General features: G+C 65.7%; 52 protein-coding genes (2 of these 52 only partly in view). 34 read left to right on the top strand and 18 right to left on the bottom strand.

Annotated features, from left to right (window positions below; all coding sequences use genetic code 11):
• The 13 genes from ACSQ2F_RS15870 to gspG all read right to left on the bottom strand — a co-directional run.
• Window positions 1–556 carry the 5' portion of a 5'-nucleotidase gene (locus ACSQ2F_RS15870; RefSeq protein ID WP_436024500.1) on the bottom strand. The gene continues 392 nt to the left of window position 1, outside the view, so only the first 556 of its 948 coding nucleotides appear in the window; it begins with the start codon at window positions 554–556; the stop codon falls past the left edge of the window.
• A 91-nt stretch (window positions 557–647) separates the two neighbouring features.
• Window positions 648–1646: an AAA family ATPase gene (locus ACSQ2F_RS15865; RefSeq protein WP_436024498.1), complete on the bottom strand. Its 999-nt coding sequence runs from the start codon at window positions 1644–1646 to the stop codon at window positions 648–650.
• A gap of 640 nt (window positions 1647–2286) precedes the next feature.
• A complete protein-coding gene (gspF, locus tag ACSQ2F_RS15860) occupies window positions 2287–3501 on the bottom strand; it encodes a type II secretion system inner membrane protein GspF (protein ID WP_436024496.1) in 1215 nt (404 codons plus the stop codon).
• Window positions 3502–3513: 12 nt separating this feature from the next.
• Window positions 3514–4935, bottom strand: a complete 1422-nt coding sequence (gspE, locus tag ACSQ2F_RS15855; RefSeq protein WP_436024494.1) for a type II secretion system ATPase GspE — start codon at window positions 4933–4935, stop codon at window positions 3514–3516.
• A gap of 7 nt (window positions 4936–4942) precedes the next feature.
• A complete protein-coding gene (gene gspD, locus ACSQ2F_RS15850; protein WP_436024492.1) occupies window positions 4943–7228 on the bottom strand; it encodes a type II secretion system secretin GspD in 2286 nt (761 codons plus the stop codon).
• A gap of 2 nt (window positions 7229–7230) precedes the next feature.
• Window positions 7231–8133, bottom strand: a complete 903-nt coding sequence (gene gspN, locus ACSQ2F_RS15845) for a type II secretion system protein N (RefSeq protein WP_436024490.1) — start codon at window positions 8131–8133, stop codon at window positions 7231–7233.
• Window positions 8133–8654 carry a type II secretion system protein GspM gene (gene gspM / locus ACSQ2F_RS15840; protein WP_436024487.1) on the bottom strand — a complete coding sequence of 174 codons (522 nt, stop codon included), beginning with the start codon at window positions 8652–8654 and terminating at the stop codon, window positions 8133–8135. The genes gspN and gspM overlap by 1 nt, the downstream gene beginning before the upstream one ends.
• Window positions 8651–9913 carry a type II secretion system protein GspL gene (gene gspL, locus ACSQ2F_RS15835; RefSeq protein ID WP_436024485.1) on the bottom strand — a complete coding sequence of 421 codons (1263 nt, stop codon included), beginning with the start codon at window positions 9911–9913 and terminating at the stop codon, window positions 8651–8653. The genes gspM and gspL overlap by 4 nt, the downstream gene beginning before the upstream one ends.
• 107 nt (window positions 9914–10020) lie before the next feature.
• A complete protein-coding gene (gene gspK, locus ACSQ2F_RS15830) occupies window positions 10021–10938 on the bottom strand; it encodes a type II secretion system minor pseudopilin GspK (protein ID WP_436024483.1) in 918 nt (305 codons plus the stop codon).
• A gap of 50 nt (window positions 10939–10988) precedes the next feature.
• Complete coding sequence (locus tag ACSQ2F_RS15825) at window positions 10989–11663, bottom strand: PulJ/GspJ family protein (protein ID WP_436024481.1); 675 nt, start codon at window positions 11661–11663, stop codon at window positions 10989–10991.
• On the bottom strand, window positions 11663–12028 hold the full coding sequence (gspI, locus tag ACSQ2F_RS15820; protein WP_436024479.1) for a type II secretion system minor pseudopilin GspI: 366 nt from the start codon (window positions 12026–12028) through the stop codon (window positions 11663–11665). The genes ACSQ2F_RS15825 and gspI overlap by 1 nt, the downstream gene beginning before the upstream one ends.
• Window positions 12025–12486: a pilus assembly FimT family protein gene (locus tag ACSQ2F_RS15815; protein ID WP_436024477.1), complete on the bottom strand. Its 462-nt coding sequence runs from the start codon at window positions 12484–12486 to the stop codon at window positions 12025–12027. The genes gspI and ACSQ2F_RS15815 overlap by 4 nt, the downstream gene beginning before the upstream one ends.
• Before the next feature lies 1 nt (window position 12487).
• Window positions 12488–12937: a type II secretion system major pseudopilin GspG gene (gene gspG, locus ACSQ2F_RS15810; protein ID WP_436024475.1), complete on the bottom strand. Its 450-nt coding sequence runs from the start codon at window positions 12935–12937 to the stop codon at window positions 12488–12490.
• 48 nt (window positions 12938–12985) lie between these two features.
• Here gspG and ACSQ2F_RS15805 point away from each other — a divergent pair, with 48 nt between their 5' ends.
• Window positions 12986–13660, top strand: coding sequence for a type II secretion system protein N (locus ACSQ2F_RS15805; protein WP_436024472.1), 675 nt, complete (start codon window positions 12986–12988; stop codon window positions 13658–13660).
• 21 nt (window positions 13661–13681) lie between these two features.
• On the opposite strand, the gene ACSQ2F_RS15800 is transcribed toward ACSQ2F_RS15805, so the two are convergent.
• On the bottom strand, window positions 13682–14770 hold the full coding sequence (locus ACSQ2F_RS15800; RefSeq protein ID WP_436024470.1) for a nicotinate-nucleotide--dimethylbenzimidazole phosphoribosyltransferase: 1089 nt from the start codon (window positions 14768–14770) through the stop codon (window positions 13682–13684).
• A 98-nt stretch (window positions 14771–14868) separates the two neighbouring features.
• On the bottom strand, window positions 14869–16446 hold the full coding sequence (ilvA, locus tag ACSQ2F_RS15795; RefSeq protein ID WP_436024468.1) for a threonine ammonia-lyase, biosynthetic: 1578 nt from the start codon (window positions 16444–16446) through the stop codon (window positions 14869–14871).
• A 281-nt stretch (window positions 16447–16727) separates the two neighbouring features.
• On the opposite strand from ilvA, the gene ACSQ2F_RS15790 reads away from it, so the two are divergent.
• Complete coding sequence (locus ACSQ2F_RS15790; RefSeq protein WP_436024466.1) at window positions 16728–17150, top strand: OsmC family protein; 423 nt, start codon at window positions 16728–16730, stop codon at window positions 17148–17150.
• A 27-nt stretch (window positions 17151–17177) separates the two neighbouring features.
• On the opposite strand, the gene coq7 is transcribed toward ACSQ2F_RS15790, so the two are convergent.
• On the bottom strand, window positions 17178–17840 hold the full coding sequence (coq7, locus tag ACSQ2F_RS15785) for a 2-polyprenyl-3-methyl-6-methoxy-1,4-benzoquinone monooxygenase (protein ID WP_436024464.1): 663 nt from the start codon (window positions 17838–17840) through the stop codon (window positions 17178–17180).
• Window positions 17841–18078: 238 nt separating this feature from the next.
• Between coq7 and ACSQ2F_RS15780 the strand changes: the two genes are divergently transcribed.
• The 5 genes from ACSQ2F_RS15780 (at window position 18079) to ACSQ2F_RS15760 (ending at window position 23106) form a co-directional block, all read left to right on the top strand.
• On the top strand, window positions 18079–19062 hold the full coding sequence (locus ACSQ2F_RS15780) for a porin (protein ID WP_436024462.1): 984 nt from the start codon (window positions 18079–18081) through the stop codon (window positions 19060–19062).
• A 219-nt stretch (window positions 19063–19281) separates the two neighbouring features.
• On the top strand, window positions 19282–20259 hold the full coding sequence (locus ACSQ2F_RS15775; protein WP_436026845.1) for an ABC transporter permease: 978 nt from the start codon (window positions 19282–19284) through the stop codon (window positions 20257–20259).
• Window positions 20256–21170, top strand: coding sequence for an ABC transporter permease (locus ACSQ2F_RS15770; RefSeq protein ID WP_436024460.1), 915 nt, complete (start codon window positions 20256–20258; stop codon window positions 21168–21170). Before ACSQ2F_RS15775 ends, ACSQ2F_RS15770 begins: the two co-directional genes overlap by 4 nt.
• Window positions 21167–22141, top strand: coding sequence for an ABC transporter ATP-binding protein (locus ACSQ2F_RS15765; RefSeq protein ID WP_436024458.1), 975 nt, complete (start codon window positions 21167–21169; stop codon window positions 22139–22141). Before ACSQ2F_RS15770 ends, ACSQ2F_RS15765 begins: the two co-directional genes overlap by 4 nt.
• Window positions 22138–23106 carry an ABC transporter ATP-binding protein gene (locus tag ACSQ2F_RS15760; protein WP_436024456.1) on the top strand — a complete coding sequence of 323 codons (969 nt, stop codon included), beginning with the start codon at window positions 22138–22140 and terminating at the stop codon, window positions 23104–23106. The genes ACSQ2F_RS15765 and ACSQ2F_RS15760 overlap by 4 nt, the downstream gene beginning before the upstream one ends.
• 21 nt (window positions 23107–23127) lie before the next feature.
• On the opposite strand, the gene lysA is transcribed toward ACSQ2F_RS15760, so the two are convergent.
• On the bottom strand, window positions 23128–24396 hold the full coding sequence (gene lysA, locus ACSQ2F_RS15755; RefSeq protein WP_436026843.1) for a diaminopimelate decarboxylase: 1269 nt from the start codon (window positions 24394–24396) through the stop codon (window positions 23128–23130).
• Window positions 24397–24699: 303 nt separating this feature from the next.
• Between lysA and cyaY the strand changes: the two genes are divergently transcribed.
• Complete coding sequence (cyaY, locus tag ACSQ2F_RS15750; protein WP_436024454.1) at window positions 24700–25059, top strand: iron donor protein CyaY; 360 nt, start codon at window positions 24700–24702, stop codon at window positions 25057–25059.
• 94 nt (window positions 25060–25153) lie between these two features.
• Here cyaY and ACSQ2F_RS15745 read toward each other — a convergent pair whose 3' ends face one another.
• Entirely contained in the window at window positions 25154–27532 is a 2379-nt protein-coding gene (locus tag ACSQ2F_RS15745) for a penicillin-binding protein 1A (protein ID WP_436024452.1), read from the bottom strand.
• Window positions 27533–27862: 330 nt separating this feature from the next.
• On the opposite strand from ACSQ2F_RS15745, the gene ACSQ2F_RS15740 reads away from it, so the two are divergent.
• The 26 genes from ACSQ2F_RS15740 to tal all read left to right on the top strand — a co-directional run.
• A complete protein-coding gene (locus tag ACSQ2F_RS15740; RefSeq protein ID WP_436024450.1) occupies window positions 27863–28900 on the top strand; it encodes a pilus assembly protein PilM in 1038 nt (345 codons plus the stop codon).
• Window positions 28897–29520: a PilN domain-containing protein gene (locus ACSQ2F_RS15735; protein ID WP_436024448.1), complete on the top strand. Its 624-nt coding sequence runs from the start codon at window positions 28897–28899 to the stop codon at window positions 29518–29520. Before ACSQ2F_RS15740 ends, ACSQ2F_RS15735 begins: the two co-directional genes overlap by 4 nt.
• A gap of 13 nt (window positions 29521–29533) precedes the next feature.
• Window positions 29534–30256 (top strand): type 4a pilus biogenesis protein PilO, encoded by a 723-nt coding sequence (locus tag ACSQ2F_RS15730; protein WP_436024446.1) that lies wholly within the window; start codon window positions 29534–29536, stop codon window positions 30254–30256.
• On the top strand, window positions 30253–30801 hold the full coding sequence (locus ACSQ2F_RS15725) for a pilus assembly protein PilP (RefSeq protein WP_436024444.1): 549 nt from the start codon (window positions 30253–30255) through the stop codon (window positions 30799–30801). Before ACSQ2F_RS15730 ends, ACSQ2F_RS15725 begins: the two co-directional genes overlap by 4 nt.
• Window positions 30798–32978: a type IV pilus secretin PilQ gene (pilQ, locus tag ACSQ2F_RS15720; RefSeq protein ID WP_436024442.1), complete on the top strand. Its 2181-nt coding sequence runs from the start codon at window positions 30798–30800 to the stop codon at window positions 32976–32978. Before ACSQ2F_RS15725 ends, pilQ begins: the two co-directional genes overlap by 4 nt.
• A gap of 31 nt (window positions 32979–33009) precedes the next feature.
• Window positions 33010–33420 carry a hypothetical protein gene (locus ACSQ2F_RS15715; RefSeq protein ID WP_436024440.1) on the top strand — a complete coding sequence of 137 codons (411 nt, stop codon included), beginning with the start codon at window positions 33010–33012 and terminating at the stop codon, window positions 33418–33420.
• Window positions 33421–33502: 82 nt separating this feature from the next.
• Window positions 33503–34057, top strand: coding sequence for a shikimate kinase (locus ACSQ2F_RS15710; protein ID WP_436024438.1), 555 nt, complete (start codon window positions 33503–33505; stop codon window positions 34055–34057).
• Between the two features lie 55 nt (window positions 34058–34112).
• A complete protein-coding gene (gene aroB, locus ACSQ2F_RS15705) occupies window positions 34113–35207 on the top strand; it encodes a 3-dehydroquinate synthase (protein WP_436024436.1) in 1095 nt (364 codons plus the stop codon).
• 20 nt (window positions 35208–35227) lie between these two features.
• Window positions 35228–36370 (top strand): deoxyguanosinetriphosphate triphosphohydrolase, encoded by a 1143-nt coding sequence (locus ACSQ2F_RS15700; protein ID WP_436026841.1) that lies wholly within the window; start codon window positions 35228–35230, stop codon window positions 36368–36370.
• Between the two features lie 6 nt (window positions 36371–36376).
• On the top strand, window positions 36377–37078 hold the full coding sequence (locus ACSQ2F_RS15695) for a transposase (protein ID WP_436024434.1): 702 nt from the start codon (window positions 36377–36379) through the stop codon (window positions 37076–37078).
• A gap of 118 nt (window positions 37079–37196) precedes the next feature.
• Entirely contained in the window at window positions 37197–41954 is a 4758-nt protein-coding gene (locus ACSQ2F_RS15690) for a glutamate synthase-related protein (protein ID WP_436024432.1), read from the top strand.
• Between the two features lie 29 nt (window positions 41955–41983).
• Window positions 41984–43462 carry a glutamate synthase subunit beta gene (locus tag ACSQ2F_RS15685; RefSeq protein WP_436024430.1) on the top strand — a complete coding sequence of 493 codons (1479 nt, stop codon included), beginning with the start codon at window positions 41984–41986 and terminating at the stop codon, window positions 43460–43462.
• A 179-nt stretch (window positions 43463–43641) separates the two neighbouring features.
• Complete coding sequence (locus ACSQ2F_RS15680; protein ID WP_436024428.1) at window positions 43642–44133, top strand: type IV pilin protein; 492 nt, start codon at window positions 43642–43644, stop codon at window positions 44131–44133.
• Complete coding sequence (locus tag ACSQ2F_RS15675; protein WP_436024426.1) at window positions 44124–44765, top strand: GspH/FimT family pseudopilin; 642 nt, start codon at window positions 44124–44126, stop codon at window positions 44763–44765. Before ACSQ2F_RS15680 ends, ACSQ2F_RS15675 begins: the two co-directional genes overlap by 10 nt.
• A complete protein-coding gene (gene pilV / locus ACSQ2F_RS15670) occupies window positions 44762–45232 on the top strand; it encodes a type IV pilus modification protein PilV (RefSeq protein WP_436024424.1) in 471 nt (156 codons plus the stop codon). The genes ACSQ2F_RS15675 and pilV overlap by 4 nt, the downstream gene beginning before the upstream one ends.
• 7 nt (window positions 45233–45239) lie before the next feature.
• The gene (locus tag ACSQ2F_RS15665) at window positions 45240–46361 is read left to right on the top strand and encodes a PilW family protein (protein WP_436024422.1); all 1122 of its coding nucleotides are present in this window, start codon (window positions 45240–45242) and stop codon (window positions 46359–46361) included.
• Between the two features lies 1 nt (window position 46362).
• On the top strand, window positions 46363–47070 hold the full coding sequence (locus ACSQ2F_RS15660; protein ID WP_436024420.1) for a hypothetical protein: 708 nt from the start codon (window positions 46363–46365) through the stop codon (window positions 47068–47070).
• A 27-nt stretch (window positions 47071–47097) separates the two neighbouring features.
• Entirely contained in the window at window positions 47098–50472 is a 3375-nt protein-coding gene (locus ACSQ2F_RS15655) for a pilus assembly protein (RefSeq protein WP_436024418.1), read from the top strand.
• Between the two features lie 431 nt (window positions 50473–50903).
• Entirely contained in the window at window positions 50904–51383 is a 480-nt protein-coding gene (locus tag ACSQ2F_RS15650) for a hypothetical protein (protein WP_436024416.1), read from the top strand.
• 116 nt (window positions 51384–51499) lie between these two features.
• The gene (locus ACSQ2F_RS15645) at window positions 51500–52342 is read left to right on the top strand and encodes an ABC transporter ATP-binding protein (RefSeq protein WP_436024414.1); all 843 of its coding nucleotides are present in this window, start codon (window positions 51500–51502) and stop codon (window positions 52340–52342) included.
• On the top strand, window positions 52339–53121 hold the full coding sequence (mlaE, locus tag ACSQ2F_RS15640; protein ID WP_436024412.1) for a lipid asymmetry maintenance ABC transporter permease subunit MlaE: 783 nt from the start codon (window positions 52339–52341) through the stop codon (window positions 53119–53121). Before ACSQ2F_RS15645 ends, mlaE begins: the two co-directional genes overlap by 4 nt.
• Before the next feature lie 11 nt (window positions 53122–53132).
• Window positions 53133–53624, top strand: a complete 492-nt coding sequence (mlaD, locus tag ACSQ2F_RS15635) for an outer membrane lipid asymmetry maintenance protein MlaD (protein ID WP_436024410.1) — start codon at window positions 53133–53135, stop codon at window positions 53622–53624.
• The gene (locus ACSQ2F_RS15630) at window positions 53621–54532 is read left to right on the top strand and encodes an MlaA family lipoprotein (RefSeq protein ID WP_436024408.1); all 912 of its coding nucleotides are present in this window, start codon (window positions 53621–53623) and stop codon (window positions 54530–54532) included. The genes mlaD and ACSQ2F_RS15630 overlap by 4 nt, the downstream gene beginning before the upstream one ends.
• Before the next feature lie 124 nt (window positions 54533–54656).
• Complete coding sequence (locus tag ACSQ2F_RS15625; protein ID WP_436024406.1) at window positions 54657–55268, top strand: MlaC/ttg2D family ABC transporter substrate-binding protein; 612 nt, start codon at window positions 54657–54659, stop codon at window positions 55266–55268.
• A gap of 10 nt (window positions 55269–55278) precedes the next feature.
• A complete protein-coding gene (locus tag ACSQ2F_RS15620; RefSeq protein WP_436024404.1) occupies window positions 55279–55596 on the top strand; it encodes an STAS domain-containing protein in 318 nt (105 codons plus the stop codon).
• Between the two features lie 342 nt (window positions 55597–55938).
• Window positions 55939–56768: the 5' portion of a transaldolase gene (gene tal, locus ACSQ2F_RS15615; protein ID WP_436024402.1), read on the top strand. 121 nt of this gene lie beyond the right edge of the window; only the first 830 of its 951 coding nucleotides appear in the window; it begins with the start codon at window positions 55939–55941; its stop codon lies beyond the right edge, outside the window.

Below are 56768 nucleotides of genomic sequence, written 5' to 3'. Positions count from 1 at the left end.
GGAAGGCATCGAGGCCGGCGCGCTGGAACACCTGCTCGGCCTCGTCCGAGAACAGCACGGCATCGCCATCGAAGGCAATGCGCACTTCGTTCGGGTGCGCGTCCGACGCGCGGGCCGAGTGGGGAAACACCCGAGCGGCCGGGACGCCCGCCCCGAGCGCCGAACGCACGTCCGCTTCGTTCGTGGACAGGAAGAGGTGGGCATTCAGGGGGCGGAGGTAGCGCCAGGGCGACTCGCCCCGGGTGAACACCCCACGCTGGATCGGCATGCCGTAGTGGCGCGCCGAACGAAACACCCGCATCCCGGAGACCGGGTCGTTGCGCGAGAGGATCACCACCTCGACCGACGGTGATGGCGGGACGCGGTTGAAGCTCAGCAGCTTGTTGACCAGGGAGAAGGCGACGCCAGGCTTGGCCGGCAGCTCCACCCGTTCGAGCTGCAGTTGCATGTAGGCCCGGTCATCGCGCGCCTCGAACAACTGGTTCTCTTCCTCGAAGTCGAACAGGGCACGCGAAGAAATGGCGACGACGAGCTGGTGGTCGAGTGTGGCGGGCATGGGCACATCGTAGCGCCAAGGCCGGCAGACCGGCCAACCATGGCGGATTGCAGGAGGGGCGAGACGAGCAAGCGGCTGTTGCCGCCGCCGTTCACTGCATGAATCCGATGGGTGAACGCCTGGCCCCGGTGTCCGGCAGATCGCGCGGGTGCACCTGCCCTCGGCCATCGAGCTTGGCGTTGCCGAAGGCCGTCATCCAGGCACGCCGCATGTCGCGCGGCGCCATCTCGCTCATGCGGTCGAGCACATCGGCGCCTGGTTCCTCGTCGAAGCGGCTGCCCCAGCCGTGGTCCGCGCGGATGCTCCGATACAGCTTCGCGGCGATCTGCCGGGCCTGGTCGCGATCGGGGGCCATGACGTCGTAGACGTTCATGCGGTTAAGGATCGGGTCGGGGATGGCGCGTGCATCGTTGGCCGTCGCGACCCAGATGACCTGGCTCGCGTCGATCGGCACTTCGGCAAACTCGTCGATGAAGTTGCCGGCGGTGTCGTGCTCGAGCAGGCTGTAGAGGGCGCCCAGGGGATCGTAGGCATGCTCGCCGCCCGCCTTGTCGATCTCGTCGACCACCATCACCGGGTTGGCGTACTGGCCCTCGACCAGCGTCTCGAACACCTTGCCGGCCCGCGCGCCTTTCCATTGGCTGGACGCCCCCGACAGCACCCAACCGGCTGTCATGGAACTCATCGAGATGAACCCCATGCCGGTGCCGAGCAGTTGTGAAAGTGCTCGCGCGAAGTGCGTCTTGCCGATGCCCGGCGCACCGAGAAGCAGCAGCGGGGTGATCTCGAGTGCGTCGCGGCTGTCTTCGCAGAGGGCCAGCTGCCGCTTCACATCGTCCAGGACCTGGGCGAAGTTCGGCAGGTCCTCGTACAGGTGCTCCATCGCCGGCAGGCCGGCGGGCTTCACCTGGAAGCGATCCGGGCCCTTCTCGATCATGCGCTCGTAGGTGGAGCGCAGGCTCTCGTGCTCCTTCTCGGGGAGACGATCGAGCTTGCGCCCGACGTCGTCGACCCGATAGACACTGCGCATGCGGGCGATCGGAATGCCCCCTCGCGAAGAAACCGTGACCAGATCGTTGGATGTGCTCATGCAACCTCCTGAACCAACCATGACTCATTCAACCACGCCCCGTCGCCAGGGCGCTTCCTGAATAACCCATAAAAGAAGCCGCATCTCACACAGCACGCCGCGTGCCCGCTGCTTGCGGTGACGCGGGTGCTGAAGTCCGCCCGCCGAGGATTGGCAATGGGCGTGGGCCCGAGTGGGCTCGTCTGCAAGCTGTGCGTCTGCGGCACGGCCGCGCCGGGTCTCGGCCCGGCAGCCGAGTCCCTTTCTGGTGCGCCAGAAAGGAACCAAAGAACGCTGTCAACACCAGCTTCAGCTTATTCGTATCGTTGGTAATGTGAAGGTCTTACGCGCGGTGAACGCCGAGGACCGGAGCACGCCAGGACGTCTCTCCAAGTCTGCTTGATCAGAAGCTCTTGTGTTCGGGCGCTCGATCGAAAACCCCGCCCCCCGCGCTGCGGCGGCCGGCCCTCGTGCCAAGGCCGTGCCGCCGAGCCCAGCAAGCGAAGCGAAGCGCCCCTCCAGCCACACGCGAGTCCGGGTCCCCCGGACGACCCGTGGCGCCCCCTGGGGGCAGGAGCGACGCGACTGGGGGGCCAACATTCCAGCCGGGCGACCCGTGGCGCCCCCTCGGGGGGGCAGGAGCAACGCGACGTGGGGGGCCCTATTTCACCCAGGTATTGAGCTGAATGATCGGCAGCAGGACGGCCAGCACGATCACCATCACGACGCCGCCCATCACCACCATCAGGAGGGGTTCGAGGATGGTGGCCATCTGCATCGACCGACGCTGGACTTCCTGGCCGAGCTGTCCGGCCGCACGGTCCAGCATCTCCGGCAGCTTGCCGGTCTGCTCACCCAGGCGGGCGAACATGGCCAGCAGGCCGGGGAAGCGCTTCTTGCCGGCCATGGCCGAGGCGAGCGGGGCGCCTTCGCGGACCTGCACCAGGGCGTCGAGCGCGTCGGCCCGCATGGCGCGGTTGGACAGGGTCTCGGCCGCGGCCTGCAGTGCCTTCAGGATGGGAACGCCGGCGCCCGCCAACATGGCCAGGGTGCCGGCAAATCGTGCGGCGTTGTAGCCTCGCGCGAGGCGGCCGAACAAGGGCATGTTCAGCAGCCCGGCATCGAACTGGATGCGGAACGCCTCGCTGCGCAAGGCCAGCTTGAGCAGAGCACCCGCGCCGACCAGCGCCAGGGCCAGCAGCCAGCCGTAGCTGCGCAGGAAGGCGCTCAAGCCGAGCATGGCCGAGGTGAGGAAGGGCAGGGCGCGCTTGGAATTGACGAACACCGAGGCAACCTGCGGCACCACGTAGGTGACGAGGAAGATGACGATGATGACGGCGATCACGGACACGATCGCCGGGTAGAGCGTGGCGCCCATGAGCTTGCCGCGCAGCGCCTGGCGCTCCTCTAGGTCATCGGCCATGCGCTCGAGCACGCGGCCGAGCGCACCGCTCTGTTCACCGGCGGCGACCACTGCACGGTAGACGTCGTCGAACTCGCGAGGCGCGCTGGACAGCGCGCGGGCGAAGGGCGAGCCGGAGTTCACTTCGCTGCGCAGGTGCGCGACGAGTTCACGCTGTCGCGGGTCTTCCGCTTCCTCGCTGAGGAGCGTGAGCGCGCGCTCGAGCGGCAGACCGGAGCCGACCAGACCGGCGAGCTGCCGTGTCCACACCGCCAGATTCGTCGAGGTGAACACCTTGCGCGACATCGACAGACCGCTGGTCTGCGTGCCGGCACTGACCACCTGGGTGACGTCGAGCGGAACGAGCGACTGCGCACGGAGCTGGGCCCGTGCCGCCTTGACGTTGTCGGCCTCGAGCAGCCCGGTGGTGGACTTGCCGGCGCTGTCGAGCGCCTCGAACTTGTACGCGGGCATCTGCGGTGGGCCTTACTCGCGTGTGACGCGCAGCACTTCTTCGGGCGAAGTGATGCCCTCGGCGACGAGGCGGTCGCCATCTTCCCGCATGGACCGCATGCCGCCGAGGCGGGCGGTGGCGATGAGTTCGCTTTCGGGGGCCTTGTTGTGGATCAGGGCCCGCACGCGGTCGTCGGCCACCATGAGCTCGTACACGCCCGTCCGGCCCTTGTAGCCGCTGTGGCCGCACTCGGCACAGCCCACCGGGTGCCACTGGCCCTTGCCGTCCTGGATCTTGCAGTGCGGGCACAGTTTGCGCACGAGCCGCTGGGCCAGCACGCCGAGCAAGCTGGAGCTCAGCAGGAAGGGCTCGATGCCCATGTCGGTGAGCCGGGTGACGGCGCTGGGGGCGTCGTTGGTGTGGAGCGTTGCCAGGACCAAGTGACCCGTCAGTGACGCTTGCACGGCGATCTGGGCGGTTTCGAAGTCGCGGATCTCGCCGATCATGATCACGTCCGGATCCTGGCGCAGGATGGCGCGCAGGGCCTTGGCGAAGGTGAGTTCGATCTTGGAGTTCACCTGCGTCTGGCCGATGCCGGCCAGTTCGTACTCGACGGGATCCTCCACGGTGAGCACGTTGGTCGTGGCGGTGTCGACGCCGGCGAGCGATGCATACAGCGTGGTCGTCTTGCCGGAGCCGGTCGGCCCGGTCACGAGCACGATGCCGTGCGGCTGCTGGATGAGCTTGTCGAAGCGCGAAAGCGTGGCGCCCCCCATGCCCAGACCTTCGAGGGTGAACTTCGACTCGCCCTTGTCGAGCAAGCGAAGCACCGCGCGTTCGCCGTGCGATGAGGCAAGGGTGGAGACCCGCACGTCCACCGCCCGGCCCCCGATACGCAGGGAGATGCGGCCGTCCTGCGGCAGGCGCTTCTCCGAGATGTCGAGCTCGGCCATGATCTTCAGGCGCGAGATGAGCGCCGCATGCAGGGCTTTGTTCGGCTGCACGACCTCTCGCAACGTCCCGTCGACACGGAAACGCACCGAGCTGGAACGCTCGTAGGGCTCGATGTGGATGTCGCTCGCACCATCCTTGGCCGCCTGGGTGAGCAAGGCGTTGAGCATGCGGATGATGGGCGCGTCGTTGGCCGCCTCGAGCAGGTCTTCCACCGCGGGCAGGTCCTGCATCATCCGGCTCAGGTCCACGCGGCTCTCGACTTCGCCGATGACGGTGGCCGCGCTCGACTCACCACCCGCATAGGCGGCGGCGATGCGGTTGGCCAGCGTGGACGCCGACTCATGCTCCAGCGTGTCGACCGAGAACAGCCGCAGCACCTCGCCGAGGGCGGAGAGCGACACGTTCTCGGGCGCCCAGAGCATCAGGCGCTCGCCGTCGTCCTCCAGCAGGAGGGTGTGGGCCTTCGCATAGGCGTAGGGAAGGGGGTGGCGGGCTCCCATGGCGGCCTCAGTTGGTGGGCGCCGGCGCCGGGCTCACCGGAGCGGCAGGTGTCGCGGGTGCAGGCGCGGCAGGCGCTGCCGGAGCAGGCGCCGTCGGCGACGGATTGCGCGGCACCACTGGCGCGGTCTCGGACAGCGGCGGTGGCACCGTGGAGGCCGGCTGGCCGGGTGTGGGCACGACGATGGGGGGCAGCACCGGTGACTTCTGCTCGATCGGGCCGGTGCGCTGCTGCATGGCCCGGATGGCGTCGTAGCGGTCGAGGCTCAGGTCGGTGGCCTGCTGCTGATCGCGCATGACCACAGGCCGCAGGAACACCATCAGGTTGCTCTTGGTGCGGGTGCGGTTGTCGGCGCGGAAGAGTGCACCGAGGATCGGGATGTCGCCCAGCAGGGGGACCTTGAACACCGTTCCGTTGTACTCGTCCTTGAGCAGGCCGCCCAAGACCATGATCTGGCCGTCGTCCACGACGACAGTCGTTTCGATGGCGCTCTTGTCGGTCGTCGGGCCTGCGGTAGCGGACGTGGTCGCGACGCTCGAGTTCTCTTGATAGATCGTCATGCGCACGGTGCCGTTCTCGCCGATCTGTGGCTTGACCCGCAAGGTGAGGCCGACGTCCTTGCGTTCGATGGTCTGGAACGGGCTGGTGGTGGAGGTGCCACCGCCGGTGTTCGCGTACGAACCGGTGATGAACGGCACGTTCTGGCCGATCACGATCTTGGCTTCCTCGTTGTCGAGCGAGACGAGGTTGGGCGTCGAGAGGATGTTGCCGTCGGCGTTCGTTTCAAGGAAGCGGGCCAACGCGCCCAGGGTGTAGAAATCGCCGATCTTCTGCAGCAGGCCGATGTTGAACCCGCCCGGCACCCCGCTGGCGAGGGCCGTGCCGATGGCCGAGCGGCCCTGGGCCGTGGCGACCGAGGCGGTGATGATGTTGGCCGCGCCGCTGCCGAAGTTCGTGCCACCGCCGTAGATGGTGCTGTCGCCCTTGTCCCCGGAGATGCCCTGCCACTGCACGCCGATGTCGACGACCTTGTTGGCGTCCACCTTGACGATCATCGATTCGATGTAGACCTGCGCGCGGCGCGAGTCGAGCTGGTCGATCACGGCACGCAGTTGGCGGTACAGCGGTTCGGGGGCCGTGATGATGAGTGAGTTGGTGGCCGGGTCGGCCTGGATGAAGCCGCCCGTCGACGGCGCGGCGGAGGCCGACACCGGCGCGGTGGATTGCGCGCTGGCGCCCGTGGCCGAGTTGGCCTGGTTGTTCTGCTGGTTGGGCGTCGAGGTGCCGCCCGACATGGCCGCCCCACCGCCGGCGCCGGCAGTGCCGGCCGTGGCGTTGGCCCCGTGTGCCGCGCGCAGCACCGTTGCCAGCTTCGTGGCGTCGGCGTTCTTGAGGTACACCACGTAGATGTTGCCCATCGGCGAGGTGTTCTCCGAGGGGCGGTCCAGCTTTTCCACCAGCGCACGGATCGCATTCATCCGCGCCGGATTCGGCGCCCGCACGATGAGCGAGTTGCTGCGCGAGTCGACGAGGATGGCGGGCGCCGAGGTGCCGCCGGGCAGCGGTGCCTGCTGCCCGGGTTGACCCGTGGCGGTGGCATCGCTCAAGCGCTGGATGGTGGGCGCCAGGTCTGACGCGACCACGTGCTTGAGCGTAATGATCTCGATGTCGCCGGCGCTGGCGGTATCCATCGCGGCGATGATCTTGGCAATGCGCGCCAGGTTGTCCGCATAGTCGGTGATGACCAGCGTGTTGTTGCCCGGGTTGGCGTTGATGGTGTTGTTGGGGCTGATCAGCGGGCGCAGCACCGGCACGAGGTTGTTGGCGTTCTCGTGGTTGATCTTGAAGATCTGCGTGATGATCTGGTCGCCGCGGCGCGACACCGGTCCGACGGACACGGTGCCCGACTGCAACTTGGCATCGGCCTCCGGCACCACCTTGAAGAGGCCGCCGGATTCCACGACGGTGAAGCCCTGTCCGCGCAAGGCGGCGAGGAAGTTCAGGTAGGCCTCACGCGTGGTCAGGGGCTCCTCGCTGTACAGCGTGATCTGGCCCTTGACGCGCGGATCCACGATGAACTGCTGCTTGAGCATGGCACCGATGGCGCGGGCCACACCTTCGATCTCGGCGTTGACGAAGTTCAGCGTGACTTGCTGCTCAGCCGCGCGCGAGCGTTTGGCCGGGGTCTGCGCGAAGGCAGCGGGCAAGGGCGCAAGCGACGTGTACAGCATCGCAGCGGCCACCGCCGTGGTGAGCGGGCGCCGTGGCAACGAAAGGAGAGGGCGCTTGTTCATGCTTATCCGATCGAAATGACGGAACGTGCGCCGCTGCGCCGTCCGATGATATTGAGCAGGTTCGACAGCGCTGCGGCATGCGCCTCGGCCGCGGTCGCTTCGCCACGGAAGCGGAATCCGTTCGCGGTCCAGGTGCCGGCACCCGACAGTTGCAGCGCGCCCTCCACAGTGATCAATCGCACCTGCGAAGGTTCACCCGGCCGGCTCGCATTGCCGACGAGACTGAGGCGATAGCTGCCCAGCGTGTCGAGCGTGGACAGGCGCGAGGAGGCCTGCATCAGTTCCACATCCAGCGCGCCATCCAGCAGCATGCGGCCCTGTACCCATTCCACGGTGAGGCCCGGTGACAGCACGCGCAGGTGGCCGCCGAGCTGCAGGGTGTTCCAGGGCGTCCCCAGACCCGACAGGAGGGCACTGGGCCACTGGCCCACCCAGCCCGGCGGTGGCACGAGAGTGGCGGAGAAGCGCCCGAACCCGGGCTTGAGTCGAAGGGTGACGGTGTCGTTCAGGCAGCACGCGTGGCGCGCCTTCAAAGCGAAGCCGGTGCCGGCGAAGCCGAGGGACCACTCGAAGCGGCCGGGCAGGGCCGAAGCATCACGACTTCCGGCGCCACCGGTCAGCACGACCACCGCGCTGCCATTCCAGAGGGTGCCCCGGGCATCGGTGAAGAGCACCCGCTGTTCGGTGGCTGAGCCGACCGCGCGGGCGAGCCACTCGGCCGGCGCGAAGGCCACCATGGCGATCAACAGGCCCAGCAGTCCGCCGAACACCGACCAGCGCGTGGCGGCGCTGCGCGAGCGTTCCCAGGCGGTCTCGGCGTAGGTGGAATCACCCCAGCCCGTGGGGGCCATGCTGTTGGCAAAGCGCCGGCCACGCGGGCGGCGCACGACAAGGCGGCGGACCATCAGTTGGTGCCTCCGAGTGCGACGATCAACGTGCCGGCATAGCCGCCTGCGCTGCGCGTGAGTTGCGCCTCCACGGGCCTCGCACGGGCGCCGCTGCGGGCCTCGCCGAGCCAGTGGCTGAGCTGCTCGCCCGTCACGCCCGTCAGGGTCAGGGTGGCGCGGTCGCCTTGCAGCGACAGCCGGGCCTTTTCGGCCCCGAGTCGTTCAGTGGCCGAACGAAGCGCGTCGTGTGCCTGGGCCGGACCGACCGGGGATACACCGCGGAGTTCGCGCGTCTCCGCGGCCATGCGTTGCATGGCCTGGAGCTGGGCGTCCAGTCGATCGATCTGAGCCGGGGCCTCGCCGATCGTGCGCCACGCCGGCTGCACGGCCACGGACCAGACCAGTCCGACGCCGATGAGCACGAGTGCGATCGTGGCGATCAGCCGTTCACGGGGCGCAAGGGCGCGCCAGCGGTCCTGGGCCTGCGTCCGGGCGGCTGCCATGGCGGGAGGCAGCGAGAGCTTCGTCTTGTCGTTCATGGGGCGAGCCCGGCGGTGGTGCGGCTCAGGGTGAGAAGGCCATTGGTGGACTCGACCTGCCAGCCACTCGGGCGGAGCTGGTCGGTGAACTGGGCAATCTGTTCGGGAGCCCAGCCTTGGGCGGACAGGGTCAGTCGGCCCGGTTCGTAGCGGAGGTTCTCGACCGGTGGCCGGTCCGGCGGCCATGCTGAAGCGGCGGCCGAGAGCAGGGGCTCCAGGTCGGACTCTCCCGGGCGGCCCGCGGCGGCCCGCAGCGTGTCGGTTTCACGGCGCATCTGCAGCGGGGCATCCAGCACGCCCTGGATCTGGGGATGCGCGGCACGCAGCACCTGTCCCATCGCGGCGCGCTTGCTGTTGATCATGCTGCGCTGGCTCGCCGCCCAGAGGTTGAGGCCGACGAGCTGGACCACCACCAGCGCCACGAGGCCGTACCGCAGCGGACGCCAATCGGGCCGCAGGAACTGCCGCCACACATCCCGCAAGGCACGTGAGCCGCGGTTCTTGCGCGCCAGGGTGAACTGACGCAGGTTCCAGAGTGAACGGGCCGACAGCAGCAGCCGCTGGGCGTCGTTCATCACGGCCACCGGGGCGCCGAGCCATTTCTCCGCCGCAGCCGCGGCGCCTGGCGTGGCGCTGAAGCGTGCGTTCTCGGGCAAGGGATTCGGGAGCAGGCTTCGACCGAGCGTGCCCTTCAGGCTGATCAGCACGACGCCCTCGGGATGAGCCCAGCTCAAAGACAGGTTCGCGCTGCCGCCGGCGTCGCCGCCGGCCGTGGCCGTTTCGGAGAAGTGGCCGGTGGGCGGATCATCGGGCCAGGATGCGGGAACCACCCGGTCGACGAAGACCTGCGCCTTCTCGAGGTACGCCAGCTCGCCGGCGAGCCAGGCCCGGTCGGTGGCGGCGATCCATGTCGACTGGCCGACGCTCGCCATGGGCGCGACGGCCAGATGCACCGATTCGGGATCCTCGAGCAGTGCTTCCTCGAGCACCCCGACCAGGGCCATCTGCAGGCGCGCGGCGGGCGCCTTGGGCAGCGTGATCCGGTGCCAGCTGACGTCCGCGTCGCTCAGCACCGCCACGACGATGGAGGCCTTGGGCAGCAGCGACGCGGCGCACTGCCCTTGGGCGCCGAGCACCAGGCCGTCCGGACTCAGCGCATAGCGGTACTCGGTGGCGGCGCGCGCTTCCGAGTCGCCCGCGTCAGCGCTGTGCCCTTGAAGGCGCAGCCGCGGCGGTATCTGAACGACGAGTGTGCTCATGAGGGGAGGAACGAAAATGCGGCATTGTAGGCATTGATCACGGCGGAACCTTCGAAAATCAAGGGCTTACAACGGATTGCTACAGTCCGCGTTGCATTGGGGGCGCGTCAACCGGGATCGTTCGAATTGACCCACTCCCTTGACAGTGGCACAACGTTGCCATCCTGTCGACGTACAAGCGAGCGCTGTTCGAGCACCTGCGTGTTGAGGCGCAGCCGTCCGGTGACGATGAAGTAGTTGCTTGTCACGGCCACCTTGTCGGCGCTCAGCGTGATGCCGGCCAGGTTGGCTTGCGCCGAGGTCAGGTCCTTGAACGGGCTCCGCTGGCGCACCTGCACCAGGCGCTCCGCCGAGCCGAGGTCGACATTGGGAATGACCGCCGCCAGCACCTCACGCGGCGCCGTATTGAGGTTCACTTTCGTCGGTTCCGGCAGCAGGATGACATAGGGCTCGAGCAGCCGCAGGGTCTGCGGGTCGACGCCAAACCACGACAGCTGGTCGAGCCGGGTCGGCATGAGCGGCGGATTCGGGTTCACGTCGGGGGGCGGCGGCACCTGCACGGCGCCGATGGAATCCTTGAGCCCGGTAGCGATCGCCTGGGCCACGGTGACGCTGATGCTCAGGCTGCTGCACAGGCGCTGAAGCACCTCGACCTCGGCTGGCACCAGCTTGCCGGTGGGGTCGACCAGGTTGCGCAGGTTGTACCGCGAGTTGGCGTCGATGATGTGGCCCGACAGGAAGGTCTCCGGCGCGTCGTCGGTGTTGTCCTTGTCGGCGGCGAGAAAGGTCGACAGCCGGGCTTCGGCGAGCGGTACGGCCCAAGGCTCGCCGAGATGGTCGATGCCGCCGCCGGAGCGCCGTGCGTCTTCCTTCAGAATGATTCGGGTCCAGTCCAGCGCACCGGTGAGGATCCATGCCGACTGCTGACGGGCGCGTTCAGCCGTCTCCACCTGCACGGCGCGCCACTGCTGCCACACCATGGACACGGCGAGCGTCGAGATGAGCGTCACGATGATGAGGGCCATCAGCAACGCCGCACCGCGTTGCCGGGACCCATGCGGGGGGCGGACGGGACTCATTGCTGGGGCGCCATGGCGATGTCGCGGGTGAGCGTGCCGCTCAAGCCCTGAGTGCCGCCGAAGGCGAGCACCAAGCGTACGCCTTGCGGCAGCGGTTCCACGACCTGCTGCGCTGGCGGCGGCTGCCCACCCTGGCCGGGCTGCGGGGGTGGCGCCTCGACAGGCGCGCCGGCGCTGGACTGGGCGTTCGTCCAGGCGTCGTCCCGGAAGTAGTAGAGCTGCCACTGCACGACGTCGGACAGCGTCCTCAACTGTCCGGCCTCGTTGCCGAGGAACTGCTGGCTCGTCATCCACAGGTCCTGCAGCGCACGCGCCTGCGTGACCGGTTGACTGGCCCAGCGGTACCACTGACCCTCACGCAGCGACCACACCACCAGTTGAACGCCACCTTCGACGCGGCGCGTCAGCGTGAGGCGCGCCCCATCGAAGCGAAGCGACGGCACAGTGGATCCCGTTTCCTGGACGGAATCGAGGTCGCGCTCCCACTGGGCGAGCACGGTACCGAGCCGCAGGACCTGGTCGACGCGGGCCTGGCTGATGTCGCGCGCCCGCACGATGCCGTCGACCCCCTGCCATGACATCACGGCGATGATGGCCATGATCGACATGGCGATCAGCACTTCGATCAGGGTGAAACCCCGGACTTGTCGCGCCAGATGAACGCCTGGCATCAGAACCTCGCCACCACGGTGGAGAGCGTCAGCAGGGGCTGACCGGCCTCGTTGAAGACCTGGGCGTCCGCGCGCCGGAACAGCGGGTTCGGTGTGGGACGGACGATCAGCTTGCCGGTGAACGGCGCACCGAGCTGCTCGCAGGAGAAGTCGGAGTCTCCGACGCCCGGAAACTGGTGGGTCAGCTTGATGCCCGTGAGTTGGTTCTCCGCGCACCATTGAGCCGCACTGACGTCGAACAAGCGCTGGGCATTCTGGGTGAGGGATCCGGCAGCCTTGATGCCGGCACCGATGGCCACCGCGACGATCGTCAGGGCAACGAGTACCTCGATCAGGGTGAAGCCGCGCGCAGGGGAGCGTCTCATGATGCGGCAGGCTCTTCCGTCGACGACACCTGGAATGGTGCGAGCCCGTCGGTGGCCAGCACCAGGCGCTGGTTGTTCAGTCGCAACACGATGCGCTGGGCACCAATGATGGGTTCCGGCCCCAGCACGAGCGCCGGCTTCCCGATGATGTCGGCGGAAACTCCTTCGCCGAGCCAGCCGTCGGGCAACTCGTTGCCGGGCGTCAGACCGACGAATCGGAAGCCCTCGGTGGCAGGTGCCACCGGTCGCGGCTCCCAGCGCACCGGCAGTCCGGTGGCGCGTGACTGCGCGCGCGCCGACTCCAGCAGCGACGCCAGGCGGGCGGCCTCGTTCTCGAGCTGCGTGCTGGAGGGGTCGCGCAGCGCGAACGTGGCCAGGCTCGACGCCACGGCAATCAGCGCCACCACCAGCAGCAGTTCGATCAGCGTGAAGCCACCGGAACGTGCGCTGGTTTTCAATTTATTGCCAGGAGCCGACTTCGGCGTCGTTGCCTTCGCCGCCCACTTGGCCGTCTGCGCCGAAGCTGTAGACATCGATCTCGCCCTTCACGCCGGGGTTCGCGTACTGGTAGGGATGGTCCCACGGGTCGTTCGGCAGCTTGTCGAGGTACGGCTTCCAGTTCGGCGGAATGACACCGACGGTCGGCTTGGCCACCAGCGCCTTCAGGCCTTGCTCGCTCGAGGGATAGCGCTGGTTGTCGAGCTTGTAGAGCTTGAGCGCCTGCATGAGGTTGTTGACGTCCGTGCGGGCCGCCGTGACGCGGGCGCCGGCGGCGCGATCGAGCACGTTGGGCACGATGAGTGCGCCCAGCACGCCGATGATCACGAGCACGACCATCAGTTCGATGAGGGTGAAGCCGCGCATCGAGCGGCCGCGGGACTGCTTGGAAGCCAGGGACAGGGATTTCATGATCATTGAATGTGTCTGCAGGTTCAGGCAATGGATGATAATTCTCCCATGCTTGCAAGACTGTCAGCTTTCGTAGTCTGGGCCCTCGTCGCGGGGGCAATCGTCTTCTGGGGAATGCGCCTGCTCGTGCGGCCCACCCCGGCGCCGGCCCATGCCGTGGCCGTCGTCGACGCCGGCACCGCTCGAAGCGACTTGTCTCGCCTGTTCGGTATGGAGCAGGTCGCTGCTGTCGCTGCCCCTCCGCCGGAAAGCACCCGCTTCAAGCTGCTCGGCGTGCTGGCTCCTCCTGGCGCGGTGCAGGGCGCGGGGCCTGGCGTTGCGCTCATCTCCGTGGACGGGAAACCGCCGCGCCCCTATCGCGCCGGGGCTCGCGTCGAGGATCGCCTTGTGCTGCAGTCGGTCGGCCTGCGAACTGCCGCCCTCGGGCCGGCGGACGGACCGGCTGCCTTCACGCTCGAGATTCCGCGCATGCCCGATGCGGCCACTGGCACGCTCAGCCCGGTGGATCCGTCGCAGTTGCAGATCACGCCGCCGCCTTCCGTCGCGCCGCCGCCGCCTCCTCCTCCTCCTACGCCTCAGCCTGCCCCGGCTGCGTTCCCCCCTGACGCCGCGCCGCCCGTGCCGGACCCTGCAGGCATGCCAGGCGGAATGCCTCCCCCCGGCGCGCCGGGCGGACCTGACGGCTCGCCGGGCCGGTCTCGTGCCGAGCGATACCAGCGCTGATTTCGTCTCGCCGGGACCGGCTTAGCGGAGTACCGCCGCCTTGCCAGCGTGGGGAAGGCTGTTCATGGCAGCAGGCAAGGATGGGCCGGGATCCTCCCCTTCCGCGACATCGGTCAGCAGGGCTGCCGCACTGCGGACCAGCGGGTAGGCGAGTGTCGCTCCCGTGCCGTCGGTGCTTTCCATGCCGAGTTCCAGCAGCGCCATGGCATGGAACAACGACAGCGCCTGCGTCAACCCCGGATGGCTGTGGCTGCGGCAGAACACGCAGTAGTCGGTGACGGTGGGTGCGATGCGGGCAGCTGCCATCAAGGCTGCGCAGGCAGGCAAGCCGTCGACCATGATGAGGTGCCGCTTGCTTGCCGCGACGAGCATCACACCGACCATCATCGCGATCTCGAAGCCGCCGCACGCCGCCAGAACCTCGACGGCGTCGGTGAGGTGACCGTGCCGTCCTTGGGCCGTCGTCATGACCATCGTGAGGAGCGCGTCCGCCTCCGTCGACAACGGCACCTGCGGCATCACGAGACCCCGGATGGGATCGCCGGAAAGTCCCGACAGGACGAGCGCGGCACTCTCGTGTGAACCGATGCCCATGCCGGCGCAAGCAATCACGTTGCCCGGCAGGGCGTCAGCGATCTCCATGCCGGCGCGGATGGCGGCATGGGCCTGGTCGAGTGACATGGCGGACGTCACGCGCAGGTTGCGCGTGCCGTGGGCGATCTTGCGGGCCAGGAGTCGGGGGTGCGCCGCAACCGATTCGGCGACGCCGCAATCGACCACGTTGAGTGCCATGCCCTGGATGCGCGCGAACACCGACACCGGCAGGCGCGCGCCGAGCAGGTCCTGCACGAGTGAGGCCGTCGAGGGCTGACCCGATGCGTTGCTGCACACGCCGTCCACGGCCAAGCCGTGATCCGCTGCGAAGAGCGCCAGTTGCGGCGACTCGAAGCGCGGTTTCAGGGTGTTCTGGATGAGCCCGATGCGCACCGCAAGTGGCTCGAGCTCACCGAGCTTGCCCGTGATCTCGCTGCGCCGCTTCAGCTTGTCACGAAGGGCCTGCTCGAGCAGCGAGTTCGACGTCGGGCTGATCAAAGAACGGTTGGCAGACATGGCATCGATCAGGCAGCAGGCCGTTCGAACCGGTTGGCTCGGCGTGCGGAGTTCCTGTGAGCGGATGCGACGTTGAGCATGACTCGGCAGGTTTCGGTTCAGCGCAGGAACAAGCGGTAGACGGGATTATCGGTCTCGTCCACGCAGGGGTATGCCAGCGTCTTCAGGAACTCGGTGAACGCCCTGCGCTCGCCCCGCGGGACCTGAAGGCCTATCAGGGTGCGACCATAGTCAGCCCCCTGGTTCCGGTAATGGAACAGGCTGATGTTCCAGTTCGGATGCATGTGGGAGAGAAAGCGCATGAGTGCGCCAGGGCGTTCGGGGAACACGAAACGGTAGAGGCGTTCGTCCCGGGCCAGTTCCGAGCGACCACCGACCATGTGGCGCACATGCAGGTGCGCGAGTTCGTCGTCACTGAGGTCGACCGCAGTGAAGCCATGGCGGGTGAAGCTGCGCGCGAGCTTCGCCGATTCGTTGCGGCCGCGGATGGCCAGGCCGACGAAGACATGCGCTTCCTTCTCGTCGGAAATGCGGTAGTTGAACTCGGTCACGCTACGGTCGCCGATCAGTTCGCAGAGGCGGCGGAAGCTCCCTCGCTCTTCGGGAATCGTGATCGCGAAAAGAGCCTCGCGCTCCTCGCCGATCTCGGCGCGCTCGGCGACGAAGCGAAGCCGGTCGAAGTTCATGTTCGCGCCGCAGGCAATGGCGACGAAGGTCTGGTCACGGACCTTGTGCTGCTCGACGTACTGCTTGATGGCGGCCACACCCAGCGCACCGGCCGGCTCGACGATGCTGCGCGTGTCGTCGAAGATGTCCTTGATGGCGGCGCATGCCGCATCGGTGTCGACGCGGATGAACTCGTCCACCAAGGTGCGGGTGAGGCGGAAGGTCTCCTCGCCGACCAGCTTGACTGCAGTGCCGTCCGAGAACAGGCCGACGTCGTTCAGCGTGACTCGCTTGCCGGCGTCCACGGAGCGCACCATGGCGTCGGAGTCCGTCGTCTGCACGCCGATGACCTTGATCTCCGGACGCACGGACTTGATGTAGGCGGCCACGCCGGACACCAGCCCCCCGCCGCCGATGGCCACGAAGACCGCGTCGATGGGCCCGGGATGCTGGCGCAGGATCTCGAGCGCGACCGTGCCCTGGCCCGCGATCACTTCGGGATCGTCGAAGGGATGCACGAACGTGAGCCCGCGGCGTCGCTCCAGATCGAGCGCATGCTGGTAGGCATCGGAGTAGCTCTCGCCGTGAAGCACCACTTCGCCGCCAAGCGCCTTCACCGCCTCGACCTTGAGTTCAGGCGTGGTGACCGGCATCACGATGACTGAGGTGCAGCCGAGGTGGCGCGCGCTCAGCGCCACGCCTTGTGCGTGGTTTCCGGCCGAGGCGCAGATGACGCCGCGCTTGAGCTGGGCAAGACTCAGTTGCCGCATCATGTTGTACGCGCCGCGGAGCTTGAAACTGAAGACCGGCTGCGTGTCTTCGCGTTTCAGCAGGATCTGGTTGCCGAGGCGCTTCGACAGTTTTGGCGCCACGTCGAGTGCGGTTTCGCGGGCGACGTCGTAGACCTGGGCCGTCAGGATCTTCTGCAGGTAATCGGGCAACCCGAGCGGTTTGGATCGGCTATCGGTCGAAGCGCGAGGTGACTTCGAGGGGCGGGCTGAGCCGGCCATGGGATTCTCCTGCAGCGAACGGGGCGCCGGATCATACGGCAGCCGAAAAAAAGCCCAAGGCATTGCTGCCTTGGGCTGAATCCACCAATGGAGGAGGTGGAGGAGACAATCGGCGGATGTTCACGTTCAACTTAACATCCATGGCGGAAGTGTAATACTTGACATGTTGCGTCGCAATAACCCGTTCGGGGGTATTTCGACGCCAGTTTCGCGGGAGTTGGCAGGTTTTTCGCTCGGCTCGCATGGAGGCCGGGATGCTTTTTTCGTTCACAGGAACACGCATGGAATGCACGATCAACTGGCTTGCAGCCAGCGGCATGGGGTTCGTCGCGGAGACCGGCAGCGGTCATGTGCTGATGATGGACGGCGCGCCCGACGGAGGCGGCCGCGATCTGGCGCCGCGCCCGATGGAGACGGTGCTTGCCGGTACCGGTGGTTGCACGGCCTATGACGTCGTCCTCATCCTGAAGCGCGGGCGACACGACGTCCGTGGCTGCCAGGTCAAGCTGACGTCCGAGCGCGCGAGCGTGGACCCGAAGGTGTTCACCAAGATTCACATGCATTTCACGGTCACAGGCAAGGACCTGCCTGACGCCGCTGTCCAGCGCGCCGTCCAGATGTCCCACGAGAAGTACTGTTCGGCCAGCATCATGCTGGCCAAGACGGCCGAGATCACCACCAGCCACGAAGTGATTCAGGCCTGACCCAGTGGCCGCGTCGGTCGCGCCTGGTCAGATGCGCTGCGCGGTCGTGGTCATCACCTTCGCTGCAAAGCGCATGAGCAGCTGCACGGGCTTTGGCAACGCATGACCGCCAGCTGATTCGGCTTCGTCGGCATGGCGAGCTTCATCGTCCTTCATTCGCGCCACGATGGCCCGTGATGTCAGGTCCGCGACCGGCAGGCGCGTCATGTGGGAGGCAAGGTGGGCTTCGACCTGGCGCTCGGTTTCCACGACGAACCCGAGGCTCCAGCGCGGGCCGGCTTTCCCCGCCAGCCAGCCAATGCCAAAGGCGCCCGCGTACCACAGCGGGTTGAGCAGGCTCGGCCGGTCGCCCAGATCGTGCAGCCGGGACTCGGTCCAGGCCAGGTGGTTGGTTTCTTCACGGCCGGCCGCATCGAACTGGCCGCGCAACCCCGCGTCGCGTGCGGTGAGCGCCTGTGCGTTGTAGAGCGCCTGGGCGCAAACCTCACCGACGTGATTCACCCGCATCAGTGAGCCCGAAAGGCGTCGCTCTTCATCGGACAGGGCCGTGGCTGAGCCACTCTGCATGCTGGGCGGAGCGGGCTCGGCGGCGCGTCCGGCACCGGACAGCGTCCGCAGTGCGTTGTCGGCGGCGATGAGCCAGCGGTCCAGCGATGAATGGTGGCGAAGGTCTTGCGAAGCGGTACTCATGACCCCCGAGGATACCCGAGGCATCTCAGAGAAAACCCTGTATTTGCGCGCCAAAGAGGGCCAAATGGGGCGCCAATAGGCGTAAATGCTCGTTGCTGAGGGGCAACACTAACTTGGCAAGCGAGGAGGCGGTCTGGTGCAATAAGGCAACTTCCGCTGAGGAGTTCGGCCCGATCGGCTTGTATGTGCCGAAGCCCGGATCGGGACCTCTTGTTCAAAACTCATGGAGATAGTCGCAATGAAAAAATCCCTTCTCGCTCTGGTCGTGCTCGGCGCATTCGCGGGTGCCGCTTCGGCGCAGTCGTCGGTCACCATCTTCGGCAAGATCGACCAGGCTGTTGGCAAGCCGATCGGCACCAAGGACAAGCAAGTGTTCGACACGGCCGGCAGCCGGATCGCTTTCCGCGGCTATGAGGACCTGGGCGGCGGCATGGGCGCGCTGTTCGCTTTCGAACATCGCTTCGCACCTGACACCGGCAACTACGGCGGCGGCGCTGCCCCGGTTGCTGCCACCACCACCCGGTTCTGGGAAGGCTTCTCGTTCGTCGGCCTGCGCACTCCCTACGGCGCCCTGACGCTCGGTCGTCAGTACACGTCGTCGTTCCTGACCGTGCAGAACCAGATCGACCCGTTCGCCGGTGAGACGGTTGCCAAGCTGCGCGACATCGGCATGGGCCACGCTGCAGGCGCTCCGGCCGCCGGCGCTCCTGGGCAGATCCGCGTGGCCGACTCGGTCAAGTACGCACTGACCGCCTCGGGCTTCACCTTCTCGGCCGACATCGCCGAGGCAACCGGTGCTGACCGTCCGTACAGCGTCGCTGGTTCGTACCAGGGCGGCCCGTTCTGGGTCGGCATCGCCTACGAAGACCCGACGGGTGTCGAAGACGAACTGCTGAACGTCGGCGCGCGCTACACCTTCGGTACGGTGACGCTCAGCGGCGGTGTGGCTGAAGGCAAGCGCAATACGCCGACCAACAACAAGGTTCGCGGCTACCTCGTGGGCGCCAACATTGCTGTGGGAACGGGCGACATCAAGATCGGCTACGCCGACCTGAAGATCGGCGGCGTCAAGCTGAACCAGCGCACCGGCCTCGGCTACCACCACAACCTGTCGAAGCGCACCAAGTTGTTCGTCGACGTGGCGCATGACAGCAAGGCCACGACGCCGGCCGGCGATCCGGAGAAGATCGGCTACGACATCGGCCTCCAGCACAACTTCTGATCGAAGTCACTGGCGATTCGCCAGCGGCCTCGGTTGCCAGTTGGCAGCCTGCCCTGCAAGACGTCAGGCCCGCGGCGAAAGCCGCGGGCCTTTCCATTTATGGGGCGACAGATCTGCTCGCACGACGTGGGCTCTGCCGACCTGCGTTTTCACGGGGTTCGACGTCGTCCGATGAAGCGTGCCATGCGAGCGTTCCTTCCATGGACCTATCATCGCGCGATGCGCAGTTTCCTGATCAGACGCCTGATGGAGAGCGCCATGGTGCTGCTCACCGTGGCGTTCCTGGCCTTCCTGCTCTTCCAGTTCGTGGGCGATCCCGTGGCGCAGATGGTCGGCCAGGAGGCCTCCGCGGCGCAGCGCGAACAGCTCCGTGCCGATCTGGGGCTTGACCGTGCGTTCCCGATCCAGTTCGCCCGATTCGTCGGCAACGCGCTTCAGGGGGAGTTCGGGCTGAGTCTGCGGCAAGGCCGCTCGGTCGCCGCATTGTTTGCAGAGCGGCTCCCCGCAACGCTCGAACTGGCGCTGATCGCTTCGCTGCTCGCCATCGGCGTCGGCATTCCGTTGGGGGTCTGGGTGGCATTGCGGCGTGGCAGCTGGGGTGCGCACGCTGCGATGGGCGCCTCCCTGCTTGGCGTGTCGCTGCCCACCTTCCTCATCGGCATCCTGCTCATCTATGCCTTTTCGGTGGTGCTGCCCTGGCTGCCGAGCTTCGGACGAGGGGAAACCGTCAGCATTCATGGTTGGAGTACGGGCCTGCTGACCCTGGATGGCTGGCGACACCTCTTGCTGCCTTCCGTGACGCTGTCGCTATTCCAGATTGCGTTGATCGTGCGCTTGGTCCGCGCCGAGATGCTCGAGGTGCTGAGGTCGGACTTCATCCGCTTCGCCCGAGCCAGGGGCCTTTCGAATCGCATCGTCTACTTCACCCACGCACTGCGCAACACCCTCGTTCCGGTCGTCACGGTCATCGGCCTCCAGTTGGGCTCGTTGATTGCGTTCTCCATCGTCACGGAGACGGTCTTTCAATGGCCGGGCATGGGGCAACTCTTCATTCAGGCCGTGAACTTCGCCGATGTGCCGGTCCTGGCCGCGTACCTGTGCCTGATCGCCCTTGTCTTCGTGCTCATCAACACCACCGTCGACTTGATCTACTTTGCCATCGACCCACGCCTCAAGGGCGGAGCGCATCGTCGATGAGCGTGTCCTATTCGTCTTCCTCCTGGCGGGCGCAAGCCGGCGAACGCATGCTGCGGTCGCCATCGGTGGTGCTCGCCGTGGTCGTGCTCGCCCTGTTGATGCTGGCCGCGTTGCTTGCGCCTGTGCTGACGCCGCACCGCCCCTTCGACCTCGAGACGCTGGACCTGCTGAGTGCCCGTCTGCCACCGGGCTGGATCGAGGCTGGAGAGTGGCGTCACGTGCTGGGAACCGATGGGCAGGGGCGCGACGTGCTGGCATCCATCATGTACGGGTTGCGGGTGTCGCTGATCGTCGGTGTCGCCTCCGTAACGGTGTCGCTCCTGGTCGGCGTCACGTTGGGGGTCATTGCCGGCTATTGCGGCGGGCTGCTCGACGCGCTCGTGATGCGGGCTTGCGATGTGATGCTGTCCTTCCCTCCCATCCTGGTCGCCCTGCTGGTGGACGGCATCGGAAGGATGCTCGTGCCCGGCGGGCACGACGCCGTGGCAGTCGTGGTGCTCGTGATCGCGATCGCGATGACAGGTTGGGTGCAGTACGCCCGCACGACGAGAGCTTCAACGCTTGTGGAGCGTGAGAAGGACTACATCGCCGCAGCCCGCCTCATTGGCGTGGGCTCGCTCGGCATCATCCGACGCCACCTCCTGCCCAACGTGATGGGACCCGTGATGGTGCTGGCCACCTTGCAGTTCGGCACCGCGATCCTGATCGAGGCGACGCTGTCCTTCCTCGGGGTCGGCGTGCCATCGACTTCGCCCTCGCTCGGCACCCTCATTCGCATCGGCAACGAGCTGCTCCTGTCGGGCGATTGGTGGATCGCCCTCTTTCCCGGCGCGGTGCTCGTGCTCCTCGTGCTCTGCATCAACGTCGTGGGCGATGCGTTGCGCGACGCCTTGAACCCGAGGCTCCGATGAGTCAACCCTTGTTGGCGGTGGAGGGGCTTCGGGTGGAGTTCCGCGTTGACGGATCGATCCTGACCGCATTGGACAATGTCTCCTTCACGATCGGTGCCGGAGAGATCCTCGGCGTCGTCGGAGAGTCTGGCGCCGGCAAGTCACTCACCGGCGCGGCGCTGCTCGGCCTCATCGATCCACCGGGGCGCGTCTCGGCGGGCCGGATGCAGTTCGATGGCCAGATGGTCGATCTCCGGGGTGACGGCATGATCGCACTGCGAGGACGGCACATCGGAGCGATCTTCCAGGACCCGCTGACCGCGTTGGATCCGCTCTTCACGGTCGGGCAGCAGCTGGTCGAGACACTCCGCATGCATCTGCCCCTCAGCGCCCGGCAGGCGCGTCTGCGCGCTGCCGAACTCCTGCAGGAGACGGGCATTGCGGACGCCGAGGCGCGGCTCGATCAGTATCCGCATCAGTTCTCGGGCGGCATGCGCCAGCGGGTGGTCATTGCGCTCGCCCTCGCGGCTCAACCCCAGTTGATCATCGCCGATGAGCCGACCACGGCACTTGACGTGTCCGTGCAGTCCCAGGTCATTTTGTTGCTGAAGCGGCTGTGCGGCGAACGGGGGCTCGCCGTCATCCTCATCACGCACGACATGGGCGTCATCGCTCAGGCCTGTGACCGGGTCGCCGTCATGTACTCGGGCCGCGTGGTCGAGATCGGGCCTGTGCGCAGCGTCGTGCAAGCACCGGCACACCCGTACACGCGGGGCCTGATGGCGGCCATTCCGAGCACGAAGGTGCGTCGAAAACGCCTTCAGCAGATCGACGGGACGATGCCGCGCCTCGACGCGATTCCTCCCGGATGCGCGTTCCATCCCCGCTGCCCCGACGCGTTCGGTCCGTGTGACGTGGAGCGGCCGGATCTGCTGGAGGCGGGCCAGACCCGGGCCGCCTGCTGGCTGCATCGACGGGAGAAATCCGCATGAGCGGGCAAGTTGCCGAAGCGATCGGCCTGGTCAAGCGGTTTGCCACGAGCAGCAGGTGGGGCGACTGGTCGCGGTCGGCGCGACCGCGCGAACTGGTGGCGGTCGACCAGGTGTCGTTCACCGTGGAGCGGGGGCGCTGTTTCGGGCTCGTGGGCGAATCGGGTAGCGGCAAGACGACCGTGGGCCGGATGATGGTCGGGCTGCAGTCTGCCAGCGCGGGCGAAGTCCGCATCGATGGCAACACGCTGTCCCCTCGCCATCGTGGACAGGTGCAGATGGTCTTCCAGGATCCGTTCGCGAGCCTGAACCCGCGCTGGGTGGTTGGCGCGATCGTGGCCGAACCCCTGCATGTGCTGCGCCGGGTGCGCTCGGCTGCAGAAGCGGCCTCCAGGGTCGCCGAGTTGCTGACGGCGGTCGGGCTCTCTCCGGCGGATGCGGCCCGCTATCCGCACGCCTTCTCAGGCGGTCAGCGTCAGCGCATCTCCATCGCCAGGGCGCTTGCCACCGAGCCGGCCTTCCTGGTCTGCGACGAGCCCACCTCCGCACTCGATGTCTCGGTGCAGGCTCAGGTCCTGAACGTGATCAAGGATGTGCAGCAGGCACGCGGCATGGCATGCCTCTTCATTTCTCACAACCTTGCCGTTGTGCGCCACATGAGCGACGAGGTCGGCGTGATGTACCTCGGACACCTGGTGGAGCGAGCGCCTGTTGAAGCCTTGTTCGAGCGCCCGCGCCACCCGTACACCCGCCTGTTGCTCGATGCCGTGCCCGACCTGGATTTCCGCCCCGGCGAGCCGGAAGTCCCCGTTGCCGAGATGCATCAAGCGGCGGCGGTTCCGCCTGGCTGTCCGTTCCATCCGCGGTGTGCGCTCGCTACCGAACGCTGTCGCGTTGAACGCCCGGCCTTTCGACCTGTCGGCGTCACGTGGGTCGCCTGCCATGCCGTCGAGGAGGGACGGGACTGACCGAGTGTCGCTGCGGCTCCGTCAGGTGATCAGGTGCTCGCCCTTGAACAGTGCGCTTGCGTCTTCGCGTTCACGAACCAGCCACGCCTGCTCACCCGAGACGAGGACTTCGGCCGCGCGACCGCGGCTGTTGTAGTTGCTGGCCATGCTCATGCCATAGGCGCCGGCGGACAGCACGGCCACATGGTCACCTGGCACAACCGCCAGATCGCGGTCCCGCCCGAGCCAGTCGCCGGATTCACACACAGGACCCACGACGTCGAGCCGCGTCGCCGGCATGTCCCGGCGGGCGCAGGGCACGATGCCCATGTACGCTTCGTACATCGCCGGGCGGGCCAGATCGTTCATGGCCGCATCGACGATGCAGAAGTTTTTCTGCTCACCCGGTTTGAGGTAGAGGACTTCAGTGACCAGGACGCCTGCGTTGCCGACCAGCGAACGCCCGGGCTCGAACACCACCTTGCGGTGGCCATGACCTCGACCGTCGATGCGCGCGAGCAGCTGGCGAACCAGCACCTCGGCCGAAGGCGGCACCTCGTCGGTGTAGGTGATGCCCAACCCACCGCCGAGGTCCAGGTGGTGGATCGGCACGCCTTGCGCCTCGACGGCCTCGACCAAGTCGAGCACCCGGTCGAGCGCGTCCAGGTAGGGCGTGGTGTCCGTGATCTGCGAACCGATGTGGCAGTCGATGCCCACCACCTCGAGGCCGGAAAGGCCGGCTGCGCGGCGATAGGTCGCCACGGCACGCTCGTGGGCGATCCCGAACTTGTTGCCCTTCAGCCCGGTGGAGATGTACGGGTGCGTTCCCGCATCGACATCCGGATTCACGCGCAGGCTCACCCGGGCGACGCGGCCGAGCTCGGTGGCCACCCCGGACAGCACTTCAAGTTCCGACTCACTCTCGACGTTGAAGCACAGCACACCCACCTCGAGCGCGTGGCGCATCTCCGCCCGGGTCTTCCCGATGCCGGAGAACACGACTTTCTCGGGTTTCCCTCCAGCCGCCAGTACGCGGTGCAATTCGCCCGAGGAGACGATGTCGAATCCACAGCCGGCCTGGGCAAAGACCTGCAGGACGGCGAGGTTCGAATTGGCCTTCACGGCATAGCACACCAGGTGGTCGCGACCGGAGAGTGCGCGCTGGTAAGCGGCAAGCGCGTCCAGCATGGCGGCCTTCGAGTAGACGTACAAGGGCGTGCCGAATTCGCTGGCCAATCCGTTCAGCGAGCGACCCTCTACAAAGAGCTGCGGGCCGCGATAGGCCAGGTGAGGTGAGCCGGGGAGCGTCATGATGATCAGTTCAGCGCGCAGGGGAGGCTGCATCGACCACCGGTGCAGGGGTGGCCGGTGCGGCGGGAATGGGTGCCGTTGCCGGCGAGTCGGTCGGTGACATCGCGGGTGGCGCGGCAGGGGAGGTGACAGGACGGGAGGGTGGGCGCTGCAACTGCTGGCCGGCCTTGAGCGACAGAGGCCCCTTCTGCCCACAACCGCTGACGGCGATGGCAAGAAGCAAAGGACCCACTCGAAGCATCGTCAGCAGGCGCGCCGCTACACTGGAATGCTGTTGCAACATCCCTCAATTCTACCGGCCCCATGACTGCTGACATCGTCCCCACACCGCTCACCGATGCCGAGTTCCATGCGCTTGCCGGTGAAGTGCTCGCCTCCGTCGAGGCGACGGTCGACCAATGGCTCCAGGATGACGTCGTCGACATCGATAGCCATCGCACCGGCGGACTGCTGGAGCTGTCGTTGCCCAACGGCAGTCATCTGGTCCTGAACACCCAGCCGCCGTTGCACGAACTGTGGCTCGCCGCCCGGTCGGGCGGCTACCACTACAAGCATGTGAACGGGCGCTGGCTGGACCGCAACGGGGAGGAACTGTTTGCGGCCCTGTCCCGGTGCGCGAGCGAGCAGTGCGGCCAGCCGTTGCAGTTTCCGACGACGTCGTGACGCAGCTTGGGCAGTGAAGGCCCACTGGTCGTCCGGTCGATTTCCTGCACGCAACCGGGCGCTGAGTGCCAGCGCGCCGGGCCTGACATGCGGCTCAGTTCTTGAACAGATCGAGGATGCCCTTCTTCTCTTCCTCGCTGGGCGCCACGGGCAACTTGTCGTCCAGGCCCAGGCTGCTGATGCCGGCACCATGGGTGTACTCCTCGTAGTACCACTCGCCCCCGAGATTGACCAGGCCTGACGGTGCGCTGGGCTCTTCGACCGGAACGCCCTTGAGGGTCGGGACCATGAAGTCGATCCACACGGGCAGGGCCAGCCCGCCGCCGGTTTCGCGGGCACCCAGCTTGCGCGGGGTGTCGTAACCGATCCACACGGCAGCGACCACGTTGCGCTGGTAGCCGACGAACCAGGCGTCCAGTGAATCGTTGGTGGTGCCGGTCTTCCCGTAGATGTCAGGGCGCTTGAGAGTGCCCTGGGCTCGTGCAGCGGTGCCCGAGCGTGTCACTTCCTGAAGCAGGCTCGTCATGACGAACGCATTGCGGGCGTCGATCGCACGATTGTTGTCGTCCAGGGCCTGCGAACGAGCCTCGGTCAGCAGCTTGCCCTTTGCGTCCGTGACCTTGCTGATGAGGAAGGGATCCAGGCGGTGGCCGCCGTTGGCAAACACGCCGTAGCCGGTTGCCATCTGCAACGGAGTGACGGACCCCGCACCCAGCGCCATGGTCAGGTAGGGCGGATGCTTGTCCGCATCGAATCCGAAGCGGGTGATCCAGTCCTGCGCAAAGGCCGGCTCGATCGACTGCAGGATGCGGATGGAAATCATGTTCTTCGACTTCGCCAGGCCACGCCGCATCGACATGGGACCGTCGAAGGTTCCGTCATAGTTCTTGGGTTCCCAGGGCTGGCTGCCCGTGGTGCCGGCGTTGAAGAACAGCGGTGCATCGTTGATCACCGTGGCCGGGGTGAAGCCCTTTTCCAGCGATGCGGAGTAGATGAACGGCTTGAAGCTGGAGCCGGGTTGCCGCCACGCCTGTGTCACGTGGTTGAACTTGTTCTTCGCGTAGTCAAAGCCGCCCACCATCGCCCGGATGGCGCCCGTGCGCGGGTCGAGCGCGACGAACGCTCCCTCGACTTCGGGAAGCTGTGTCACTGACCAGTCCCCCTTGGCGCCCTTCACCACCCGGATGACCGCGCCCGGCCGGATGCGGATCTTCGGGCCTGCCTTCTCCGACAGTCCGGACGCGACCGGCTTCAGGCCCTCGCCCGTGACGGTGACCGTTTCACCGTTCTGCAGCATGGCGACCACCTTGCGAGGAGAGACCTCGAGTGCGACGCCGGACCGCAGTTCGTCGTTGTCCGGGTGGTCGACCAGTGCCTCGGCGACGCGGGCGTCGAGGTCGCGCGCGTTGGCAGGCAGGTCGATGTAGGCCTCCGGGCCCCGGTAGAACTGGCGGCGCTCGTACTCCAGGATGCCCTTGCGCAGCGCGCGGTAGGCGATGTTCTGCTCGGCCGCGCGAATGGTGAGGTGGACGTTCAAGCCGCGGCTGTAGGCGTCTTCGCCGTACTGCGCGTAGAGCATCTGGCGGGCGGCCTCCGCAACGTACTCGGCATGGACTGCCACCTCGGAGGGCGCACGGTACGTGAGGCGCTGGCCGCGAGCCTCCTGATGCTGCTCAGGCGTGATGAAGCCGTTCTCCAGCATCCGATCGATGATGTACAGCTGGCGGATGGTTGCGCGACGCGGATTGTTGACCGGGTTGTAGTTGGAGGGCGCCTTCGGCAGGCCGGCCAGCATGGCGGCCTCGGCAATGGTCAGAGACTGCAGCGGCTTGCCAAAGTAGATCTCGCTGGCCGCCGCGAATCCGTAGGCGCGCTGCCCCAGGTAGATCTGGTTCATGTAGACCTCGAGGATCTGGTCCTTGGTCAGCTGCGTCTCGATCTTGAGTGCCAGCAGAACCTCGTAGATCTTGCGGGTGAACGTCTTCTCGGTGGAGAGGTAGAAGTTCCGCGCCACCTGCATGGTGATCGTGGAGGCACCCTGGCTGCGGGCATCGCCCAGATGGGCCAGGCCGGCGCGCAGTACACCCTTGTAGTCCACCCCGCTGTGCTCGTAGAACCGGGCGTCCTCGATGGCGAGCACCGCGTCCTTCATGATCTTGGGCACCTGGCCGATCGGCGTGAAGCTGCGGCGCTCTTCGCCGAACTCACCCAGCAGCACATCGTCGGCCGAGTAGATGCGCATCGGCAGCTTCGGCCGGTAGTCCACGAGGCCGCTGATCTGCGGCAGATGAGGATAGGCAACGGCGAGGGCGACGCCCGCCAGCAGGAGTACGGCGAATGTGCCGGCCGCCACGGTTCCGGCACACCAGAGGGCGACACGACCGGCCCAGCGGAGCCATCGGGGGCCGCCAGACACCTTCGGCCCGGGGGAAGAGGTTGCGTTGTTCTGCGTCGCGCGGGTGGATTCGCTCATGAAACTCCAACTAGGGTCGCCTTGATTATATGAACCGCCTCCGCGACGCTTGCCGCAAAGTGTGAACTGCTTAACGGGTCGTCAGCGGGCGGCTTCGGGACAACCCGGAAAGGCCGCTTGGCGGACCCTCATGTGACATTTTTTGACCGTTTTTTTAGTGTGCGTTTCGCCACGCAGATGAGATGCAAGAAAAGGAAATTTCTTTGTTGCACAAAGGGTTTACTGCTAGCATTGAAGTAACTTCTTAACAATCCAGCGCTTGTTTTTTGCGCCCTGGGAGATGCCTTCGTGAGCTTCCTAGACATCTTGTTAGGCCGCAAGCATCCGGCCATGATCGGGCTGGATATCAGCTCCTCCAGCGTCAAGCTGGTCGAGCTCGGCCAGACCGCTTCCGGCGACTACGTCCTGGAACGTTTCGCTGCCGAGAGCTTTGAAAAAGGCTGGATCACCGACGGTCAGATCGAAAAGTTCGACGAGGTCGCCGAGGCGGTCCGTCGCGTCGTTGCCAAGAGCGGCACCAAGACCAAGCAGGTCGTGCTGGCCATGCCCCAGTCGGCTGTGATCACCAAGAAGATCATGTTGCCGGCCGGCTTGCGCGAGCAGGAGCTCGAACTGCAGGTCGAGGCCGAAGCCAACCAGTACATCCCCTTCTCGCTCGACGAGGTGAGTCTCGACTTCTCCGTCATCGGCCCGAGCCCCACGTCCGTCGGTGATGTGGAGGTGCTCATCGCCGCCTCCCGCAAGGACCGCGTGCAGGACCGCCAGGGGCTTGCCGAAGCCGCGGGTCTGAAGCCGATGGTGCTCGACATCGAGTCCCACGCGTCCCGACTCGCCATGGGTCGTCTCATCGAGTCGCTGCCCAACGAAGGCAAGGATGCCCTCGTCGCCTTGTTCGAGATCGGTGCCGACACCACCAGCCTCAAGGTGCTGCGCGACGACGAGATGCTGTACGACCGCGACCAGGCCTTCGGGGGCTCGCAGCTCACGCAGCTGATCTCGCGGCAGTACGGCTTCTCCTTCGAAGAGGCCGAGCAGAAGAAGCTGTCGGCCGAGTTGCCTGAAGACTACGAGTCTTCCATCCTGGCCCCCTTCGTCGACAGCCTGTCGCAGGAGATCGGCCGGGCGCTCCAGTATTTCTTCACCAGCACGCCGCACCACAAGGTGCACTACGTGATGCTGGCAGGTGGCACGGCCACGCTGCCGGGTCTCAAGGACCGTGTGACGGAGCTGACCGGCTTCGCCTCGATGGTGGTGAATCCGTTCGAGAACATGAAGCTCGGTTCCGCTGTGCGTGAAAGCAAACTGCGTCGGGAGGCTCCCTCCTACCTGACTGCATGCGGCCTGGCCATGCGGAGGTTCCTGCAGTGATTCTGATCAACCTGCTCCCGCACCGGGAGGAAAAGCGCAAGCGGCGCAAGGCGGCCTTCTTCCTGGGCCTGGGCCTCGCGGCCGCGGTCGGCGTCGTAGTGGCGACCTTGTGGTACGTGGTCCTGCAACAGATGATCTCATCGCAACAAGAGAGGAACAGCTTCCTCGCGGCAGAGATTCGCAAGCTTGAAGCCGAAATCAAGGACGTCGCCACCCTTCGTGCCGAGATCGACGCGCTCAAGGCGCGGCAGCAAGCGGTCGAAGACCTCCAGACCGACCGCAACATTCCGGTCCACATGCTGAATGAGCTCGTCAAGCAGACGCCCGAGGGCATCTACTACACGGCTGTCAAGCAGGATGGTCAGGTGCTGACGCTCACTGGCGTGGCCCAAACGAATGAGCGTGTCTCCGAACTACTTCGCAATACCGGCAACAACTCCGAGTGGTTGACCCGTCCCGAGTTGGTCGAGATCAAGGTCGCGACGGTCCAAGGGGCCAGCCGCGAAGTTCGTCGCCTGTACGACTTCTCGATGCGCGTCAGCATCAAGCGTCCTCAGGCAGAGGCATCGGCCGCTGCGGCGTCGCAGCCGACGTCGGCGAAGCCGGCGCGGAAGCCTTGAACACGGGGTCCCCATGGCATCGCTAGCGAAATCTGCAAACATCGACCTGAACTCGGTCTTCGGGGCAGCCGCCTCCCAGTTCAAGGGTCTGAACCCCAACGAACCTGGCCAATGGCCGCTGCTGCCGCGCATTGCGGTTTGGGCCTTCGTCGCCGCCCTCATTGTGGGTCTTGCATGGTTTGCCGTGCTTTCAGGCGCCAACGACGAGCTCGAATCCGAGCGTGCCCGTGAGCCGGTCCTTAAGGCCGACTACCGGAGCAAGCTCACTCAGGCGGTCAACCTGGAAGAGTTGCGCAAGCAAAAGCTCCAGGTTGAGGAGTACGTCACGCAATTGGAGAAGCAGCTACCGGGCAAGGCTGAAATGGACGCGCTGCTTTCCGATATCAACCAAGCCGGCATCGGACGCGGACTCCAGTTCGAACTGTTCCGTCCGGGCCAAGTCCTGGTCAAGGACTATTACGCCGAGCTGCCCATTTCTGTGCGGGTCTCGGGCCGCTACCACGACATTGGCGCCTTCGCCGCCGATGTCTCCAACTTGTCCCGCATTGTGACGCTACACAACCTTACGATCACTGCGCCTAAGGATGCCAAGGATTCAACCGGTGTCCTGACGATGGAGACCACGGCCCGAACATACCGCTACCTCGACAGCGACGAGGTGATGCAGCAAAGGGCCGGCGACAAGAAGGCTGGTTCGAAGGCCAAGCAAGGCACCAAGCAAGGGGCCAAGAAATGAACTGGAATCCACTGGGTCACGGCGTTCGCATTGCGGCGGTCGTCTTCAGCGCCAGCGCCCTGGTCGCCTGTGGCGACGCCCAGGACGAGTTGCAGGGCTGGATGGACCAGCAGCGCCGCGAGGTTAAACCGAACGTGACGCCGTTGTCCCCGCCCAAGAAGTTTGACCCGCAGCCCTATCTGGTGGCCACCTCCGTGGAACCGTTCAGCAACCAGAAGCTGAGCGTGGCCCTCAAGCAGGAAGCGCGGCAGGTGAATTCACTGCTCGCCGGTGAAGTCAATCGCCGCAAGGAGCCGCTAGAGGCCTATCCGGTGGACAGCATGGTGATGGTGGGCAGCGTCACCAAGCAAGGTCGGCAGCACGCGCTGCTGCAGGTGAACAAGCTGCTGTACCAGGTCAAGGTTGGCGAGTACATCGGCCAGAACTACGGAAAGATCCAGTCGATCACTGAAACCGAAGTGACGTACCGGGAAGTCGTTCAGGACGCGGCAGGCGAATGGATCGAGCGCATCAGCTCCCTCCAACTTCAGGAGAAGGCGCGATGAAGAGCATGCAGGAGAATCAGATGGTGAGTCAGTGGCGGGTACGCGCAGCGGCCCTGGTGGTCCTTGTCGGGGCAACGTTCTCGGCCTGGGCCGAAAACGCAATCCAATCCGTCAATGCCACGTCGCAAGGCGGTTCGGAGATGGTTCGGATCGAACTTTCAGAACCGCTGGCCGCCGTGCCGGCCGGCTTCACCGTGCAGACGCCGCCGCGCATTGCACTCGATCTGCCCGGCGTGACGAACGCCATCGGCAAATCGTCCGTCGAGATCAACCAGGGCAATGTCCGGTCGATCAATGTGGCGCAGGGCGGCAGTCGGACGCGACTCGTCTTGAACCTGAAGCAGGCGGCGAACTATCGTGCGCAACTGCAAGGCAAGGTTCTCCTCGTGTTCGTCGATGCGCCGACCGCCCAGGGCGGTCCCGCTCCTGTGGCCACTGCTGCTGTGGCCGCCACTGAGCCCGTCCGATTTGCGGAGAATCAAAATCAGGCTCAGCTTCCGCTGAAGAACGTGGATTTCCGTCGTGGCGCGGACGGAGCCGGTCGCGTTGTCGTTGATTTGTCCAACAGCCAGGTGGGAGTGGACATTCGTCAACAGGGTCAAAATCTTGTTGTCGAATTCCTCCGCTCCAGTCTGCCCGAAAGCCTCCGTCGTCGCCTGGATGTGACCGACTTCGGCACGCCGGTGAACTCGGTCTCAACATTCCAGAGCGGCGATCGCGTCCGCATGGTGATCGAGCCGCGTGGTGCGTGGGAGCACAGCGCCTACCAGACCGACAACCAGTTCGTCGTTGAAGTGCGCGCGCAGAAGGTCGACCCGAACAAGCTCGTCCAAGGGCCGGGCTACTCTGGTGAGAAGCTGTCCCTCAACTTCCAGAACATCGAGGTGCGCGCACTGCTCCAGGTGATTGCTGACTTCACGAACTTCAACGTTGTGACGAGCGATACGGTGACGGGCAACGTCACCCTGCGTCTCAAGGACGTGCCGTGGGATCAAGCGCTTGACATCATCCTTCAAGCCAAAGGCCTGGGCCTTCGCAAGTCGGGCAACGTGATCTTGATCGCTCCGAAGGAAGAACTGGCGTCGAAGGAACGCGCGGAACTTGAATCCAAAGCGCAAGTTGCCCAGCTTGAGCCGTTGCGTACCCAGTCGTTCCAACTGAACTACACCAAGGCGGAAGACGTTGCCAAGGGGCTGTCGGGCCAGTCCGCTGGCGGCGGCGCCGGTGCCGCGACCCGCATCTTGTCAACTCGTGGCAGCGTGATCTCGGAGTCGCGCACCAATCAGCTCTTCGTGACCGACACGCCATCGAAGCTCGAAGAGATCCAGGGCATGATCGTCAAGATCGACATTCCGGTTCGTCAAGTGCTCATTGAGGCGCGGATTGTGGAGGCCGGCGATTCATTCGGCCGTCAGCTCGGCGTTCGGCTGGGAGCGAGCGACTTGCGCGGGGTGCGAGGCGGTGTGCCGGGATACAGCATTGGTGGCAACAATCGGGCGGCGATCGGTGGCGACCTGGAGTCGGTTGGGGCCAGCAACGGTCAAGTCGACATCAATGACATTGACTACAGCAATACCCAATTTGTGAACCTGCCCTCTGGTGGCTTCAACGACTACAGCGCGAGTAGCTTCGCCTTGTCCTTGTTCAGTGCCGCGGCCAACCGCTTCCTGAACCTGGAGCTTTCAGCGCTCGAGGCGGACGGCAAGGGGCGGATCGTGTCGAGCCCCCGCGTGATCACCGCTGACCAGGTGAAGGCTCTGATTGAGCAAGGCGAGGAGCTCCCATATCAAACGGCCACTTCCAGCGGCGCGACCGCCCTCATGTTCCGCAAGGCGAATCTCAAGCTCGAGGTGCTGCCGCAGATCACGCCCGAAGGCAATGTGATCCTGGATGTGGACGTCAACAAGGACAGCGTGGGTCGAACGACTGCTGCAGGGCTGGCGATCAACACTAAGCATGTGCGCACCCAAGTGTTGGTCGAGAACGGTGGGACGGTCGTCATTGGGGGCATCTTTACGCAGGACGAACGGGACGATGTGACGAAGGTTCCGTTCCTGGGAGACATTCCCTATCTCGGCAATCTGTTCAAGACCAAGCGGCGCGCCAACAACAAGACTGAACTGCTGATCTTCATTACCCCTAAGGTGATCAACGATCGTTCGGCGGCTGGTCGTTGACTCTCGGCATATACGACTTAAAGGTGAATTAATGAAAGTCAGTGATTTTTCCAAAGCGGCGCTTGCCTTGACGTGCGCAGTGATTTTGGCAGCCTGCGGCGGCGGCTCCGATGATGAGTCCGGATCTCTTTCGGACTTCTCGGTTGCCCCTGACAGCTCTACGCTGACGGCCGCCACCGGGACGCCTGAGGGAGTATGTCCGCCGACAAATAGCAGTGTCGAAATCTTCGTGTTCGGCGGCACCGCACCGTATCAGGTTGCGAACTCCTATCCTCAATATCTGGAGGTCAGCAAGACGGTAGTCGGTAAGGGAGAGAGCTTCACCGTTCGGTACCTTGGTGGATGTCTGAAGCCGGGCGTGATTACCGTAGTGGACAAGTTCCAGCGAACGGCGACGGTAGAGATTGGATACGAGCCGGCGAGTGCGACCGCCACGCCGTGAAGTGTGCTCGTCCCAACGGGGGCGTCATCAGTTCGGCGCCGGCCTGAGTATTGGAGTCCGGTAGAAAGCGGTGTCGGACGACATGAACATTGCTCTGGTCGGGCTGCCTGGTGGTGGCAAGTCCACCATAGGGCGGCAGCTTGCCCGGCGTCTGAAGCGCAAGCTCGTTGACTCGGATACGGTCATCGAGCAGCGCCTCGGCTGCTCCATTCGCGCGTTCTTCGAGCGAGAGGGCGAGGAAGCGTTTCGGGACATCGAGTCCCAGGTCATTGCAGATTGCTGTGCCGGCCACGGTGAGGTGCTGGCGACGGGCGGAGGCGCGGTGCTGCGGGAAGCCAATCGGCAAGCGCTTCGCGCGCGCTGCCACGTTGTCTACCTGCGGTCCACGCCCGAAGAGCTGTTTCGCCGCCTTCGCCATGACACCCAGCGGCCTTTGCTGCAGGTGCCGGACCCGCTCGGCCGCCTGCGAGAGCTGTTCGCGCAACGCGACCCGCTCTATCGCGATGTCGCCCATTTCGTTCTCGATACAGGCCGTCCATCCGTCAGCGCGATCGTGAACATGCTGGTCATGCAGCTCGAACTTTCGGGCGCGGTGCCGGGCTCACAGGCGCCGGGTGATCAGTCCCTGATCCCCTAGCGCAGCGCCAGCGGCGCACAGTGGGCCTCGCCTGGTGCACGCTAAACTAGCGCGCATGAACCCTCCCTCCTTGCAGACCGTTTCCATCGACCTGGGCGACCGCGGATACGACATCCGCATCGGCTCGGGTCTGCTCGATGGACCTGCCCAGTTCGAAGGGTTGCCGAAGGCCGCCACGGCCGCGATCGTCACGAACTCGGTAGTCGGTCCCCTCTACGCACAACGTTTGGCGGCGTGTCTGAAGGGTGTGTATCCGAGCATCCGCATCCTCGAACTTCCGGACGGTGAAGCCCACAAGGACTGGGCCTCACTCAACCTGATCTTCGACGACCTGTTGGGCGCCGGATGCGATCGCAAGACGGTGCTGTTCGCGCTGGGTGGCGGTGTTGTCGGCGACATCACCGGCTTCGCCGCGGCCAGCTACATGCGGGGCATTCCCTTCGTTCAGGTGCCGACAACGCTGCTCGCCCAGGTCGACTCGTCCGTCGGCGGCAAAACGGCCATCAACCACCCGCTCGGCAAGAACATGATCGGCGCGTTCTACCAGCCGCTGCGCGTGCTGGCCGATCTGGACACACTGGACACGCTGTCCGACCGCGAGCTCGCCGCCGGATTGGCCGAAGTCATCAAGTACGGCCCGATCGCCGATGACGCGTTCCTCGGGTGGATCGAAACCAACCTCGACGCGATCTGGGCCCGCGACAAGACGGCGCTTGCCTATGCGATCAAGCGCTCATGCGAGATCAAGGCCTGGGTCGTGAGCCAGGATGAGCGCGAGAACGGACTGCGCGCCATCCTTAACTTCGGCCACACCTTCGGCCACGCCATCGAGGCCGGCCTTGGGTACGGGGAGTGGTTGCATGGCGAGGGTGTGGGGTGCGGCATGGTCATGGCAGCCGACCTCTCTCGGCGGCTGGGCCTGATCGACCAGGCTTATGTTGACCGCCTGACCCGGTTGATCGTGCGCGCCCGCCTGCCAGTTCGAGGCCCGGCGCTCGGCGCCGACCGTTACCTCGAGCTGATGCGCGTCGACAAGAAGGCGGAGGGCGGTGAGATCCGCTTCGTGGTCATCGAGGCGCCGGGGCGCGCCGCGATGCGACCCGCACCGGACGCTGTCGTGCGTGAGGTGCTGGCCGCCCATGCCGGGTGAATCGGACCGATGCCACGCCGATGCTGAAGCCGTTCGCCTGCCATCCGGAGCAATCCCGGGGGCGCCGCCATCGGGAGCCGCCCGCACCGACGCGCAGTGACTTCCAGCGCGACCGCGACCGCATCGTTCACAGCACGGCCTTCAGGCGACTCGTCTACAAGACGCAGGTCTTCCTGAACCATGAAGGCGACCTGTTCCGCACGCGCCTGACCCATTCGCTCGAAGTGGCGCAGCTGGGTCGGTCCATTGCCCGTTCGCTCGGTCTCAACGAGGATCTGGTCGAAGGCATTGCGCTCGCGCACGACCTGGGCCACACGCCGTTCGGACATGCGGGGCAGGACGCCCTCAACGAATGTCTGTTGAACGCAGACCCGACCTCCGGCGGCTTCGAGCACAATCTGCAAAGCCTGAGGGTGGTCGACCGTCTGGAAGAACGGTACCCCGCCTTCGACGGCTTGAACCTGTGCTTCGAGATGCGCGAAGGCATCCTCAAGCATTGCTCGGCAGCGAATGCCAGGCGGCTCGTCGCCCGCGAACCTGGGGGCGTGGGTCAGCGGTTCCTTAACCGCACTCAACCCAGTCTCGAGGCCCAGCTGTGCAATCTCGCTGATGAGATCGCCTATAACGCCCATGATGTCGACGACGGCGTGCGCTCCGGCCTCATTCAGCTTGAACAGCTCGAGGACGTTCCGCTCTTCAAGCGGTTCTTGACGGAAGCGCTCGCCGAGCATCCGCGGTTGGGCGGCCGCCGCCTGCTGTTCGAGTCGATCCGCCGAATGCTGTCGGAGCAGGTGTACGACGTGCTGCGTTCCACCGAAGAGGCTCTGGCAACGGCCGCGCCGGGCAGTGCCGATGAAGCGAGGGCGGCGCCGCCCCTGCTTTGCTTCTCGGCGTCCATGGCGGAGGAGAGCACCTCCCTTAAGCGCTTCCTCCGCACCAACCTGTATCGACATCCGCAGGTGGTGGAAACCACCGACCGAGGCAAGGTCGTCATCCGCGAACTGTTCGATGCGTACCGCGGTGCGCCCGAGGAGTGGCTGCGGGGTGGCGCTCGTGCGGAAGGTGTCGGACTCCGCGAACTGGCGGACTACATCGCGGGCATGACCGATCGCTTCGCCTTGCGCGAACACGAACGCCTGACCGGCCGCCGCCTGTTCGACTGATCCGGCATGGCGCGCCTTCCACGCCTCAGCGTCGCGAACCTCCCGCACCTGATGGTTCAGCGCGGGCACAACCGCCAGGCCGTGTTCCTGGACGACGAGGACCGCTTGCTGTTTCGAACCCTGCTCGGCGAGGCCGCCCGATCCGAGGGTGTCTCGCTTCACGCCTACGCCTTGTATGACGAGGAAGTCCGCCTGCTGGCCACGCCTCCGAAGGCCGAGTCACTCGGCCGGATGATGCAAGTGCTCGGCCGCCGCTATGGCGCCGCGTTCAACAGGCGACATGGCCGCACCGGGGGATTGTGGGAGGGACGCTTCCGCGCAACGGTCGTCGAACCGTCAGCCCGGCTGCTCGATGCCATGAGCTTCGTGGAAAACGACGGCGGCTCGCACATCGGGGAGGCGGGCGGCGCGCCGACCGTATCGAGCCTCGGACATCACCTCGGACGGCGTCACGACCCCATGGTGGCGGATCACCCCGTTTACTGGGCGTTGGGCAATACGCCCTTCGACCGGGAGGCTGCCTACCGCTCGCGACTCCAGGCAGGAATGGCAGAGCGGACGCGCTCGGAACTGAGCAACGCCGTGCTGAAAGGCTGGCCCGTCGGAAGCGAAGGGTTCCTGGCATCGTTGGCGCAGCTGACGGACAGGCGGCTCGCGCCGCTGAAACGCGGTCGGCCCCGAAAGGCTGAAATGACTGTCCCCAATTAAGGGTGGAAAACCAGACGGTGACCTAGAATCAGTGCCTGACCCTAATTGTTTGCGTTGTGACGGCAGGGGTGTCTGAAGTATCCTCGGGGTATCCCCTCTTCACGACATGGAGTGCGCCATGAACCAGGCCATCCCAGGCTCTGCCGACGCCGCAGAGCGCCAAGCCGCCGCCGAACACGGTCTGTACAGCCCGACCCACGAGCACGACGCCTGCGGCGTCGGCTTTGTCGCGCACATCAAGGGGCAGAAGGCCCACAGCATCATCGAGCAGGGCCTGAAGATCCTGGAGAACCTGGACCACCGGGGCGCCGTGGGTGCCGATGCGCTGATGGGCGACGGCGCGGGCATCCTGATCCAGATTCCCGACGACTTCTACCGGGCCGAGATGGCCGCACAGGGCGTCACGCTGCCTCCGCCCGGCGAGTACGGCGTGGGCATGATCTTCCTGCCCAAGGAGCACGCCTCGCGCCTTGCCTGCGAGCAGGAACTCGAACGCGCCATCAAGGCGGAAGGCCAGCTGCTCCTGGGCTGGCGCGACGTGCCCGTCGATGCCGAGATGCCGATGTCGCCCACGGTGCGCGAGAAGGAGCCGATCATCCGCCAGGTCTTCATCGGCCGCGGCCCGGACGTGATCGTGCCGGATGCCCTGGAGCGCAAGCTCTACGTCATCCGCAAGACCGCCTCGAGCGCCATTCAGCGCCTGAAGCTCACCCACAGCCACGAGTACTACGTGCCCAGCATGAGCTGCCGCACGATCATCTACAAGGGTCTGCTGCTGGCGGACCAGGTGGGCAAGTACTACAAGGATTTGCAGGATCCCCGCGCCAGCTCGGCGCTGGCCCTCGTCCACCAGCGTTTTTCCACCAACACCTTCCCTGAGTGGCCGCTGGCTCACCCGTACCGGATGGTTGCGCACAACGGCGAGATCAACACCGTCAAGGGCAACTTCAACTGGATGCGGGCCCGCGAGGGCGTGATGAAGTCGCCGGTGCTGGGCGACGACCTGCAGAAGCTGTACCCGATCAGCTTCGAAGGCCAGTCCGACACGGCCACGTTCGACAACGCGCTCGAGCTGCTCACCATGAGCGGCTACTCGCTCGCCCACGCCGCGATGATGATGATTCCCGAGGCCTGGGAACAGCACGCCACGATGGACGACCGTCGTCGCGCGTTCTATGAATACCACGCCGCCATGCTGGAACCGTGGGACGGCCCGGCGTCGATGGTCTTCACCGACGGCCGGCAGATCGGCGCCACCCTCGACCGCAACGGCCTGCGTCCTTCGCGCTACATCGTCACCGACGACGACCTTGTCGTGATGGCCTCGGAGTCCGGCGTGCTGCCGATGATTCCCGAGAACAAGATCGTCAAGAAGTGGCGCCTGCAGCCGGGTCGGATGTTCCTGATCGACTTCGAGCAGGGCCGCATCATCGACGACGAGGAGCTGAAGAACCAGTTCGCCCTCGCCAAGCCCTACCGCCAGTGGATCGAGAACGTGCGCGTCCGCCTCGACTCGATCGACGCGACCGGCACCGCCAGCCAGTTCAGCGAGCCGCTGCTCGACCGCCAGCAGGCCTTCGGCTACACGCAGGAGGACATCAAGTTCCTGCTGAGCCCGATGGCGCAGGCCGGCGAGGAAGGCACCGGCTCCATGGGCAACGACTCGCCCCTGGCCGTGCTCTCCGACAAGAACAAGCCGCTCTACAACTATTTCAAGCAGTTGTTCGCCCAGGTCACCAACCCGCCGATCGACCCGATCCGCGAAGCCGTGGTGATGTCGCTCGTGTCCTTCATCGGCCCGAAGCCGAACCTGCTCGACATCAACGCGGTGAACCCGCCGATGCGGCTCGAGGTGTCGCAGCCGGTGCTCGACTTCGCCGACATGGGTCGCCTGCGCGAGATCGAAAAGTACACCTACGGCAAGTTCAAGAGCTACGAACTCAACATCACCTATCCCCTTGCCTGGGGTGACGAGGGTGTCGAGGCCAAGCTCGCCTCGCTGTGCGCCGAAACCGTCGACGCGATCAAGGGTGGCCACAACATCCTGATCATCAGCGACCGTCACATGGACCGTGACCACGTCGCGATCCCGGCGCTGCTCGCGCTCTCCGCCGTGCACCAGCATCTGGTGCGCGAGGGTCTGCGCACGACGGCAGGCCTCGTCGTCGAGACCGGCTCGGCCCGCGAAGTGCACCACTTCGCCGTGCTGGCGGGCTACGGCGCGGAAGCCGTGCACCCGTACCTCGCCATGGAGACGCTGGTCGCCATCCACAAGGACCTGCCGGGCGACCTGTCGGCCGACAAGGCGATCTACAACTACGTGAAGGCGATCGGCAAGGGTCTCTCGAAGATCATGTCCAAGATGGGCGTGTCGACCTACATGTCCTACTGCGGCGCGCAGCTCTTCGAGGCCATCGGCCTGGAGAAGGGCCTGATCGAGAAGTACTTCCGCGGCACGGCCAGCCAGGTCGGTGGCATCGACGTGTTCGACGTCGCCGAGGAAGCGCTGCGCATGCACAAGGCCGCCTTCGGCGACGACCCGGTGCTGGCCGGCATGCTGGACGCTGGCGGCGAGTACGCCTGGCGCGTGCGGGGCGAAGAGCACATGTGGACGCCCGATGCCATTGCCAAGCTGCAGCACAGCACCCGGTCGAACAAGTTCGACACCTACAAGGAATACGCCCAGATCATCAACGACCAGTCGCGCCGCCACCTGACGCTGCGTGGTCTGTTCGAGTTCAAGCTCGACCCGAGCAAGGCCATTCCGCTGGACGAGGTCGAGTCGGCCGCCGAGATCGTCAAGCGCTTTGCGACCGGCGCCATGTCGCTCGGCTCCATCAGCACCGAAGCGCACGCAACGCTCGCCGTGGCGATGAACCGCATCGGTGGCAAGTCGAACACGGGCGAGGGCGGCGAAGACGCCACCCGTTACCGCAACGAGCTGAAGGGCATCCCGATCGTCCAGGGCGCCAAGATGAGCGACCTGATGCCGGGTGGCGACGTCCAGGTCGACTACGAACTCAATGCGGGCGACTCGCTGCGCTCCAAGATCAAGCAGGTCGCTTCCGGCCGGTTCGGCGTCACCGCCGAGTACCTGTCCTCGGCCGACCAGATCCAGATCAAGATGGCCCAGGGCGCGAAGCCGGGTGAGGGCGGCCAGCTGCCCGGTGGCAAGGTCTCCGAGTACATCGGCAAGCTGCGCTACTCCGTTCCGGGCGTCGGCCTCATCTCCCCCCCGCCGCACCACGACATCTACTCCATCGAGGACCTGGCGCAGCTCATCCACGACCTGAAGAACGCCAACAAGCGGGCCGACATCAGCGTCAAGCTCGTGTCCGAAGTGGGCGTGGGCACGATCGCCACTGGCGTGGCGAAGGCCAAGGCCGACCACATCGTGATCGCCGGCCATGACGGCGGCACGGGCGCCTCACCCTGGTCGAGCATCAAGCACGCTGGCACCCCGTGGGAACTGGGCCTGGCCGAGACGCAGCAGACCCTGGTGCTGAACCGCTTGCGCGGCCGCATCCGCCTGCAGGCCGACGGCCAGATGAAGACCGGCCGCGACGTCGTCATCGGCGCGTTGCTCGGCGCCGACGAGTTCGGCTTCGCCACCGCGCCGCTGGTGGTCGAGGGCTGCATCATGATGCGCAAGTGCCACCTGAACACCTGCCCGGTGGGCGTGGCCACGCAGGATCCGGTGCTGCGCCAGAAGTTCCAGGGCCGCCCGGAGCACGTCGTCAACTACTTCTTCTTCGTGGCTGAGGAAGCGCGCCAGATCATGGCCCAGCTGGGCATCCGCAAGTTCGACGAGCTGGTCGGCCGCGCGGACCTGCTCGACACCCGCAAGGGCATCGCGCACTGGAAGGCCAAGGGCCTCGACTTCAGCCGCATCTTCCATCAGCCGAGCGCGCCGGCAGAAGTGGCTCGCCGCCATGTCGACGTGCAGGACCACGGCCTCGACCGCGCACTCGACGTCAAGCTGATCGAGAAGTGCCTGCCTGCGCTCGAGCGTGGCGAGAAGGTGCAGTTCATCGCCGAGACGCGCAACGTCAACCGCACGGTCGGCGCCATGCTGTCGGGCGAGCTGGTGCGCCGTCATCCCGAGGGCCTGCCGGACCACACCATCTTCATGCAGCTCGAAGGCACGGGCGGGCAGAGCTTCGGCGCCTTCCTGGCCAAGGGCATCACCCTGTACCTGATCGGTGACGCCAACGACTACACCGGCAAGGGCTTGTCGGGCGGGCGCGTGATCGTGCGCCCGAGCATCGACTTCCGCGGTGACGCAGCACGCAACATCATCGTCGGCAACACCGTGCTGTACGGCGCCACGAGCGGTGAGGCTTTCTTCCGCGGCGTGGCAGGCGAGCGCTTCGCCGTTCGCCTGTCGGGTGCGACGGCTGTCGTCGAGGGCACGGGCGATCACGGTTGCGAATACATGACGGGCGGTACGGTCGCCGTGCTCGGCAAGACCGGACGCAACTTCGCCGCCGGCATGAGCGGTGGCGTGGCCTACGTGTTCGACGAGGATGGCCAGTTCGCCAGCCGCTGCAACACCGCGATGGTGTCGCTCGAGAAGGTGCCCACCACCAAGGAGCAAGAGGCCACCGGTGAAGCGTCCACCTGGCACCTCGGGCAGTCCGACGAGGCCACGCTCCGGAAGCTCCTGGAAGACCACCACCGCTGGACGGGCAGCCTTCGTGCGCGCGAGATCCTCGACACCTGGGGCGAGTCGCGCGGCAAGTTCGTCAAGGTCTTCCCGAACGAGTACAAGCGCGCCCTTGGCGAGATGCACGCGGCCCGCCAGGCCGGTGAAACCATCGCCAAAGCCAAAGCATCCGACAAGCCGGCCGGCGGCAAGAGCCGCGCCAAGGCCTGAACCGCATACGCCAGGAGTCAGCAAGCATCATGGGAAAAGTCACCGGCTTCATGGAGTACGGCCGTCTTGAGGAGGGCTATGCCCCGGTTCAGGAACGCGTCAAGAACTACAAGGAATTCGTCATCGGCCTGAAGTCCGATGAAGCGAAGGTCCAGGGCGCACGTTGCATGGACTGCGGCACGCCGTTCTGCAACAACGGCTGCCCCGTCAACAACATCATTCCGGACTTCAACGACCTCGTTTACCGCGACGACTGGAAGAACGCGATCGAGGTGCTCCACTCGACCAACAACTTCCCCGAGTTCACCGGCCGCATCTGCCCCGCGCCCTGCGAGGCTGCCTGCACGCTGAACGTGAACGACGACCCGGTCGGCATCAAGAGCATCGAGCACGCGATCATCGACCGCGCCTGGGCCGAAGGCTGGGTAAAGCCCCGTCCGGCGAAGGTCAAGACGGGCAAGACGGTCGCGATCGTCGGGTCCGGCCCCGCCGGGCTTGCCGCCGCTCAACAGCTGGCCCGTGCCGGCCACGACGTCACGGTCTTCGAGAAGAACGATCGCGTCGGCGGCCTGCTGCGCTACGGCATTCCGGACTTCAAGATGGAGAAGTCCCACATCGACCGCCGCGTCGAGCAGATGAAGGCCGAAGGCGTGACGTTCCGCACCGGCGTCATGGTGGGCTCCCTGCCGGCCGGCAGCAAGGTCACGAACTGGGCCACCGAAACGGTCTCGCCCGACGACCTGAAGGCCAAGTTCGATGCCGTGCTGTTGGCAGGCGGCGCCGAGCAGCCGCGTGATCTGCCCGTGCCGGGGCGCGACCTCGAAGGCGTGTACTTCGCGATGGAGTTCCTGCCCCAGCAGAACAAGGTCAACGCGGGCGACAAGCTCAAGGCGCAACTGCGCGCCGAAGGCAAGCACGTGATCGTGATCGGCGGCGGCGACACCGGAAGCGACTGTGTGGGCACCAGCAACCGCCAAGGCGCGGCCAGCGTGGTCCAGTTCGAGCTGACCCCGATGCCGCCCGAGCAGGAGAACAAGGCGCTCGTGTGGCCTTACTGGCCGCTCAAGCTGCGCACCAGCTCGAGCCACGAGGAAGGCTGTCAGCGTGAGTTCGCGATCGCCACCAAGGAGTTCATCGGCGGGGAGGGCAAGGAGAAGGGCAAGCTCAAGGCCTTGAAGACCGTGCGCGTCGAGTGGCAAGGCGGCAAGATGACCGAAGTGCCCGGTTCCGAGCAGGTGATGCCGGCCGACCTGGTGTTCCTTGCCATGGGCTTCGTGAGCCCGGTGGCTTCCGTGCTCGAGGCCTTCGGCGTCGACAAGGATGCCCGCGGCAATGCCCGCGCCAGCACCGACTTCACTGGCGGCTACGCCACCAGCGTCGACAAGGTGTTCGCCGCCGGTGACGTCCGCTACGGACAGTCGCTCGTCGTGCGCGCGATCCGCGAGGGCCGCCAGGCCGCCCGCTCGGTGGACGAGTTCCTGATGGGTTCGAGCGACCTGCCGCGCTGACCGGCGCTCCCCCTGGCGGTGTTGCACCGCCCATGAAACGGCCGCTCAATGCGGCCGTTTTTCATGGTTTGCCGGCTTTTCCGGCGTTTCGGCGCCCGGACGGACGGTAGTCTCGATGAGATGAGCGGCCACACGCCGCCCGCCCGCTTCGCCAAAATCCACCCGAAGGAAATCCTCCCATGAATCCCATGAACCGACTGTCCCATCGCGCCGCCCGCGGCTTCACGCTGATCGAGGTCATGATCGTGGTCGGCATCATCGCGATCCTGGCCGCCGTGGCCATTCCGTCGTATGGCGAGTACACCCGCCGGGGCCGACTGCCTGAGGCGTTCAGCCAGATGTCGGACTACCGCATCAAGATGGAGCAGTTCTTCCAGGACAACCGGAACTACGGCAACGCCAAGTGCGGCATACCTGCGGCTGGCGATCCGCCGAAGTGGTCGGATTTCTCGATCGAAGGCAGCAAGGAGTCGAACAAGTTTGAGTACGAGTGCGAGCTCCTCGATGATGGGGCCGGCTTCAGGATCACCGCCTCAGGCAAGAAAAGGTCCCCCACCGATGGCCACGTCTACACCATCGATGACGACAACAACCGCACCACCACCAAGTTCAAGGGCCAGACCGTTGCCAAGGACTGCTGGCTTACCCGGGATGAGTCGACATGCAACTGATCGCCCCCGCCGTGCCGTCGCGCGATCAGGGCTTCACACTGGTCGAGCTGATGGTCACCATCGCGCTGCTCAGCGTACTGCTGATGGCCGTGCTTCCCGACATCGGCAGCTGGCAGCGCAACTTGCAGGTTCGCAACATCGCGAGCTCCATCCAGGGAGGACTCGACAAGGCTCGCGAAGAAGCTGTGCGCCGCAACCGAGTCGTCCGTTTTTCTCTTGTCACAGTGGACGACCCGGCCAGCCTCGACGACAGCTGCTCCCTGTCCGGTGCTGGCAGCTCCTGGGTTGTGAGCTTCCTTGACCCCGCGGGCAAGTGTGGAGCAGCAGTTTCCACCACCGACGATCCTATGATCCTCGCCAAGACGGCCGCTGGCCAGGGCGGCACCAAGACGGTGGTCACGGCCGTCGACGACGACGGTGCCGAGGCCCACACGATCGGTTTCAACCAGTTCGGTCGCCTCGTCCCCGTGGAAGGCGGCATCGCGCGGATCGAAGTCACCTCGACCGAGCCGGACGAGGAAACCCGCCCGCTCCAGATTCGCATCACCCCCGAGGGCAGTGCGCGGATGTGCGACCCCAAGGTGAACGACACCAAGGACCCGAGAAAATGCCCAGCGGACGACGCCAAATGAAGCCGATTCTGCGCGCTCACCGACGGCGTTCGGCCTCTGTCGCCCAGTCCCGCGGCGCTCGCGGCGTGGTCCTCATCGAGGCCCTCGTCGGCATCATGATCTTTTCCATCGGGGTGCTCGGGCTCGTCGGCCTGCAGGCTGCGATGGTGAAAGCCCAGACCGAAGCCAACTACCGCGCCGAAGCGGCCCAGCTCGCCCAGGACCTGGTCGGCCGGATGTGGGTCGATACCGAGAACCTCGCCGCCTACCACGACGCGGACGCCTGCAAGTCCCTGGACCCTTGCAGCCAATGGCTCGACCGCGTGGCCGAGCGCCTGCCCGGCGCCGTGTCGCCCGAGGTCAAGCTGGTGGACGGCGGCCGCACGGAGATCGTCCTGGCGTGGATCACGCCCGGTGAGCCCGAGAAGGACGGGCGCCATGCGTTTCGCACCGTGACTGCGGTGTCTGGCCAACCGCCGAAAGACTGACGTGAAGATGCTCAAACGCCTTTATCCCGCCGCGGGGCCATCGCCTCGCGCATCGCGCGGCGTCACCCTGATCGAGCTTCTGGTGGGCATGACCATCGGTCTTCTGTCGGTCGTGATCATCACGCAGGTGATGGCCGTCTCCGAGGAGCAGAAGCGAACCACCACCAGCGGCTCCGATGCTCAGGTCAATGGAGCGCTTGCCCTGTCGACGCTCCAGCGCGAAATCCGCATGTCCGGCTATGGCCTGACCGGTGCAGCGTTCGCGACGGGCTGCCAGATCAAGGGACGCTTCAACGGTGCGGCACTGGCCAATGAGGCCGCCTGGATGCTCGCCCCGCTGCAGATCATCGATGGTGGCGACGACGGCGCGCCCGATGCCATCCGCGTGATGCGCAGCAACGCTCGCGACTTCGCGCTGCCGCTGCTGCTCGCGGAAGACCATGGCAAGGCTGACACCTCCTTCGTGATGCGCAACGTCGTTTCGACCGCGGCTCGTGCCGGTGACCTGCTCATCGCCGTGCCGTCCGACATCGCGAAGAACAATAACCCGGCGGTGAACTGGTGCAGCATCTTCGCGGCCAACCCGGCTCCCGCGGGGCGGGAGCTCAGCCACCTATCCGGCGACGGCGGTGCCTGGAACAGCGCACCCGATCAGGCCCCGTTCCCGGACGCGGGCTACAAGGCCGGTAGCGTGATCGTCAACGCCGGCAGCCTGGTCAACGACCTGTACAGCATCGTCAACAACGAACTCACCCGCACTTCGTTCGTCTCCGCCAGCAACACCTGGACCGACCCCCAGCCGATGTTCAGCCAGATCGTCGACCTGCAGGCGGTGTACGGCAAGGGTGCGAACGGCGTGGTCACCACCTGGGACCGGGTGCAACCCACGAACGCAGCGGAATGGCAGTCGGTGCTGGCCGTGCGCATCGCCGTGGTTTCACGCAGCGCCCAGCGGGAGAAGGAACCCATCGCGGCAGCCGCGCCGGCCTGGACCTTCAACGGCGAGGACCCCATGACCTTCGCTTGGGCAACGGACGAACCCGAGGCCGAATGGAGGCACTACCGCTACAAGGTCTACGAGACCGTGGTGCCCCTGCGTAACGTGCTCTGGCAATCGAAGCTGAACTGACATGCCGACCATCCAATCATTTCACGCCTTCCGCGTTCGTTCATCGATGCGCCGCGCCGTGCGCGGCGTGTCGATGCTGTTCGCCCTCATGACCCTGGTAGCCCTGTCGCTAGCGGCGGTGGCGCTGGTTCGTTCGGTCGACACCGGCGCCTTGATCCTCGGCAACATGGGCTTCAAAGAAGACACCGTGATGGCGAGCGACGAGGCGATGCGCCTGGCAATGGGCTACCTGGAGAAGGGGCAGGCGGACGGTCTCCTCGAGAAGTCGGTCGAGGCCGACGGCTACTACGTCGATTCATTCCCGCTGCTCGACATCACCGGCAACGGCACCGATGCCAAGCGCACGCAAATCGACTGGAAGCTCGACGGCTGCAAGGATGCCGACCCAGCACCCGCCAAGTGCGTCAAGCCGATCGCCACCGCGCTGACGATTCCCAACGGCTTGTCGGCCCGTTACCTCGTCATGAAGATGTGCACGATGGATGGCGGCACGGCCGACTGCCTCGGCCCCACCTCGCAGAAGTCGGAAGACACCTCTGAAAGCGGCGAACTGAACTACAAGGAACCGATGTACGCCAAGTCCATGGGCATGGCGGTGTACTACCGAATCATCGTCCGGACCGACGGCGCACGCGACGCCGTCACCTACACCGAAGCCATCGTGCACAACTACGACGGCGAAGAGACGCCGGCGGCGCCCGCCAGCTGAGCCCCGCTTGCTAGAACTGAGGACACCATGAACTCAAGCATTTCCCAGCGCTCCCTGAGCACGAAGGCCTCGTCGGCCCGCGCCCTCCTGGTGGTGGCCGGCTGGCTGATCGCCGCTCCGGCCTGGTCCGCCCTTGCCCAAATCTCCTCCGTGCCCCTGGGCACCTTGAGCCCTGAGCCGCCGCGGGTGAACCTGATGTTCATCCTGGATGACTCCGGGAGTATGGAGCGGGACTTCATCCCGGAGAATACGAACGGTGGCACCGTCTACACAGGCAACTGCTTCGGCCACTCGGCGCTGAACAAGGTGTTTTTCGACCCCGCGGGAACATACGTAGTCCCGCCCAAGGCTGATGGCTCCGGTCCCTTTGACACTCCGTCATTCACGGCGGCGCTGGTGGACGGCTTCAACACGGGGTCCAACAAGGTCGACCTTTCGAAGGCACCCAAGTGGTCTTCGGCTGGCGGATCGCAGTTCTACTACACCACGGGAGTGACTGCCGGCACCGCCACCAAGTGCGCCGGGCTGACCCCAGTGACCTCGATCACCGACTCCGCGATGCGGACGAAGTATGCAATCTGGTACTCGTTCTACCGCACGCGGATGCTGATGATGAAGTCGGCTAGCGGTCGCGCGCTGGCCGGTATCGACGCATCCAAGTACCGCGTCGGTTTCACAACGATCAACAGCACTGCAGTGACGGACGGCGACAAGTTCCACAACGTCGGCGACTTCGACCAACCCATCTCGAAGACCAATCCGAAGACGCACCGCACGGCCGTTCTGGAGAAGCTCTACAAGGCGACCTTTTCAACCTACACCCCCCTGCGCCCCGCGCTGGTGAAGGCAGGTCGCTACTACGCCAACAAGCTGACCAACCAGCAAGACCCGATTCAGTACATCTGCCAGCGCAACTTCGCGCTGCTTACGACGGACGGCTACTGGAACACCGCGGCCGAACCCAGCAACTACAAGCCCCTTCGGCCGGATGGTTCGGAGTTTAGTCTGTCGGATGGTGACGCGGGCAAGGGCGCTCCTTATCAGGACGCGTTCCCGTACACCCTGGCCGACATCGCGCAGTACTACTACGAGACGGACCTCCGCCCGGATCTCGAGAACTATGAAAAGCGGATCAGTTTCGATCCGGACGTGAAGGAAACGGTGCCCCAGCGGATGAACACCATCACGCTGGGCCTGGGCGTGAACGGCATTCTCACGTACAACAAAGACTACAACATGGACACCTTGAAGTCGGTGACGTGGCCTGATCCCCTAACAAACCCTCTTAACGCGGGCAATAGCGTGGTGGCCCGCATCGACGACCTATGGCATGCCGCCGTGAATGGTCGTGGGCGCTATTACAGCGCGGCAAATCCGAACGAGGTGGTCGAAAGCCTGAAAGCAGCGCTTGCCTCCGCCAGCGACAGCACTGGCGCTGCAGCTGCTGCGGCCGTGAGTTCCATTTCGCCGACGCCGGGCGATGACCAGGTGTTTATGCCCGTTTACGAGTTCAAGATCGATGCGGATCAGGTGGTCACTACCCCCTGGCAAGGCGACCTCCGGGCTTATCGGATGAAGTTCGACGACAAGACTGGCGCCGTCGAACTTCCGGAGTTGACAGAAAAGAATGCCGAGTGGCGCGCGGCCGAGCGCCTGGATACGCGGACTTCGGCGCGGACGATCTACTTCAACAAGGCTGGGTCCTTCGCCGACTTCGACTACACGACCCTGAAAGGCGCCGGACTCGGCGCGCACTTCGACAATCGCTGCGCGGATGCGACGGCTGTGGAGTCCCGTTTCACGCAATGCTCCACGGTCGACAAGACGTTGGTGACCGGCCCGAACCTCGTTAACTATCTGCGCGGCGAAGAAGTTTCCATGACAAGGGAGAAGCGCGTCTTCCGCTATCGCAAGTCCATCTTGGGTGACATCGTCAACAGCTCGCCGGTGTTCGTCGGCAAGCCGCCCTTCCGCTACACCGACAGCGGCTATGCCGGCTTCGTCGAGTCCAACCTCAAGCGCAAGCCGATGGTCTATGTGGGCGCGAACGATGGCATGCTGCATGCGTTCGATGCTTCCTCGGGCAACGAGGAATGGGCGTTCGTGCCGACTCAGGTCATTCCGAACCTGTGGCGTCTGGCGGATGCCGCTTACGACAAGAACCATCTGGCTTTCGTGGACGCATCGCCCACCTTGGCCGACGTCTTCGAACCATCCAAGGACGGCGACAGCAAGCCGGGCACCTGGCGCACGGTGCTGGTTGGTGGGCTGGGCGGCGGCGGTCGCCAGTTCTATGCGATCGAGGTCACCAACCCGGCCAGCCCGCGCCTGCTTTGGGAGTACTCGGTCAGTGACGACGCCAACCTCGGCCTGTCGTTCGGCAACCCGATCGTTACCAAGCTGAAGGACGGCAAGTGGGTTGCAGTGTTCACCTCGGGTTACAACAACGTGGCTCCAGGCAACGGTCGCGGCTACCTCTACGTGCTCGATGTGCTGACGGGCAAGCCGCTGTCGTTCTCGCCGATCGCGGCGGGCACGCCTGCCTCGCAGACTGATGAAGCGTTTGGCACGGTGACGACGCCGAGCAACCTGGGCAAGATCAACGCTTGGCTGCATACCGACACTGATAACACCACCCGTCGCATCTACGGTGGCGACATGCTGGGCAACCTGTGGCGCTTCGATCTGGACGACCGCATCGACCCGACCGGGCATGAGGCCATTCGCCTGGGCGTGGCCCGCGATGCGCTGAACAAGATCCAGCCGATCACGACGCGTCCGGTGCTTACGGCGCTCGGCCCTCGTCCGGCCGATGACCGCACCTTGGTGTCGTTCGGCACCGGCAAGCACTTGCACGGCAGCGACCTGGACGTGTACCCGGCCAGCTCGCCCTATTCGAACAAGCAGGCGATCTACTTGGTGAAGGACGATCTGGAGATCAACACCGCGGACAAGAGCGCCTCGCTGCGCTCCTTCCTGACGCCCCGCCAGGACCTCACCGAGGACAAACTTGACTACAGCAAGAGCAGCGGCATGTACAAGGACACGACCGAGGCCCGTGAGCGGGTGAACGTCGATGGCATCCAGTTCAACGGGCTGATCTCATTTGCCTCCAACGTCCCGGAGGCGAAGGACCCCTGCCAGAGCGGGGGGCACTCAAACCTGCACTACATCAGCCGTGACGGCCAGGTACGGGCCACCGAAAAGCTCGACTCCCTGGTGGTGGAGGGCGAGCGGATCTTCTCTCCCGAGGAGCAAGGACCCGGCGATGGCAGCAACGGCGGCAAGATCATCTGGACGGACAAGGATGGCAAGCAGCATGTCAAGGACGTACCGCCACCAGAAGGTGCAGGCGACGGCAAGAAATTGCGCCGAGCGGCCTGGCGCGAGCTGATCGAATGACCCTCTGGTAGGTTCTTGTTTGAACCGCGGGCCCGGCAGCGATGCCGGGCCCGTTTGCTTACGCGGAAGGAATCATGAAGCGCGGGTTCTGGTGGAGCGTGGCGCTCGCCGTGGCGGTGCACGGAGCTTGGCTGCTCGCGGCGGCGTGGACCGATCGCACGGCCGGGGGTGCGGAGCCTCGGCCGGCGTCGAGTCGCGTGCTCAGCGTCCGTACGGTCGAAGCGCCCACGCCCGTGCCTGCCCCGGAGCAAGCCGGAATGGCGGAGGCGTCGCTCCCAGAATCGCCAGCAGACAGGGTAGCCGGCGAGCCTTCCCCGCGTCCGGCGCCGGACGCGACTCTCGGCACAGCCACCGAAGCGCCAGCGGAACCCGCTTCGCCGGCCGAGTTCGATGCATCCCCTCTGAGCGAATCCGCCTCCGAGGACAACCGCATGCCCCTCGACCCGCCGCCGGCACCCGGCTTGGCTCGGGAGAAAGCGGCCGACCCGTCGATATCGCCGCCCGCCGCCGCCTTGAACCCGGCGGGCGCCGCCTCCGTTTCCGCGTCGTCGGGAGCGTCGCCAGCGGGCTCCCAGCCTGCCGACGACGCTTTCGACGAGACGCCCTATCTGCGGCGGGGCCAGCTCACCCGCGGGCCCGCGCCCCGGGACGCCGTCGTGCTCACGTACCCGATGTTCGAAGAGGACGAGCAGGGCCGCTATACCGCTGTGCTCGCGCTGTTCATTGACGAGACGGGCCGGGTGCAGCGCATTCGGGTGGAGCCGCCCGGGCTGCCCGCCCCTCTGGAGGGCGCCGCCCGCCGCGCATTCCTGGCGGCGAGGTTTACCCCAGGCGAAGTCGACGGCCGTCCCGTACGCTCCCTGATCCGCATCGAAGTCCAGTTCGATCGCGGCGATACAACACCCGAGTGAAGTCCGTCACCGGCGTTTACCTTGCAGCAAGAACCCGTGCAAACCCTGCCTCGCCAGATGCCCTATCATCGGCCGCTTGCGGACAATTCATCCGCCCGCGCTCCCCTATCAGGCGAATGAGTCCAGCCCCCGTCGACCCCGTTGTCATCCCCTCCGAGCCGCTGATCGAACTGCGGGACGTCACCTGCGGGTACGGCGAGAAGGTCGTGCTCGAGAACGTCAACCTGACCGTGCCGCGCGGCAAGGTGGTGGCGTTGATGGGCACGTCCGGTGGCGGCAAGACGACCGTGCTGCGGCTCGTCGGGCGGCTGCTGGCCCCCATGCGGGGCCAGGTGCTGTTCGACGGCGTCGACCTGGCGTCGCTCGACACCGACGGCCTCTATGCCGTGCGCCGTCGCATGGGCATGCTGTTCCAGTTCGGCGCCTTGTTCACCGACCTGTCGGTGTTCGACAACGTGGCCTTTCCGCTGCGCGAGCACACCAACCTGAGCGAAAGCATGGTGCGCGACCTCGTGCTCATGAAGCTCAATGCCGTCGGCCTGCGCGGGGCACGCGACCTGCTGCCCTCCCAGGTGTCGGGCGGCATGGCGCGCCGGGTGGCGCTCGCCCGGGCCATCGCGCTCGACCCCGACCTGATCATGTACGACGAGCCCTTCGCCGGCCTCGACCCGATTTCCATGAGCGTGGCCGCCACCCTCATCCGTGAGCTCAACAGCGCGCTCGGCGTGACGAGCATCGTCGTGTCGCACGACGTGGACGAGACCTTCCTCATCGCCGACCACGTGGTCTTCATCGCCAACGGACGCGTCGTTGCCCAGGGTACGCCCGACGACATGCGCCACAGCGAGGATCCGCTGGTGCAACAGTTCGTCGGTGGGCTGCCCGACGGCCCGGTGCGATTCCACTACCCTGCGGTGCCGTTGGCCGAGGACTTCGGCGTTGGAGGGCCCGCGCAATGAACTGGCTCAACCCCGCAGCCGTCGGTCTCGCCGTGCGCGGCAAGCTGGCCGACATCGGCGAGGCCACCCGGCTGTTCTTCCGCCTGGTCGGACTGGCAGGCCCCACGTTCGGACGTCCGCGCCTGGTGTCGGAGCAGGTGTTCTTCGTCGGCAACCGCTCACTCTCGATCATCTCCGTCTCGGGGCTGTTCGTCGGCTTCGTGCTGGCCCTGCAGGGCTACTACACCTTGCAACGCTACGGGTCCGCCGAAGCCGTCGGCCTGCTGGTGGCCCTGTCCCTGGTCCGGGAGCTCGGTCCGGTGGTCACGGCGCTGCTGTTCGCCGGGCGCGCTGGCACCTCGCTCACGGCCGAGATCGGCCTGATGAAGGCGGGTGAGCAGCTGGTCGCCATGGAAATGATGGCGGTCGACCCGGTGCGGCGCGTCCTCGGGCCCCGTTTCTGGGGTGGCGTGGTCGCCATGCCACTGCTGGCCGCCGTCTTCAGTGCGGTCGGTATCCTCGGGGGCTGGCTGGTCGCCGTGGGCCTGATCGGCATCGACCCGGGAGCGTTCTGGTCCCAGATGCAAGGCGGTGTCGACGTCTGGAAAGACGTGGGCAACGGTGTCATCAAGAGCGTGGTCTTCGGTTTCACCGTGACTTTCATCGCGTTGCTGCAGGGCTATGCCTGCAAGCCCACTCCGGAGGGCGTCGCTCAGGCCACGACCCGCACCGTGGTGATGGCGTCACTTTCGGTGTTGGCACTCGACTTCGTGCTGACGGCCATGATGTTTTCGATTTGAGGAGAATGACGGTGCAAAAATCTCGTCATGACGTGTGGGTTGGCTTGTTCGTGATCATCGGTGCGGCGGCCATCCTGTTCCTGGCCCTGCGCGCAGGCAACCTGCTCAGCTTGAGCTTCGGCGAAACCTATGCCGTTACGGCCAAGTTCGACAACATCGGCGGGCTCAAGCCGAGTGCGGCGGTCAAGAGCGCAGGCGTCGTCATCGGCCGGGTGGAGTCGATCACCTTCGACACCAAGACCTACCAAGCGCGCGTGCAACTGCAACTGGAACGGCAGTTCGAGTTTCCCAAGGACAGCATCGCCAAGATCCTCACCGCCGGACTCCTCGGCGAGCAGTACATCGGCCTGGAACCGGGCGTGGACGAGAAGGTGCTGGTGGCCAACGACACCATCAAGCAGACCCAGGATGCGGTCGTGCTCGAGAACCTGATCAGCCAGTTCCTGTACAGCAAGGCGGCCGAACCGGCCGCCCCGGCAGCGGCCCCGGGAGCCAAGAAGTGAAGCGTCTTCTTGCCACCGGCCTGGCCTCCGTCGTGCTGGCGCTCGGCAGCGGGTGCGCCACGACGGCCTCCATGCTGGGCATGTACAAGTCGCCACCGAACCCGGAAGCCGACCCCTGGGAAAACTGGAACCGCAAGGTCTACGCGTTCAACGATGCCGTCGACACGGCCGTGATCCGCCCGGTGGCGGAGGTCTACGCCAACATCGTGCCGCAACCGGTGCGCACGGGCGTGACGAATTTCTACGGCAACTTCGCCGATGCCTGGTCCGCAGTGAACAACCTGCTGCAGGGCAAGCTGGCCAACGGTGCGCAGGACTTCGTCCGCGTTGGCACGAACACCCTGTTCGGCATCGGCGGGCTCTTCGACGTGGCGACCGAACTCGGCATCGACAGTCAGCGCGAGGACTTCGGCCAGACCCTGGGGCGCTGGGGCATGGGGCCTGGGCCCTATATCGTCTGGCCCCTGCTGGGCCCTTCGACCGTGCGCGACTCCCTGGCCTTGCCGGTCGACCGCTTCGTGGGCCCGGCGCTCGCCTTCAGCGACACCTCGACCCAGTACAGCATCGTCTTTCTCGGCCTGCTCAATGAGCGGGCGAACCTGCTGACAACCGGCCGCATGCTGGACGACATGGCGCTGGACCGCTATTCCTTCGTGCGCGACGCCTTCCTCCAGCGCCGGCGCAGCCTCGTTCATGACGGCAACGCGCCGGAATCGGAGGACGAGGCCTTCGAAGCCGACCCCGAGCCCGCGGCCGAGCCCGCTTCCGGTGTGAGCCCGACACCCGCGGCTGCACCGGCTTCCGCACCCGCAGCGGCGCCTGGAGCCTCTGCGCCCGCCGTCGATGCCCCGGCTTCCGCCCCTACGCCGGGCATGCCGGCGTCCGGCCCCGCACAATCAGCCGCTTGATCAGGACAACCGGTCCACGGGCCGGTGCGTTGTCCTCTGGTGCCGGCACACCGGCCGAACTCTTCCGGCCGTGGTGCATCCAACCCGGCATCCCGGCCGGTCATTGAAAGGAACTCGAATGCGAATGAAACATCTGATGTCGTGGGTCGCCGCCGTTGGCTTCGTGGCCATCGCGGGCGCCGCTCAAGCCCAGCAAACACCTGACGCCCTGGTTCGCCAGGTCTCCGGTGAAGTGCTCGATGCCGCGAAGGCCGACAAGTCCATCCAGTCGGGCGACCTGGCTCGCATCTCGGCGCTCGTCGAGTCCAAGGTGCTGCCGCACGTGAACTTCGTGCGCATGACGTCGAAGACCATCGGCCCGCAGTGGAACAAGGCCACCCCTGAGCAGAAGAAGAAGGTTCAGGAGGAATTCCGCACCTTGTTGCTCCGCACCTACGCCGGCGCGTTGTCGCAGGTCCAGGACCAGACGGTGGAGGTGCGCCCGGTGCGCGACGTCTCCGACGAATCGAACGTGCTCGTGCGCAGCGAGATCCGCGGCAAGGGCCAGCCGATCCAGCTCGACTACCGGCTGGAAAAGGCAGGTGACAGCTGGAAGATCTGGGACGTGAACGTTTCGGGTCTGTGGCTCGTCACGACCTACCAGGGCCAGTTCAAGCCCGTGGTCAGCCAGAGCGGCATCGACGGCGTCATCAAGATGCTCGAAGACCTGAACAAGTCGGCTGCGAATCGCAGCTGAGCCGCATCACATGCTGATCCTTCCGGCCACCATCACCAGCGCCGAGGCGCGGGACACGCAGCGCATGCTCGGGCAGGCACTGCAGCAGGAGTCGAAGGCGCCTGGTGAGACGCTGGTCGTGGTCGACGCTTCGGGTCTGCAGCGATTCGACTCCAGTGCCCTGGCGGTGCTGCTGGAATGCCAGCGGCTCGCCAAGGCGTGGGGCAAGGGATTCGTCGTTCGGCAGGCGCCTCAGAAGCTGTCGCAACTCGCGCGGCTTTACGGGGTTGACTCGCTGCTGCTGCCGGTGGGCGAGGACGCCCCGACGGACACGGTCGTGTCCGCCTGAATTCCCGCCGCCGGGACACACCGGCGGACCTTCCCTCGCAGGGTGCGTCCCGTCGCCACTCACAGGTCGGCGTCGCGTGTACGCCCGGCCCACCGTGAACCCTCGAGGACCGCCTCGTCGCGCCATCGACTGCGCTTCGGGTGGCGTGAAGCCAGGCGGTCAGCCTCTTCGCTTTCGCGGTTCCCGGTGGTCCTGCCGGCAGGCAGGGCCCTTTGGAGCGGCCGACGCACAAAGCCACCGATACACTCAGGTGTTGCCCCGGAAAGCTGCAGGGGCGAAGTATCCTGAGTCGTCAACGCGCCCGGCTGCAATGCCCGGCCATCCGTCGGAGCCCCGCATTTCATGAATCAACTCGAGCAACTCAAGCAATCCACCGTCGTCGTGGCCGACACCGGCAACTTCAAGGAGCTGGCTGCCTTCGCCCCGCGCGATGCCACGACGAACCCCTCCTTGATCCTGAAGGCCGTCCAGCATGCGGACTACGCACCGCTGCTGACCGAAACAGTGGCGGCCCATCGGGGCGCGCGGCTCGACGAAGTGCTCGACGAAGTGCTGGTGCGCTTCGGCATGGAGATCCTCAAGGTGGTGCCGGGCCGCGTGTCCACCGAGGTCGATGCGCGCCTCAGCTTCGACTGCGCCGCCACCGTCGCGCGGGCGCGTCGCATCATGGGGCTGTACGAGGCCCGCGGCATCGGGCGCGACCGCGTGCTCATCAAGATCGCCTCCACCTGGGAGGGCATCCAGGCCGCCCGCATCCTCGAGCATGAGGGCATCCACTGCAACCTGACCTTGCTGTTCTCCTTCTGCCAGGCCGTCGCCTGCGGCGAAGCGGGTGTCCGCCTGATCTCGCCATTCGTGGGCCGCATCTACGACTGGTACAAGAAGTCGGCCGGTAGCCAATGGGATGAAGCGGCCCAGTCCGGCGCCAATGATCCGGGTGTCAAGTCGGTGACCCAGATCTACACCTACTACAAGAAGTTCGACATCGCCACCGAGGTGATGGGTGCGAGCTTCCGCAACCTCGGGCAGATCCAGGCGCTGGCCGGTTGCGATCTGCTCACCATCAGCCCGGACCTGCTCGCCCGCCTGCAGGCATCCGAGGAGCCCTTGCCGCGCGTGCTCGACCCCGAGACCGCGCGCAATGCGCCGATCCATGCGGCCACCTTCAACGA

It is taken from the genome of Rhizobacter sp. LjRoot28 (genome assembly GCF_964253025.1).
GTDB lineage: Bacteria > Pseudomonadota > Gammaproteobacteria > Burkholderiales > Burkholderiaceae_C > Rhizobacter.
Note: the sequence above shows the minus strand (reverse complement) of the source record. Positions and strands in the feature narration are given on the sequence as shown.

Coding starts and splice junctions, on each gene's coding strand:
- ACSQ2F_RS15865 (WP_436024498.1), bottom strand. CDS start 1,646: ATGAGCACATCCAACGATCTGGTCACGGTTTCTTCGCGAGGGGGCATT.
- gspF (WP_436024496.1), bottom strand. CDS start 3,501: ATGCCCGCGTACAAGTTCGAGGCGCTCGACAGCGCCGGCAAGTCCACC.
- gspE (WP_436024494.1), bottom strand. CDS start 4,935: ATGGGAGCCCGCCACCCCCTTCCCTACGCCTATGCGAAGGCCCACACC.
- gspD (WP_436024492.1), bottom strand. CDS start 7,228: ATGAACAAGCGCCCTCTCCTTTCGTTGCCACGGCGCCCGCTCACCACG.
- gspN (WP_436024490.1), bottom strand. CDS start 8,133: ATGGTCCGCCGCCTTGTCGTGCGCCGCCCGCGTGGCCGGCGCTTTGCC.
- gspM (WP_436024487.1), bottom strand. CDS start 8,654: ATGAACGACAAGACGAAGCTCTCGCTGCCTCCCGCCATGGCAGCCGCC.
- gspL (WP_436024485.1), bottom strand. CDS start 9,913: ATGAGCACACTCGTCGTTCAGATACCGCCGCGGCTGCGCCTTCAAGGG.
- gspK (WP_436024483.1), bottom strand. CDS start 10,938: ATGGCCCTCATCATCGTGACGCTCATCTCGACGCTCGCCGTGTCCATG.
- ACSQ2F_RS15825 (WP_436024481.1), bottom strand. CDS start 11,663: ATGCCAGGCGTTCATCTGGCGCGACAAGTCCGGGGTTTCACCCTGATC.
- gspI (WP_436024479.1), bottom strand. CDS start 12,028: ATGAGACGCTCCCCTGCGCGCGGCTTCACCCTGATCGAGGTACTCGTT.
- gspG (WP_436024475.1), bottom strand. CDS start 12,937: ATGAAATCCCTGTCCCTGGCTTCCAAGCAGTCCCGCGGCCGCTCGATG.
- ACSQ2F_RS15805 (WP_436024472.1), top strand. CDS start 12,986: ATGCTTGCAAGACTGTCAGCTTTCGTAGTCTGGGCCCTCGTCGCGGGG.
- ACSQ2F_RS15800 (WP_436024470.1), bottom strand. CDS start 14,770: ATGTCTGCCAACCGTTCTTTGATCAGCCCGACGTCGAACTCGCTGCTC.
- ilvA (WP_436024468.1), bottom strand. CDS start 16,446: ATGGCCGGCTCAGCCCGCCCCTCGAAGTCACCTCGCGCTTCGACCGAT.
- ACSQ2F_RS15790 (WP_436024466.1), top strand. CDS start 16,728: ATGGAATGCACGATCAACTGGCTTGCAGCCAGCGGCATGGGGTTCGTC.
- coq7 (WP_436024464.1), bottom strand. CDS start 17,840: ATGAGTACCGCTTCGCAAGACCTTCGCCACCATTCATCGCTGGACCGC.
- ACSQ2F_RS15780 (WP_436024462.1), top strand. CDS start 18,079: ATGAAAAAATCCCTTCTCGCTCTGGTCGTGCTCGGCGCATTCGCGGGT.
- ACSQ2F_RS15775 (WP_436026845.1), top strand. CDS start 19,282: ATGCGCAGTTTCCTGATCAGACGCCTGATGGAGAGCGCCATGGTGCTG.
- ACSQ2F_RS15770 (WP_436024460.1), top strand. CDS start 20,256: ATGAGCGTGTCCTATTCGTCTTCCTCCTGGCGGGCGCAAGCCGGCGAA.
- ACSQ2F_RS15765 (WP_436024458.1), top strand. CDS start 21,167: ATGAGTCAACCCTTGTTGGCGGTGGAGGGGCTTCGGGTGGAGTTCCGC.
- ACSQ2F_RS15760 (WP_436024456.1), top strand. CDS start 22,138: ATGAGCGGGCAAGTTGCCGAAGCGATCGGCCTGGTCAAGCGGTTTGCC.
- lysA (WP_436026843.1), bottom strand. CDS start 24,396: ATGACGCTCCCCGGCTCACCTCACCTGGCCTATCGCGGCCCGCAGCTC.
- cyaY (WP_436024454.1), top strand. CDS start 24,700: ATGACTGCTGACATCGTCCCCACACCGCTCACCGATGCCGAGTTCCAT.
- ACSQ2F_RS15745 (WP_436024452.1), bottom strand. CDS start 27,532: ATGAGCGAATCCACCCGCGCGACGCAGAACAACGCAACCTCTTCCCCC.
- ACSQ2F_RS15740 (WP_436024450.1), top strand. CDS start 27,863: ATGATCGGGCTGGATATCAGCTCCTCCAGCGTCAAGCTGGTCGAGCTC.
- ACSQ2F_RS15730 (WP_436024446.1), top strand. CDS start 29,534: ATGGCATCGCTAGCGAAATCTGCAAACATCGACCTGAACTCGGTCTTC.
- ACSQ2F_RS15725 (WP_436024444.1), top strand. CDS start 30,253: ATGAACTGGAATCCACTGGGTCACGGCGTTCGCATTGCGGCGGTCGTC.
- pilQ (WP_436024442.1), top strand. CDS start 30,798: ATGAAGAGCATGCAGGAGAATCAGATGGTGAGTCAGTGGCGGGTACGC.
- ACSQ2F_RS15715 (WP_436024440.1), top strand. CDS start 33,010: ATGAAAGTCAGTGATTTTTCCAAAGCGGCGCTTGCCTTGACGTGCGCA.
- ACSQ2F_RS15710 (WP_436024438.1), top strand. CDS start 33,503: ATGAACATTGCTCTGGTCGGGCTGCCTGGTGGTGGCAAGTCCACCATA.
- aroB (WP_436024436.1), top strand. CDS start 34,113: ATGAACCCTCCCTCCTTGCAGACCGTTTCCATCGACCTGGGCGACCGC.
- ACSQ2F_RS15700 (WP_436026841.1), top strand. CDS start 35,228: ATGCTGAAGCCGTTCGCCTGCCATCCGGAGCAATCCCGGGGGCGCCGC.
- ACSQ2F_RS15695 (WP_436024434.1), top strand. CDS start 36,377: ATGGCGCGCCTTCCACGCCTCAGCGTCGCGAACCTCCCGCACCTGATG.
- ACSQ2F_RS15690 (WP_436024432.1), top strand. CDS start 37,197: ATGAACCAGGCCATCCCAGGCTCTGCCGACGCCGCAGAGCGCCAAGCC.
- ACSQ2F_RS15685 (WP_436024430.1), top strand. CDS start 41,984: ATGGGAAAAGTCACCGGCTTCATGGAGTACGGCCGTCTTGAGGAGGGC.
- ACSQ2F_RS15680 (WP_436024428.1), top strand. CDS start 43,642: ATGAATCCCATGAACCGACTGTCCCATCGCGCCGCCCGCGGCTTCACG.
- ACSQ2F_RS15675 (WP_436024426.1), top strand. CDS start 44,124: ATGCAACTGATCGCCCCCGCCGTGCCGTCGCGCGATCAGGGCTTCACA.
- pilV (WP_436024424.1), top strand. CDS start 44,762: ATGAAGCCGATTCTGCGCGCTCACCGACGGCGTTCGGCCTCTGTCGCC.
- ACSQ2F_RS15665 (WP_436024422.1), top strand. CDS start 45,240: ATGCTCAAACGCCTTTATCCCGCCGCGGGGCCATCGCCTCGCGCATCG.
- ACSQ2F_RS15660 (WP_436024420.1), top strand. CDS start 46,363: ATGCCGACCATCCAATCATTTCACGCCTTCCGCGTTCGTTCATCGATG.
- ACSQ2F_RS15655 (WP_436024418.1), top strand. CDS start 47,098: ATGAACTCAAGCATTTCCCAGCGCTCCCTGAGCACGAAGGCCTCGTCG.
- ACSQ2F_RS15650 (WP_436024416.1), top strand. CDS start 50,904: ATGCCCCTCGACCCGCCGCCGGCACCCGGCTTGGCTCGGGAGAAAGCG.
- ACSQ2F_RS15645 (WP_436024414.1), top strand. CDS start 51,500: ATGAGTCCAGCCCCCGTCGACCCCGTTGTCATCCCCTCCGAGCCGCTG.
- mlaE (WP_436024412.1), top strand. CDS start 52,339: ATGAACTGGCTCAACCCCGCAGCCGTCGGTCTCGCCGTGCGCGGCAAG.
- ACSQ2F_RS15625 (WP_436024406.1), top strand. CDS start 54,657: ATGAAACATCTGATGTCGTGGGTCGCCGCCGTTGGCTTCGTGGCCATC.
- ACSQ2F_RS15620 (WP_436024404.1), top strand. CDS start 55,279: ATGCTGATCCTTCCGGCCACCATCACCAGCGCCGAGGCGCGGGACACG.